Raw genomic sequence first — 56,867 nt, 5'->3', positions numbered from 1 at the left:
GTGCTCGTTGAGGTTTTCCCCGGCCACGTAGCGGGCGTTGCCGCGGAGTAGTCGGGCCAGTGCGGTCTCCGGTGTCTTTGCGATCTGCATGGCCCTATTTTGCTCCTCGACGCTCACCCGTGGTGCGGCAGGGCCGCATCTGTCAGCTCGAGGACCTCCACGCAGTCGCCGTCGATCGTCAGGGTGGCCTCGCCGTGCGCGCGGGTGCGGCCGCGGTTGACCACCGCGACGGGCGTGCCGGTGGTCACCGCACGTCGTACGAACCGGTATCCGGACCGGACGGTCAGGGAGGAGCCGACGACGACGAGGACGTCAGAGGAGTCCACGAGGTCGTTCGCCGCGTGGACACGGGAGGCGGGGACGTTCTCTCCGAAGTAGACGATGTCCGGTTTGAGGACTCCCGAGCAGGCCCGACAATCGACCATGCGGAAGTCGGAGGTCTCGGCCAGGACGGCGTCGGCATCCGGCGCCACCTCGATCGCCCCGCGGGAGGTCACGCGTTCGATGAAGCCGGGGTTGAGGCGTTCGAGCTGTTCGTGCAGAGCCCACCGGCTCTGTCGCAGGCCGCAGTCCAGGCAGATGACCACGGCGTAGGTCCCGTGCAGGTCCACGAGCCGGCGGTTGCCCGCCTTGAGGTGCAACAGGTCCACGTTCTGGGTGATCACCCCGGTGACCAGGCCGCGACGCTCCCAGTCGGCGAGCAGGAGGTGCGCGGCGTTGGGCCGCGCGGCCTCCATGTGCCGCCAACCGAGGTGGTTGCGCGCCCAGTAGTGCCGGCGGTACGTGGGGTCGCCCACGAACTGTTGGAACGTCATCGGGGTCCGGCCGGGCGAATCGGGCCCGCGGTAGTCGGGGATGCCCGACGGGGTCGAGATGCCGGCGCCGGTGAGCACCACCGCCCGCCGGCCCCGGAGGAGTTCGGCGAGTGCGGCCGCGCGGTCGGGCAGGTCCGGGTCCGCCTCCGTGCGCTCGGCCGGCGTCCAGGCGGTCTCACGGATCCTGACCATCTAGAGGCCCCCGGGGCCCGAGGGATCGTGCGCGCACACCACGTCGAGGGTGTCGCGGCGACGCCGGGCCAACCCGGCGAGCCTGGCGTGCGTCAGGGACACCGCGCTCGGTTCCAGGGCCAGGGCGCGTTCCATGACGGGGATCGGCCTCGGCACGCGACCCGACGGACCGATCTGTCCCCGGTGGTAGAAGGCGTCCCCGGCGTGGAGGAGGTCCTTGTCGTCGTCACCGCCACCGGGCACGAACACCCCGGCGTGACCCACCGCGTGGCCCGGCAGGTCCACCAGCATCATCCCCTCGGCTACGTGGTCCAGGGGGTGCGCCCGGAAGCCCTCCCACCGGTCGGTCCCGTAGGAGTACTCGACGAACCGCGGCCCGTGCGACCACTGGGGGCGGCGGTACCGGCGGCGCTCGACGAACCGCGGCGTGCGCACCGCCCACGTCAGCGCCTGGGCGGCGACGTGCACCTGCGCGTCCGGGAAGTCGGCGAGCCCACCGATGTGGTCGGCGTCCATGTGGGTCAGCACGATGTGCCGCACGTCCCGCGGATCCAGGCCCAGCGTCTCGATGCGGCGGACCGCGGTCTCGCCGGTGCGCAGCGCCGGGCGCAGCGCGTGACGCATCGCACCGAGGCGGCCGGCCGGATCGGCGATGTCCTGCAACCCGATCCCGGAATCCACCAGCACGAGCCCGTCCGGGGCCTCCACGAGCAGCACGCGCGTCGGAACGAGGCCCCCCATCGTGCCGCAGTTGAGCTGGTGGATCCGCATGGAAGAAACGGTACCGACCGACGGTAGGGTGCGTGGCATGGCCGCAGGTGGAGTGCTCGATCCACGACCGGTGGTCCGCGTCGAGCGGCAGCGCGACGGGGGCGTGGACGAGCGGGTCGATCCCGTGTCGGCCGGGGCGGGGCGGTGGCCGTACTCGATCCCGGCGGTGGCCCAGCTGTTGCGCGAGGGACTCGAACTCGACGACCTCACCGTGCTCGTGGGGGAGAACGGCGCCGGCAAGTCGACGATCGTCGAGGCCGTCGCCATGGCGTACGGGCTCGGCGCCGAGGGCGGGTCGGTCAACGGCCGTGACGTCACCTGGGAATCGGAGTCCCCGCTGCACGACTCACTGCGGCTGGTCCGGGGCGGGGGCGCGCCGAAGTGGGGCTACTTCCTGCGCGCCGAGACCATGCACGGCATGTTCACCTACCTGCAGACCGCGCAGAAGGAGCAGACCTCCGGGCCCGTGGAGCACTTCCACACGCGCAGCCACGGTGAGGCGTTCTGGGACATCGTCACCACCTCGCGGTTCTCCGGCGGCGGGTTGTTCGTGCTGGACGAGCCGGAGGCCGGGCTGTCCTTCGACGCCCAACTCCGACTGGTCGCCCTGCTGCTCGAGCTGGCCGACCGGCGCGGGGCGCAGGTGCTCATGGCCACCCACTCTCCAATCCTCGCCTCGGTGCCCGGCGCCGCGGTGTACGAGCTCTCCGACGCCGGGATGCACCGGACCCGCTGGGAGGATCTGGCGATGGTCGACCACCACCGGCGCTATCTCGACGCGCCGGAACGGTATCTGCGCCACCTGCTGGAGTGACCGGGCACACTGGGGCGCATGAGCCGCTCTGAGTCCCGATCGCACCGCACCACCGGCGAGGCCCGGCCCGTCCACCCCGTCTACCCGGAGTGGCAGCCGCCGTCGGCGTCACGGGCGGCCAACACCGGACCGCTTCCCGCGCCCGAGCCGGGCTTCACCCCGGACGTGATCGTCGTGGGGCACGGTCTGTCCGGACTGGTCGCCACCCACGAGGCGACCCGCGCGGGCAAGAAGGTGCTCGTGGTGGACCAGGAGAACGAGAAGAACCTCGGCGGTCAGGCGTTCTGGTCCCTCGGCGGACTGTTCCTCGTGGACACCCCGGAGCAGCGGCGGATCGGGATCTCCGACTCGCTCGAATTGGCGTGGCGGGACTGGCTCGGCTCCGCCGGGTTCGACCGGCCGGAGGACCACTGGCCGCGGCAGTGGGCGCGTGCCTATGTCGAGTTCGCCGCAGGGGAGAAGCGGCGGTACCTCCACGACCTGGGCCTGCGGATCATCCCCACCGTCGGCTGGGCCGAACGCGGCGGCGGCGACGTGGCCGGGCACGGCAACTCCGTCCCGCGCTTCCACGTGACCTGGGGGACCGGGCCCGAGGTGGTGCGGGTGTTCGAGGAACCCGTCCTGGAGGCCGCCCGGGCCGGGCTCGTGCGCTTCGCCGTACGTCACCGGGTGGACGAGATCGTGGTCGAGGACGGTCGCGCCGTCGGCGTGCGCGGCGCGACCCTCGTGCCCTGCGACCACGACCGGGGTGTGGCCTCTCCGCGCGAGGAGACCGGCGCGTTCGAGTTCCGGGCCGGGGCGGTGCTCCTCGCCTCCGGCGGTATCGGCGGCAACCCCGACCTCGTTCGTCGGTACTGGCCCGCGGACCGGCTCGGCGACGCTCCCGAGCGCCTGATCCTGGGGGTGCCCGAGCACGTGGACGGCCGGATCCTGGAGATCTCCGCGGTGGCCGGGGCCAACCTCATCAACCGGGACAGGATGTGGCACTACACCGAGGGCGTCGAGCACTACGCGCCCGTGTGGCCCTCGCACGCGATCCGCATCATCCCCGGGCCGTCCACCCTGTGGCTGGACGCGAACGGCGACCGGATGCCGGTACCGCTGTTCCCGGGGTTCCACACCACGGCGTCCATCGAGGCCATCCGCCGCACCGGCCGGGACTACTCCTGGTTCATCCTCGACTCCGCCATCGCCGGCAAGGAGTTCATCCTCTCCGGCTCCGAGCAGAACCCCGAGCTCACGGACAAGAGCATCAAGAAGTTCGCCTCCAAGGCCGGCAGCGGACTGCCGCCGTCGATCGCCGAGTTCGCCGAGAAGGGCGTCGACTGGGTGGTCGCGGACACCCTCGAGGAGATGGTCGCCGGCATGAACTCGCTGTTGCGCGACGGGGAGCCGGAGCTCGACGTGGAGCGGGTGCGCGAGTTCGTCCTGGCGATGGACGGGCAGATGGACAACCCGTTCGCCAAGGACGCCCAGGTACAGGCCATCCACAACGCCCGGCGCGTCCTCACCGACAAGCTCACCCGGATGGCCAAGCCACACCGGCTGCTCAGGGACTCGGGGCAGGGCACGGGCTCGGCGGCCGGCTCCGGCGGCCCGCTCATCGCGGTCAAGGTGCACCTCATGACCCGCAAGACGCTCGGCGGCATCGAGACGACCCTCGACTCCCAGTGCCTGACCCGCGACGGCGAGCCCTTCCCGGGCCTGTACGCGGCGGGCGAGGTCGCCGGCTTCGGCGGCGGCGGCGTGCACGGGTACAACTCGCTGGAGGGGACGTTCCTCGGCGGGTGCATCTTCTCCGGGCTCAAGGCGGGCCGGGCGATGACGCGGGAGGCCTGATCGGCGCGGGCGGCGGCGAGGAGCGGTCTGCCGGAGCTGGTGCTCGGGCTCGTCGCCAGCGCCACGTTCGTCGGCTACCTGGCCGGCCTGCTGCTCGCGGGACCCCTGGCGGCCCGGCGTGGACCGCGCGCACCGACCACCGTGGGCGGGGTCTGCGGCGCGCTCGGTGCCGCCATCGTGGTGACCGCGCAGTCGCCGTGGCTGCTCGCGGTGGGCCCGGTGCTGGCCGGCAGCGCGGGTGGCTGGGTCTGGGCGCCGTACTCGGACATAGTCACCCGGACGGTGACCGCCCGCCACCAGCCCAGGGCCCTGGCGATGATCACCACCGGCACGGGCGTCGGGCTGATCGCCCTGGGCGGGCTGGCCGTCCTCGCCGTCCAGGGATCCTGGCGTCTGGTGTGGGCGGGGGTCGCCGCGGCCGCGGTCGTCAACCTGCGCCTGGTACCGCGGACCGACCCGGTGGCGCGCCCGCGGGGTCAGCGCGGGCTCGCGGACCTGGCCAGGGTCCTGCCCGTGCCCGCCGGCTACTCGGTCGTCTACTTCGCGGTCGTCATCATCTACTTCACCTACGCCTCCGACGTCCTCGACCGCACGGACCTGCCGGAGCTCGCCGTCCCGGTGGCCTACGTCCTGATCGGTGCCAGTGGCCTGACGGCACTGGCGACCGGCGCCATGGCGCAACGGTGGGGCAGTGCCCGGGTCGCGGCGATGTGCCTGGTGACCGTCGCGGTCTCGTTGGCGCTGCTGGGTCAGGCGGGGAACTCCCTGGTCGCGACGGTGATCTCCGCCTGCGTCTTCGGTGTGGGGTACATGACCGGTTCGGCGGTCCTCGCCGTGTGGACGGCGGAGCTGGCCCACGATCGCGCGGGGGCGGCGTTCACGGCGTGCCTGGTGGTGGGCGCCGTGAGCTCCGTGATCGCGCCGGCGCTCGCCGGGGCCGTCATACCGTCCCTGGGCCTCGGTGCACTACTGCTCGCCTCCGCCGCGGTCTCGGGGGTCAGCGGTGTCGTGCTGCTCCGGGCCCCCGGAGCCCCACGACGGTCGCCCGCGCCCGCCGAGTGACCACCGGAATTTGCGATTCCGATGTGGGCCGGGTACCGGTCCGCGAGTGTGGCGGGTATGCGGGATGCGCACGAGATCATGGACCTGTTCGACCCCTCGAGGACCTCGCCGGGAATCGAGCGGGTGGGGGACTCGGGCTTCTACGCCGTCCGGTCATGGGACCTGATCGTGGAGGCCGCGAGCAGGGTCGAGGACTTCTCGTCCAACCTCACCGCGACGATGGTGGTGGGCCCTGGCGGGGAGGTGACCGAGTTCCCCGTCGCCGAACTCGGATCCCCCGTCCACGCGCTGGCAACCGCTGACGGGCAGGTGCACCGGGCCCACCGGAGCGTGGTCGCGTCGTCCCTCTCCCCGCGCACACTGCGAGCCTGGCGGCCCTTCGTCGACCGCCGACTGCGCGAACTGTGGGCGGACGGCTGGCGAGACGGCGGGATCGACTGGGTGGCGGACATCGCCGAACGTCTCCCGCCCGCCGTCATCGCGGAACTCATGGGACTGCCGCCACAGGATGCCGACCGCCTGTGGGAGTGGGCGTTCGCCAGCACGAGGATGTTGGACGGGATGGTCACGGCCGACGAGCTCGACGACTCGCTCCGGTCGGCAGGGGAGCTGGTCGACCACCTCTCCGCCGCTGTGACCGCGGCGGAGGCCGGGCAGGGCGCCTCGGTGCTCGGGGCACTCGCCCGTGAGCTGGAGCGTGGCGAGATCTCCCACGACGCCGCGGTGCAGGTCCTCGTCCAGCTCGTGGCGGCGGGTATCGAATCCACCGTGGGCCACCTGGGCACCCTGGTTCGGCGCCTGGGGCAGCACCCGGAGCACCTCGACAGACTCCGGTCGGACCCGGGGCGCCGCTCGTCGTTCATTGAGGAGACCCTCAGAACGGATGCGCCCTTCCGGGGGCACTGCCGCCACGTCACCACGGACACCGAACTCGGTGGGACCGCTCTCGCCGCGGGCACCCACCTCTTCCTCCTCTGGGGAAGCGCCAACCGGGACCCCCACCGGTACGGGGACCCGGACCGGTTCGGACCGGACCGCGATGAGGGCTCGCACCTGTCGTTCGGGCGCGGCATCCACTTCTGCCTGGGTGCGGCCCTGGCGCGCATGGAATCCCGCGCCGCACTCGACTTCCTCCTCGAGATCGGAGGGGACCTCGAGATCGACGTCTCGCGGACCGAATGGCACCAGAGTCTTCTGGTCCGTCGCCTCCGGAGCCTCCGACTCACCGTGTGAACCGGAGGTCCTCGGCGAACGGGCCCGGCGAGGGCGCTCACCCGTCGCGGGTCACCCCTTCCGTCGGGTCCTCCTCGTCCGCTACGCGCGCCCCCGCCGCGACTCGCCGCTCCCGCGCCTGTCGGCGCCCCCGCAGTACGCCGAGTTCATAGGTGGCCAGCACGATGAGCCACAGCGCGGTGATGGGGATGACGAACCAGAGCATGGCGGCGCTGAACGGATCCAACGCGTCGTGGTCGGCCGCCTGCAGCACCACGTAGACGACGTACGCGGCGTAGAAGCCGGTGAAGAGCAGTCCCTCCCACCGCTTGATCGCCATACCGGTGAAGGCGATCGGGAGCAGGGCCAGCGAGACGGCGAGCATGATCGGCAGGTCGAAGCGGACGGCCCCGGGGGCGACGTCGATGGGCGTGATGAGCGAGGTCATCCCGAGAACGGCACCGATGTTGAACATGTTGCTACCGACGATGTTGCCGATGGCCAGGTCCCGTTCGCCGCGGATCGCCGCCACCACGCTCGTGGCGAGCTCCGGTAGCGACGTCCCGACCGCCACCACCGTGAGACCGATGACCAGGTCACTCATTCCCCATGCCGACGCGAGATCACTCGCCGCCGCGACGAGTAGTCGCGCGCCGACCACCAGCAGAGCCACACCGACGACCACGAAGACGCTGCTGACCAGAACCGGGTGTGACGACGCGACGCCGGACGACCGCGTCTCGCCCGCGCTGGCGCCACCCGCGTCGCCATCACCCGCGCCGTCGACGGCGGCGTCGCCACCACCGGGGCCGTCAGCGACCGGGTCCTCCGGTGCCGCGGCGACCCGGCCTCCATCCTGCTTGCGCGAGATGACGATCGTCGCCACCACATACGCCACGAGGCCGGCGAACAACAGCAGACCGTCGAGGAAGCTGATCGTGCCGTCGAGTGCCACCAGCAGCGCGACCACCGAGAACAGCACCATGATGGGGATGTCGACCCGCACGATGCGGGACGTCGCCACCAGCGGGGCAACGATCGCTGTCAGTCCAAGGATGAGCAGGATGTTCGCGATGTTGCTGCCCACCACGTTGCCGACGGCCAACCCCGGGTATCCGCTCAGCGCGGCGTCGACGCTCACCGCGAACTCCGGCGCGGAGGTCGCGAAGGCGACGACGGTGAGTCCCACCACCAGCGGGGAGATCCCGAGGGTCGCGGCCAGACCGCCGGCGCCTCGCACCAGCACCTCGCCGCCGCCGATGAGCAGGACGAATCCCACCGCGAGAGCGAGCACCGTGAGGGCGCTCATGACGGGTCCGACCGGATCGTGGTGAACCCCGGCCCGGCCGACGGTGACGGTCTCGTTGAGTTACCCATGGGTCGATGATCCCGTGCCGGACTCCGGTCTGTCGATGCGCGGGCGGCGACCTCCCTGGACATCACACCTAGCCGGACATCACACCTAGCCGGATGTGGCCACGGCCAGGGGCAGGACGGCGGGAACCCCGGAGGAGCGGAGATGCCGGGCCGCCTCGGTGATCGTCCACCCCGTCCCGAGCAGGTCGGTGACCAGCAGGACGGGGCCCTCGGACGGTGTCGACGGGCCGGAGAACGTGCCCCACAACTGAGCCACGCGGTACGCGGAGTTCTGGGCCGTCACCGCGGGAAGGGCCGGATCGCGGGAGATCTCCCCGAGATGTTCCATGCGACCCATCTGCGCCAGGGCATGGGCGAGAGTGGTGACCAGCTGCGGGTGCTCGCCGGTGAGGAGGGCGGCCACGCCGGTGGGCCGGTCGGCCCATCCCCACTCGCGGAGGACGGGAATACACGCGCGTGCGAGCCAATCCGGAGCGTCCTGGTCGGGCTCGGCGAGCAGGGCGCGCAGCTTCTGGCCCAGGCCGAGATCGGTCAGGCGGGCCAGAGCCCGGCCCTCGGCGGGGCCGTCGGCGATCTTGCCCTTGAGCGGGACATCGAGCTTGGCGAGGCCGGTGGGCCACTGGCGGCGGGGCGGCAGGACCACGCCGGGCCGTTCGAGGGCCTCGCGGGCGCGGGTCAGGGCCCCGGAGTCGACGTCCGTGGTGCGGCGCTGACCCGTGCAGTTGTCGCAGCGACCGCAGCCGTCGGAGGCCGGGTCGAGGGTGGGGTCGTCGAGCTGGCCGCGGAGGAACTCCATGCGGCAGGACCCGGTGCGCTGGTACTCCAGCATCGCCTGCTGCTCGGACTGCCGTGCCTCCGCCAGCCCCGCGTACCGCTCGGCGTCGTAGTGCCACGGCCGCCCGGTGGCCACCCAGCCACCCCGGATTCGCTGGACCGCGCCGTCGACGTCGAGGACCTTGAGCACCATCTCGAGCCGGTTGCGGCCGAGGTCGACTGCGGGTTCGAGCGCCTGCGTGGACTGCGGTCGGTCGGGCTCCAGCGCGTCGAGGACCCGCCGCACCACGTCCTCGGGCGGGAACGCCAGGGAGGCGAAGTGATTCCAGATCGCGCGGTCCTCGGGCCCGGGCAGCAGGACCACCTCGGCGCGGTCGGCGGCACGCCCGGCGCGGCCGATCTGCTGGTAATAGGAGATGGGGGAGGGCGGGGCACCCAGGTGGACCACGAAGCCCAGGTCCGGCTTGTCGAACCCCATGCCCAGCGCGGAGGTGGCGACCAGGGCCTTGACCTCGTTGTCGAGCAGCGCGCGCTCCAGCTCCTCGCGTTCACCGGCGTCGGTGCGACCGGTGTAGGAGCTGACACGGTGCCCGGCCGAGGTGAGCAGTTCGGCCATGTCCTCGGCCGCCGCGACCGTGAGGCTGTAGATGATGCCGCTGCCCGGCAGCGACTCGAGGTTCTCCACGAGCCAGGCGGCGCGCTTCTCCGAGTCGTCGATATCCACCACCGACAGCCGCAGCGACTCGCGGTCCAGTCCGCCTCGCAGGACGAGGGTGTCCTCCGAGGCGGACTCACCGACCCCGAGCTGCTGCGCGACATCGCGGACCACCCGGTCGTTGGCCGTGGCCGTGGTGGCCAGGACCGGCACGCCCTGGGGCAGATCGGCGAGGAGCGTGCGGATACGCCGGTAGTCCGGCCGGAAGTCGTGACCCCAGTCCGAGACGCAGTGGGCCTCGTCCACCACCACCAGGCCGGCGTCCGCCGCGAGCGCGGGCAGGACCGTGTCGCGGAAATCGGGGTTGTTGAGACGCTCCGGGCTCACCAGCAGTACGTCGACCTCACCGGCCCGGACCGCCGAGCGGACCTCGTCCCACTCGGTCATGTTGGCCGAGTTGATGGTGGCCGCCCGCACCCCGGCCCGGGCGGCGGCCTCGACCTGGTTCCGCATGAGCGCTAGCAACGGCGAGACGATCACGGTGGGGCCCGATCCCAGCTCGCGGAGCAACCGGGCGGCGATGAAGTACACCGCCGACTTGCCCCAGCCGGTGCGCTGGACCACCAGCGCGCGCCGCCGGTCCGCCACCAGGGCCTCGATGGCGACCCACTGGTCCTCGCGCAGGACGGCGCCCGCCCCGGCGAGAGCGCTGAGCAGTTCGTCGGCGCGGGCCCGGAGCGCGGCCCGGTCACCGGGGGCCCGGTCCCCGGTGGCCGGGTCGTCGGATGTGGGACGGTCCGCTGTCGAGGTCATGGGCCCATCGTGCCCCACCGCTCCGACAGCTCACCTGCGGAGCGGAGCCCGGGAGCGTTTACTCGGTCCCGTGACCAGTGGTGGGCAGGGAATCGCGGGGCAGGTCGAGCGGGCGACGGACCGACTGTCGCGGCGGCGGGTCGGGGTCGTGATGGCTGCCGGGCCACCGGGCGGTGTCCACACCGCCACCCGCGGGGACACCGGTCGGGGCGCCACCCCGGACGCCCACACGCTCTTCGAGATCGGCTCCATCACGAAGGTGTTCACCGCCCTTCTGCTGGCCGACGGTGTCGTCCGGGGGCAGTGGCGGCTGGACACCCCGGTCCGGGACCTGCTCCCCACCGGCACGGACCTGCCGGGTGGTGACGACGACCCGATCACGCTGCAGCACCTCGCGACCCACACCTCCGGGCTCCCCAGGACGCCCGGCCGGCTGGGGCTCCGGGAGAACCTCGCCTACGTGCGCACGGGTGCGGATCCCTATGCGGACCTCACGGAATCGGACGTCCTCGCCGGACTCCGTGGCCTCCGCCCGCGTCGGCACCCGGGGCAGGGCACGCCGAAGTACTCGAATCTCGGCTTCGGCCTTCTCGGCATCGCGATGACCAGCGCGACCGGGGCCGACTTCGGGGCGCTCGTCCGCGACCGGATCTGCGGACCACTGGGCATGCCCGACACCGTGACCGAGGATCAGATGACCGACGAGCAGCGGCGGCGAACGGCCCTCGGGCACCGCAGCCGCCGCCGCGGCGCCGAACCGTGGCCGCTGCGCGGAATGCCGGGCGCGGGAGCGCTGCGCTCCACGGCGGCCGACATGACGCGGTTCCTCGCCGCGCACCTCGATCCGTCGACCACCGACCTCGAGGACGCCGTCCGACTCACGCAGGCCACGCCGCCGTCCGGGCCCGAACGGATGGGGCTCGGGTGGCATCGCGCCGGCCCGGGCACCCTGTGGCACAACGGCGGCACCGGCGGGTTCCGGTCGATCGCCGTCGTCGACACCGTCGGCGGGACCCTTGCGGTCACCCTCGTCAACCAGACCAGGGGAGCCGATCTGCCCACCTTCCGCCTCCTCCGCGCCATCGGCCCGTGACCGCCGCGTTCCGCCGGCCCGGCGGCGGCCGCCCTCGCCGTCGTCGTCCTCCGCGACGCATGTCGCTCCCTGCGGCCATACTGGGCCGCATGGCTCAGACATGGAAGCAGATCGTGGAGGCAGACCCCGAGCACTCCCGGCGGTACGCCCGACGGTGGGACGACATGGTGGCCGAAGGCGTGGACATCGACGGCGAGGCGCGGCTGATCGACGCGATGGTCCCGCGCGGCGCCCGGATCCTCGACGTGGGCTGTGGTCAGGGGCGCACCGGCGCCTACCTGCACTCGCGTGGACACCGCGTCACCGGCGTCGACCTCGACCCGCACCTGATCGAGCGCGCGCGGGAGCTGTGCCCCGAAGCGTCGTGGGAGGTCGCGGACCTGGCCGACGAGGGCTGGCCCCGCGGGCCGTTCGACCTCGCCGTGTCGGCGGGCAACGTCCTGGCCTTCGTCGACCCCGCCGACCGCGGCGCCGTGCTCACCAACCTCGCCGCCCGCCTCGCCACGGCGGACGAGGGCGCCGAGGAGAGGGCCGGCCGCCTGGTCGTGGGCTTCGGGCTCGACCGGGGCTGGACCAGGGAGGAGTTCGACCGCGACGCCGACCGCGCCGGGCTGCGGGTGCAGCAGCGCTGGTCGACGTGGGATCTGTTGCCGTTCGACGACGACAGCGGCTTCATGGTCACCGTCCTCGTGCGCAGCGACGGGGCCGCCTCGTGAGCTCCGCGGCGTGGACCGTCGACGACCTGCCCGACCTGACCGGGAAGACCATCGTGGTCACGGGCGGCACCAGCGGCATCGGGAAGGAAGCCGCGCGTGAGCTCGCGCGCCGGGGCGCCCACGTCGTGCTCCCGTCCATCACCCGCGCCGCGGGGGAGGAGTCGGCCGAGGAGATCGGCGGCTCCACCGAGGTCCACGAGCTGGACCTGAGTGACCTGCACGCCGTGCGGGAGTTCGCGACCTCGTACACGGACCCCGTCGACATCCTGGTGGACAACGCCGGTCTGATGAGCAAGACCCGGCGGGAAACCGCGGACGGCTTCGAGCTGCACCTGGGGGTCAACGTCCTCGCGCCGTTCCTGCTCACCGAACTCCTGCTGCCCCGGATCCGGGAGCGGGTGGTGATCACGGCCTCAATGGCCCACGCCAAGGGGCGGATTGATTTCGCCGACCCCCACTTCCGCCGACGCCCCTACTCGATGGCGGCGGCGTATGCGCAGTCGAAACTCGCGTGCATGCTCTGGGGTCTCGACCTGCAGAACCGGCTCGCCGCCGCGGGCTCCCCGGTGGACGTCCAGCTCGCCCACCCCGGTTTCGCCGCCACCTCGATCCTCGACCCGACCCCGTTCCCGCCGGTCAATGCCGTGCTCAACCTGCTCGGCCGGCGGATCGTCCCCACGGCAGCCGACGGGGCACGCCCGCTGCTGTACGCGGCGACGGAGGATCTGCCGCCGGCGTCGTACATCGGACCGACGGGTTTCCGACAGATCGCGGGCCCGCCCGGACCCGGCGAGCGATCGGGCCCTGCCGGGGACCAGGACCTGGCCCGCCGCTTCCGGGAGTTCGCCGTGCGCGAGACCGGAGCCGTCTCGACGGTCTGACTCGTCGGAAGTGGCTCCGCCGGCCGCATCGGTAAGCTGGAACGCATGACAGCCAGCCACCTCGACGCTTCCGACCTCACTGGCCAGACGGACGCCGGGCCCGCCGCGGACCCGACCCGCGACGCCGTCCATGACGCCGCCCGCCGGGCCCGGTCCGCCTCGCGCGAGCTGGCCCTGCTCACCGCGGACCGCAAGAACGAACTGCTGCAGGCCGCCGCCGACGCCCTCGTGGTGGCGGAGTCGACGATCCTCGAGGCCAACGCCCGGGACCTCGCCGAGCAGTCCGAGGCCGGGATGGGCGAGGCCATGCTCGACCGGCTGCGGCTCACCGCCGAGCGGATCGAGGGCATCGCCGGCGGCCTGCGTCAGGTGGCCGGTCTGGCGGACCCTGTCGGCACCGTCACGCGTGGCTCGACCCGCCCCAACGGGCTGCAGTTGCGACAGGTCCGGGTCCCGCTCGGGGTGGTCGGGATGATCTACGAGGGGCGCCCCAACGTCACCGTCGACGCGTTCGGGCTCGCCTTCAAGTCGGGCAACGCAGCACTGCTGCGGGGGTCGCGCTCGGCCCGCAACTCCAACGAGGCGCTGGTCGAGGTGCTGCGCGGTGTCCTCGCGGAGCACGGCCTGCCCGTGGACGCGGCCCAGCTCCTGCCGTCCGAGGACCGGTCGTCGGTCACGCACCTCATCCAGGCGCGCGGCCTGGTGGACGTCGTCATCCCCCGCGGTGGTGCGGGGCTGATCCAGACCGTGGTGGAGAACGCCAAGGTCCCGGCCATCGAGACCGGTACCGGTAACTGTCACCTCTACATCCATGGAGACGCGGACCTGGACGAGGCCATCAGCCTGCTGCTCAACGGGAAGACCCGCCGCTGCAGCGTCTGCAACGCCACCGAGACGGTGCTGCTCGACTCCGCACTCGGCGACGCGGCCGTGGACCGCGTCGTGGGGGCGCTGAAGTCGGCCGGTGTCACCGTCCACGGCGACCGCGAGGGACTGGTCCCCGCCGACGATGTCGACTGGGGCGAGGAGTACCTCAGCATGGACATCGCGCTCAAGGTGGTCGACGGGGTGGACGAGGCGATCGAGCACATCGATCGCTGGTCCTCCGGACACACCGAGGCCATCTCCACCCGCAGCATCGACGTGGCCGACCGGTTCTGCGCCCGCGTCGACGCGGCGGCGGTGATGGTCAACGCCTCCACCGCCTGGACTGACGGGGAGATGTTCGGCTTCGGCGCCGAGATCGGTATCTCCACCCAGAAACTCCACGCCCGCGGCCCCATGGGGCTCGAGGAACTGACCAGCACGAAGTGGATCGCCCACGGCAAGGGGCACGTGCGGCCGTAGAGGCACTCGCGCCCGGACCACTCGCCGGCCCGCCACCGACGACCCCGAACCGAAAAGGACCCACCCGATGGACCGAGCCCGCACCGCCCAGCGACCCGCATTCGAGAGCATCGACCACGTCATCGAGGCCCTCGGTGGACAGGGGTACCTGGCCGACCGATCGACCGCGACGGTGGTCTACCTCGCCGACCGGCTGGGCAAGCCGCTGCTCATCGAGGGCCCGGCCGGTGTCGGCAAGACGGAGCTGTCGAAGGCCGTCGCCGCCGCCACGGAGGCCGAACTCATCCGCCTGCAGTGCTACGAGGGCGTGGACGAGGCCCGTGCGCTCTACGAGTGGAACCACGCCAAGCAGATCCTGCGGATCCAGGCCGGGCAGGGCGAGGGGTGGGACTCCACGCGCGACGACGTGTTCGCCGAGGAGTTCCTGCTGTCCCGCCCGTTGCTCACCGCCATCCGGCGCAGCGAGCCCACCGTCCTGCTCGTCGACGAGGTCGACAAGGCCGACATCGAGATCGAGGGCCTGCTGCTGGAGGTCCTCAGCGACTTCGCGGTGACCATCCCCGAACTCGGGACCATAGAGGCCACCCGACGCCCGTTCGTGGTGCTCACCTCCAACGCGGCCCGCGAGCTGTCCGAGGCGCTCAAGCGACGTTGCCTCTACCTGCACCTCGACTTCCCGACGCCCGAGCTGGAGCGCAAGATCCTCGCCTCCCGGGTGCCGGAACTCGACGACCGGTTGGCCGAGCAGCTCGTACGCGTGGTGGGCGTCCTGCGCGCGATGGCGCTGAAGAAGGTGCCGAGCGTGTCGGAGACGATCGACTGGGGTCGCACCCTCGTGGCGCTGGGCCTGGACACCATCGACGACGAGGTCGTCCTGCAGACGCTCGGCGTGGTGCTCAAGCACCAGTCCGACCAGCTGCGCGCGGCCGCCGAGCTCCGGCTCAACTAGGGCCGTGGGGGACAGGGAGGTGGGTGGAATGACCGAGAGGGCCCCGGGTGGGATGTCCGGCCACCTCGTCGACTTCGTCGACGCACTGCGCCACAAGGGCATCCCCGTCGGCCCGAGCGAGGCCGTGGACGCCGCCGCGGCGATGGTGCACGTCGACCTGCTCGACCGCGCCGCGCTGCGCGAGGCGCTGGCCTCGACGATCCTGCACAAGTCCACGCACCGTGGGGTGTTCGACCAGCTCTTCGACCTGTGGTTCCCGGCCGCCGTCGGGTCCCACACCGCGGGTGACGCGGTGACGCTCGAGGTGGAGATCCCGACCGACGACGACGGCAAGGTGGATCCGGACGCCCTGAACGAGCTCATCGCGTCGCTCCTGCTCGAGGACACCGAGGAGTCGCGGGCCAAGGCCCGGGCGTTGGCGGAGCTCCTGGTCGAGCAGCTGGGCTCGTACGACTCGGTGAACGGACCGCGCTACTCCGCCTACCAGGCACTGAGCCCGCTCGACACCAACTCGATCATGCAGCGGATCCTGGACGGGCTGCTCGGCGCCGACCCCTTCGACCCGGACGGTTCCCAGCGGCACGCCGAGAAGACGGCGGCCGCCAACTCGGCCGCCGACCTGGTCCGCGGCTTCCTGCGGGAGGTCGCCGACGAGACCCGCCGCCGTACCGCCGAGACCGTGGGCCGCGACCGCGTCGCACAGTACGCGGTGGGGCCCGCGGCCGAACAGGTCGACTTCCTGCGGGCCAACGACCAGGACCTGCAGGCACTGCGCCGCAGGGTGGGTCCGCTGGCCAGGCAACTGGGCAGCCGACTTGCGGCCCGCCGGCGTCGTCACCGGCACGGTGCGATCGACATGCGCAAGACCATGCGCCGGTCCATGTCCACCGGCGGCGTCCCCGTGGAACTGGTGCTGCGCAAGCCCCGCCCGGCCCGTCCGGAGCTGGTCGTGTTGTGCGACGTGTCCGGCTCGGTGGCCGGGTTCAGCCACTTCACCCTCCAGCTGGTGCACTCGCTCCGGGAGCAGTTCTCCCGGGTGCGGGTGTTCGCGTTCGTCGACACCACCGACGAGGTGACCTCGTTCTTCGAGACCGGGTCCGACCTCGGCTCCGCGATGAGCCGGATGGTCCGCGAGGCCGAGATCGTCACCTACGACGGTCACTCCGACTACGGCCACGCGTTGGCGGGCTTCGCGGACAGGTACGCCCACACCCTGACCAGGACTGGGTCGCTGCTCATCCTGGGAGACGGCCGCAACAACTACCGGGATCCGTCCGTCGAGGCACTCGAGTTCGTCAGCGAGCGGGTCGGACACACCCACTGGCTCAACCCGGAGCCCAAGCGGCAGTGGGGGACCGGCGATTCGGCCGCCAGGCTGTACTCCCAGTACGTCCCCATGCACGAGTGCCGCAACGTCGAACAGCTCACGACGGTCGTCGCGAGCCTGCTCCCCGTGTGAGCGATCGCGGCGGCGGGGCGCGGCAGACGACTGGGCGTCACCCCCGACCGATAGACTCACCGACCATGACCACGACGGGGACCACCGACGGCGCTCGACGCCGTATCGGAGTGATGGGCGGGACATTCGACCCCATCCATCACGGTCACCTCGTCGCGGCCAGCGAGGTCGCCCACCGGTTCGGTCTCGACGACGTGGTGTTCGTCCCCACCGGCGAGCCGTGGCAGAAGCGCGGCCGGGAGGTGTCCCCGGCCGAGGACCGGTACCTGATGACGGTCATCGCCACGGCCTCCAACCCGCGATTCTCGGTGAGTCGCGTCGACATCGACCGCGACGGGCCGACCTACACGCTCGATACGCTCAAGGACCTGCTGCGCCAGCACCCGGACACCGATCTGTACTTCATCACGGGCGCCGACGCGCTGGAGAAGATCCTCACGTGGCGCGGGTGGGAGGAGATGTTCGACTTCGCCACGTTCGTCGGGGTCTCCCGGCCCGGGTTCGAACTGTCCGACACGCACCTCACCGAGATCAGGGACGGGCGGGTCCACCTGCTCGAGATCCCCGCGCTGGCCATCTCGTCCACGGAGTGCCGCCGCCGGGCGGCCGAGGACGCGCCCGTGTGGTATCTCGTGCCGGACGGTGTCGTGCAGTACATCGCGAAACGCAATCTCTACCGGCCCGAGGGCTCGACCCGCCTGGACGGCACCCCCGCAGCGACGGCCCCGGTACACCGGGTGCCCGTCCCCACCGATCCCCACCCCGAGGAGAATCCCCAGTGACCGCAAGCCCCGAGGCCCTTGAGATGGCCGCCATCGCGGCCCGCGCCGCCGACGACAAACTGGCGACCGACATCGTCGTCATCGACGTCTCCGGCCAGCTCATCATCACCGACTGTTTCGTCCTGGCGTCCGCCGACACGGAGCGGCAGGTCAACTCCGTCGTCGACGAGATCGAGGACAAGCTGCGCGAGGCCGGCCACAAGCCGCTGCGTCGCGAGGGCACCCGCGAGGGGCGGTGGGCGCTGCTCGACTACAACGAGCTGGTCGTGCACGTCCAGCACGTCGACGAGCGCGACTACTACTCGCTCGACCGCCTGTGGAAGGACTGCCCGGTCGTCGAGATCGAGGGCGTCGAGACGTCGCGACGGCCCGCTGACGACGCCGGCAACGCCGACGACTCGCTCGCGCCGGAGGAGCCACAGCGGGACCAGGAGCTCTGAACCACCCGGTGACCCGACGTCTCATCCTCCTGCGTCACGGCCAGACGCACTACAACGCCTCGTTGCGGATGCAGGGACAGCTGGACACCGAGCTCAGTGAGCTGGGTGTGCGGCAGGCACACGCCGTCGGCCGCGTGCTGGCACCCCGTCGCCCGTGGACGATCCTGTCCTCGGACCTGCAGCGGGCACACGAGACGGCGAAGGCGTTGGCCACCGAGGTGGGATTGGACGTCCGCACCGACCCGCGGCTGCGGGAGACGCACCTGGGCACCTGGCAGGGCATGAGCCACTCGGAGGTCGACGGGCAGTGGCCCGACGCCCGGGTCCGGTGGCGCAGCAGTCCCCGGTGGTCCCCGCCGGAGGGCGAGAGCCGTCTGGACGTGGCACGACGGACCCGCGAGGTCGTCGACGAGCTGGTCGAGTCGTCGCCCGACTGGAGCGAGCACCCCGCCGTGATCGTCGCCCACGGCGGCGCGATCGCGGCCCTGACCGCGTCGCTGCTCGAGCTGCCGGTAGAGCAGTACTCGGTGTTCAACGGACTCGGCAACACGTGCTGGGTGCAACTGTCGGCGCACGTCCGCCCCGAGGGCACGGCCGCGCAGGCTCCCGAGCCCGAGGTCGGCCCCACCACCGAGGCCGCCCGAGGTGTCCTGTGGCGCCTGGACCAGTGGAACGCCGGCATCACGCCTCCGGTGGGCTCGTCATGACGATCCGCCTGGTCACCGACTCGAGTGCCGACCTGCCGGCCGAGTGGGTCCGCGAGTTCGGCATCACGGTGGTGGGTCTGCACGTCGTGGAGGAGAACGACCGCGCGGTGTCCACGGCCGCGGTCACGCCCGACGAACTGGCGGAGATCTACGGGGAACTGCTCGCGGATCCCGACTGCACAGGGGTGGTGTCGGTGCACCTGTCCCGCGAGCTCTCGCGAACGTGGCAGTCGGCGGCCGACGCCGCGACCAGGTTCGGGGGCCGGGTTCTGGTCTCGGACTCCCGCGGAGCGGGCATGGCGTTCGGGGCCGCCGTCGCGCAGTGCGCGTGGGCGGCGGGGAACGGGCTCGGCCTGTCCGCGACCTACGAACTGGCCGAGCGGCTCTGCCGGGGCGCCTCGACGTACGCCGCACTGGAGTCACTCGAGAACCTGCGCAGAGGCGGCCGGATCAGTGCGCTCGCCGCGCTCTTCGGTAGCGCCCTGGCCATGCGCCCGGTGATCGTGTTGCGCAACGGATCGGTGGACCTGGCGGCCAAGGCCCGCACCACCACCAAGGCGCATGCGCGGTTGCGGTCCCTGCTGCGCGACGACGTGGCGCGCGGTGACGTGCTGGTGGTGGTCCACCACCACCAGGCGCGCGAGCGGGCCGAGGAGATGGCCACCGAGATCCGCAAGGAGACCCAGTTCCCGGAGCGGGTCATGATCGTCGAATTCGACGAGGTCCTCGCCTGGCACCTGGGGCCGGGAACAGTGGGTGTCTCGGTGACGGACCTGGTCGACACCGAATTCCCCATCCTTCCCCCCTCTCCACAGCCGGCGGACTGACGGCCGCGATCGGGGCCACCGCGGGGGATGTGCCGGGCTAGCTTCGCGCCATGCGAACCGAGACCCCGGCACGATCCGGCGGCCCCGTCGACTCCCATCGGGACCCTGCGCGGGCGGCCGCCCTGCACCGACTCGCCAGCGCACTCTCGCCGCCGGACGCCGACCGTCCTGCCGCGGTCGATCATCGTCCGGCCCCGGGCGACGCCCCTCCGGCAACCGGTGGTGGGCCCGGCCGGCCGGCCGCGGTGCCGTGGGCCGACCTCGACCCCGCGGGTGACCGGCCGGAGCGGATCCCGCCGCAGTACCCGGATGCGACCGCCTGGGCCGACCCGCCGTGGTGGGGTCGCATCCGGTGGGCGCCCGACCGGCTCGCCGGGATCGCCCTGGTGATGCTCGTGCTGGGTCTCGGTGCGTTCTCCGTGCACCGTCTGATCTCGTCCGTCCCCGAGGGGCCTGCGGTGCCCGACCTCCCGTTGGCGCAGGTGGGGGAGCCTGTCGCCGATCCCGCCGATCCCGCCGACGCGGCCACTGACGAGGGCGGCGCCTCGACCCGGCCCGCCCCGCCGTCCCCGGGGTCGGGGAGCGGGGAAGCGGGTACCGCCGGGGAACCGCTCGTCGTCTCCGTCGTCGGGCTGGTCGGCCGCAGCGGACTGGTCACCCTCGCGCCCGGCGCGCGCGTCGCCGACGCGCTCGACAGCGCGGGGGGTGTCCTGGAGGGCGGGGACCGGGACGGGCTCAACCTGGCGCGTAAGGTCTCCGACGGCGAACAGATCCTCGTCGGGTCGGCCCCCGGCCCGGACGGGTCGGGAGGCCCGCGCAGCGACATCATCGGACCGGGCCCCGGCCCGGGGCCGGGTTCTGGTGCGGGGCCGGGAACGGCGGGGACCGGCGCGCCAGCGGGCGGCCCACCGGATCCGGGAGGAGGTGGGGGTCTGGTCGATCTCAACACCGCCGACGCGGCGGCACTCGAGTCGTTGCCCGGCGTGGGGCCGGTGACCGCGTCGTCGATCCTGGCGTGGCGGGCCGCGAACGGGTCGTTTTCCAGCGTGGACCAGCTGGTGGAGGTCGACGGTATCGGGCCGGCGACCCTGGCACGGCTCCGGCCGCTGGTCACGGTGTGAGCGACCCGGTCGACACGTCACGGCGCCGGATCCCTGCGGCGCGGGATCTGCGGTTGGTCGTGCCGACGCTCGCGGTGTTCGCGGCCACGGCCGCGACGGGCGTGGTCCGCCCGGCTCTCGCCGCCGCCGTCGCGGTGGTGTTGGCGGCGGCCGCGGTGGTCGCCGCGCTGTGGTCCGTCGGCGGGTCGACCGGTTCCGGGCACGGGGTGCGTGAGCGTGTCGACCGCACCGCGCTGGGCGTCCTCGCGGTGGCGTGCGCGACGGGCGCGGTCGCGGCGGGGGTGCAGGCCGCCCGGGTGCACGCCCTGTCCGCGCACCCGCTGAACGATCTGGTGGGCGCACGGACAGGGGTACAGGCGGTGGTGACCGGGTTCGACCGGCCGATCCGCGGCGGCGGGGTGATGGTGCCGGTCCGGGTGGAGTCCACCGGGTCGGGGAGCTCGGCGCGCGAGGCCGAACTCGACGTGGTGCTGCTGGCCCGCGACGGCTGGCGGGGGCTCCCGCCGGGGACCCGGGTGGAGGCATCGGTGGCGGTGGTGGAGCCGCGGTCCGCGGGAGAACCACCCGCACTCCGGGCGCTGGCCCCGCCCCGCGTGACGGGCCCACCCGGATGGTCCGGACGGATCCCGGCGGCGGTGCGGGAGCGGCTCCGGCAGGTCTCCGGCCGCGCACTCGAGGGAGAGGCCGCGGGGCTGCTCCCCTCCTTCGTCCTGGGCGACGAGGGAGGGGTCTCCGCCCGGACCCGGGACGAGTTCCGGGCGGCGGGGCTGGCGCATCTCGCCGCGGTCTCGGGCGCCAACACCACCTACGTCGTGGGGGCGGTCCTGCTCGCCGCGGCGGCCCTCGGGGTGGGGCGACGCGGGCGGATCGTGGCGGCAGGACTCGCCCTGGCCGGGTTCGTGGCCGTGGTCGGCCCGGAGCCGGCGGTTCTGCGGGCCGCCGGCACCGGGGCCATCGGTCTGGCGGCGCTGGGCGCCCACCGCACCGGCCGCCCGCTGGCCGCCCTGGCGGCGGTGGTCCTCGTCGTCGCCCTCCTCGATCCCGCCACCGCCACCGGGACGGGCTTCGTCCTGTCCGTCACCGCGACCGCCGCTCTCGTTCTGGCCGCGAGGCCGGTGGCCCAGCGGATCCGTCGACCGTGGATGCCCGGCCCGGTCGCCGACATCCTGGCGGTCTGCGTCGTCGCCCACCTGGCGACGCTTCCGGTGCTCGTGGCCTCGGGACTGGGCCAGGGACCGTGGGCACTGCCCGCGAACATCGCCGTCGCCCCGGCCGTCCCGTTGGTCACCGTGCTCGGTACGGCGGCGGCCGCGCTCGGTCCGGCGTGGGAGGGCGGTGCGGTCCTGCTCGCCGCGGCCTGCGCGCCCGCACTGTGGTGGCTCGAGACCGTCGCCGGAATCGCTGCCGGGCTGCCGGGCTCGCCACCCGTCATGCCCGGGTGAGAAGCTCCTGGTCGCGCACCAGGTCGAGCGACAGCGTCCGGTAGCCCTGTTCTTCGAAGAACACGGTGAGCCGGTCGTCGTCGACGCTCATGACGATCCCGGATCCCCACTCGCGGTGCACGACCGCGGACTGCAGGGGGAAGTCCGCCGCGTCGTGGGTGAGGTCGACCGCGGTGCCGGCGTCGCAGTTGTCGCAGTTCCCGCACGGGTCCGCGAGCTCCTCGCCGAAGTAGCCGAGCAGGAACTGGCGCCGGCATCCGTCGGTCTCGGCGTATCCGCGCATCATCCCGATCCGCGAGCGATCGATCCGCTCGAACATCTCCGAGGTCTCCTCGGCCCGGCGGACCGCCTCCTTGGGCCGCACGTCGTCGACGAGTTCCAGCCCCTTCCGGCCGGACTCGACGAGGGCCGCCGCCTCGAGCAGGTTGACGGCGCCCGTGACGCGCCTCGGGCCGAAGTCGAGGGACTTCTTCAACCGGCTCAGCCGTACCGGGCCGTCGGCGCGACGCAGGTGCTTGATGACCGCGCGGATGACCTCCTCGTCGGCACTGTGCGACGAGAAGAAGCTGCGCAGACCGAGGTCCTCGCTGCGGTAGTGGAGTTCGATGGTCGCCGGCTCGCGGTCGCGTCCGGCCCGTCCCGCCTCCTGGTAGTACGTGTCGAGCGAGTCGGGGATGTCGGCGTGCAGGACGAACCGCACGTCCTCCTTGTCGATCCCCATCCCGAACGCGCTCGTCGCCACCACCACGTCGAGGTCACCGTCGAGGAAGGAGCCCAGCGTCTCCTCACGGTCGGCCGACTTCTGCCCGGCGTGGTAGGCACGGACCCTCAGTGGGCGATCCGAGTCGGCCGCTCGTGCGGCGATCCGCTCGGCGTACTCCTCGGTGGACCGGCGGGTGGCGGTGTAGACCAGGCCGGGGCCGGCGAGTTCGACGGCCCGCTCCACGACCGCGTCCTTTTTGCCGTCGTCCTCGACGTGCCTTCTCACCGCGAGGTGCAGCTCCGACCGGTCGAACCCGCCGGCCAGCACCAGGGCGTCGGTCATGGCGAGTCGGTCGACGATCTCCTCGCGGACCGGGGTCGAGGCGGTGGCGGTGAGCGCGATGACGGTGGGGGACCCCATCCGGTGGCGGGCGGCGTCCAGCCGCAGGTAGTCGGGCCGGAAGTCGTGGCCCCAGGCGGAGACGCAGTGCGCCTCGTCGACCACGAGGAAGCTCGGCCCGGCCGCACGGATCCGTTCGAGGACCTCGCGTTTGGCCAGCTGCTCGGGGGTGAGGAACACGAAGTGGACGCGCCCCGCGACGACCTCGTCCCAGGCCTCCGCCTGCTGTCGCACGCCCATCGAGGAATTGATCGCCAGCGACCGGGTGGGCGCGGAGTCCGCCATCGAGTTCAGCCCCTCGCACTGGTCGCTCTGCAACGCGATGAGCGGAGAGACCACCACACACGGCCCGTCCGCCATGATCCCGGCGAGCTGGTAGATGGCCGATTTGCCGTAGCCGGTGGGCAGCACCGCCAGCACGTCGCGACCACCCACCGCCGCCTCGATCGCCTCGGCCTGCAGCGGGCGCAGGTCGTCCCAGCCGAAGACGCGGCGCGCCACCTCGTGGGGATCGGTGGCCTCGGCCCGGGTCGTCGTCACGTGTGCGTCCTCTCGAGTCGCGGTCGGGCTGCCCGCGGTGGGATGGTCCCGGATCGTCGAGCGTAAGCGCACCAGGCGGGGTGGTCCCACCGGACGCGCCCCCGGCTGGTCGTGCTCGCACCCACCGGCCGCTCAACCGTCCCGGGGTGGGCCGTCGGGGGCATCCAGGTCGCCGGGGTGGTCGATGTCGCGCGGTGACCCGGTGTCGTCGCACGGCACCTCGGTCACGAGGTGGGGGTGTGCCCGCAGGTAGTGACGGGCGCCCGCGTCTCCGGCCGCCGTGGCGATGATCCCGGGGAGGTGTGGCGCACCGAGGAGGACCGGGTGCGCACGGGTCCCGCCGTAGGTGGCGACCGCCAGTGACGCCTCGGCGGCGAGGACCCGGCGGACCGACTCCGGTCCCAGCCACGGCATGTCGACGGGGACCACCACCACGTCCTCGTCCCCGACCGCGGTGAGCCCGACGCGCAAGGAGGAGCCCATGCCGGTGGGCCAGTCCGGGTTGTGCGCCACCTCGGCGCCGGGCACCTCCAGCTCGACCGCGCCGCTGACCACCACAACCCGGTCGCAACCGCCCGCGTGGAGAAGGGACACCGCGCGGTCCACCAGGCGGACACCGCGGAAGTCGACGAGGGCCTTGGGGCCACCGAACCGTCTGCCGGCGCCCGCTGCCAGGACCAGGCCGGTCATCGGGGCGCGGACGCGTCGAGGCCGGTACCGGGCCCACCGTCCCGGCGCCGACGGCACACGACCTCGAGCAGCAGATCCACGTGTCCAGTATCCCCGACGGCTAGGGCGTCGGCATGCCGCCGGTCACCGCGAGCGTCTCGCCGATCACGTAGCTGGACTCGGGCGAGGCGAGGAACACGTAGGCGGGTGCCAACTCGGTGGGCTGCCCGGCACGGCCGAGCGGGGTGGAGTGCCCGAACTCGGGCAGCTCGTCCTTGGGTTGCCCGTCCGACACCTGTAGAGGTGTCCAGATGGGGCCGGGTGCCACGGCGTTCACCCGGATGCCCTTGGGGGCGAGCTGCTGGGCCAGCCCCTTGGTGAAGTTGTTGATCGCGGCCTTGGTGGACGCGTAGTCCAGCAGGTTCGGCGGCGCCATGTAGGCGACCACGGAGGTCGTGTTGATGATCGTGGACCCGGGCTCCAGATGGCGCAACGCGGCCCTGGTCACCCGGAACATCCCCACGATGTTGACCTCGAAGGTGTCGGTGAGCTGCTCGTCGGGCAGGTCCTCGAGCGCGGGTGCGACGACCTGCTTGCCGGCGTTGTTGACGAGGATGTCGAGGCCTCCGAGCCGCTTGACGGCGGTGTCGGCGAGGCTCTCGCAGAACGCGCGGTCGGTGAGGTCGCCGGGGATGAGCGCGGCGGTGCGGCCCTCGCGTTCGATGATCTCGGCGACGGCACGGGCGTCGGGCTCCTCGTCGGGCAGGTGGTGGATGGCCACGTCGGCGCCCTCGCGGGCGAAGGCGATCGCCACCGCGGCCCCGATGCCCGAGTCGCCGCCGGTGATGAGCGCCCTGCGGCCGGTGAGCCGGCCGGTGCCGCGGTAGGAGTGCTCGCCGAGGTCCGCCTTGGGTTCGAGCCGCGCGTCGAGTCCCGGCTCGTCCTGGTGCTGGACCGGCGGTTCGATGGAGGGGTAGCGGGTCGCCGGGTTCTGGAACGTCAGCTGGTCGGTCGTCTCGGTGTCGGCGTCCTGGTTCTCGCTCACGTCGTTCCCTTCGATGCTCGGACACCGCGCATGGTGGCGCTCCGCGTCGGCGTCGCTCGGTCGGACTGGCTCGTGGCCCCGAAAATACGTCGGGGAGCGGGCGGGGTCGACCGGTCGGGGCGCGGTGGTGGTGCGGGCCTGTCGGCGCGGCGTGGCACGATGACTGGGATAGACGACAACGACGACACCAACAACGACGACGACGAGGAGCGCAGATGGCACCGGGGTCCGCACCGGCTGTGTTGCACCTGGTGCTGGGCGAGGACGAGTTCCTCACCGAACGCGCCACCACGGGCGTCGTCTCGACGGTGCGTGCGACGACCCCGGCCGGGCAGGACCCGCCGGTGGTCTCGAGGCTCGGTGGGCCCGAGGTCACCGCCCCGCAGCTGTTCGAACTGCTCTCGCCGTCCCTGTTCGGTGAAGCCCGCATCGTGGTGATCACCGGCGCGGCGGAGCTCGGCAAGGACGCCCAGTCCGCGGTGCTCGGCGCGGCCCGTGATCTGCCCCCCGAGACGGTTCTGGTCGTCCAGCACACCGGTGGCGGCCGCGCCAAGGCCCTGGTGGCGGACCTGCGCAAGGCGGGGGCCGAGGAACACGCGGCCGGCAAGCTCACCCGGCACATGGACGTGGTCGGCTTCGTCCGGTCCGAGTTCCGGACACTCGACGTGAGGGTCGCGCCCGAGGCCTGCGAGGCCCTGGTGGAGGCGGTGGGCACGGACCTGCGGCAGTTGGCGTCGGCGTGCGGGCAGCTCGTGGCCGACACCGGCGGCAAGGTCGACGTGGAGGCGGTGCGGCGCTACCACTCGGGGGTCGTGGGGGTCAGCGGGTTCACCGTGGCCGAACGCGCGGTCACGGGGGACGTGGCCGGCGCGATCGAGGCACTCGAGTGGGCCATGCACACCGGCGTCCCGCATGTCGTGCTCGCGGATGCCCTGGCCGACGCGGTGAACTCCATCGCCCTGGTCGGTACCCAGCGGGGCGTGCCGCCGGCCGACCTGGCCCGGCAGGGCCTGCCGCCGTGGAAGGTCAAGAAGGTCACCGCCCAGACCCGGTACTGGTCCATCGAGACCCTGGGCAGCGCGCTGCAGGTCGTCGCCACCCTCAACGGCGAGGTCAAGGGCGGGGCGGAGGACACGTCCTACGCCCTCGAGCGCGCCGTCCGCGCGGTCGGAACGCTCGCGTCCGCCGGCTGACCGGGCCCGCACAGCGGGGACGTGAGCGGACCCGCATCGGGGACACTCCGGCCGCTCATACGACGGCCACTCATACGACGGCCACACACACGACAGCCACCCATACGACGAGGGCCCACCTCACGCACGTGGTGCGGGGTGGGCCCTCGGAGCCTCGTCACGTCAGGCGAGCAGACGTGGGGCTGGGTACCTCCCGGTCAGGGGAGGGACCGGGGTGCTCAGAGGCTGTTGACAGCCTTGGTGAGCGCCGACTTCTTGTTGGCGGCCTGGTTCGGGTGGATGACACCCTTGCTGGCGGCCTTGTCGAGCTGACGGGAGGTGGCGACGAGCAGGGCGCCGGCCTTCTCCTTGTCACCGGCCGCGGTGGCCTCACGCAGGCTGCGGATGGCGGTACGCAGGCCCGACTTGGTCGACTGGTTGCGGAGGCGGTTGCGCTCGTTGGTGAGGTTCCGCTTGATCTGGGACTTGATGTTGGCCACTCGTCACACCTTTTTGTCGTGTGTCGACGGCTCCACGAGGGGATCCCGCCGATCGGATGTCTTGTCGTCTCGTCCGCGCGGACACGTGCACAACGTGCTCCGGTGGACACCGACGGCCCACTTTACCAGCGGGGGTGTCACCGGCCAAAACGTGCGACGACGCCTCCGTTGATCCCCGGGCCCGGAGGGCCGCTCGTGCTCAGCGCCAGCCGTAATCGGCGCGGAGCCGATCGGCGACCGCCTCGAACTTCGGCCGCGGGCAGATCGCGCCCTCGCGGCGGATGCCCTGTTCGGGAACGTCGAGCACCCGGTCGAGGCGTACCCAGCTCGGTCGGCCCTCGGGGTCCCAGGGGCCCGATCCGAGCCCGAGCCACCCCTCGTCGTCGTCCCTGGAGTCCTGGGACGAGAGCTGGAGGCCGAGCAGGCGGTCCCCGTCGCGCCCCACCACCAGGACCGGGCGGTCCTTGCCGCGGCCGTCGTTCTCCTCGAACTCGACCCAGGTCCAGACGATCTCGCCGGGGTCGGCGTGGCCGTCGAGGTCGGGGGCGTAGGCGATCCGGCGGGCCCGGCTCGAGGTGGGGGCGGTGCCGGTGGTGGCGGGCCGTCCCCCGCCACCGACCTCCGGGGACAGGGCGGGGGAGACCCCACGGTCGTCCAGCCGCCTACGTACCTCGCGCGCGACGGTCGGTCCGTACCTGCGGCCCACGCGGACCGCCGTTCGACCCACCCGGGCCCAGTCGATAGCCATGAGCGTCAGCGTAACCGCCCTATGATCTCGACATGGACATGCTGTTGGCAGTGGTGTGGGCGGACGACGACGCCCCGGTGGATCCTGCGGACGCCGCGGGCCTGCGGGCACGGATCGCGGACGCCGTCGAGGGGCCGCTGGCCGCCCTCGGGGTGGAGGAGTACCTGCTCAACGTGCGCGACGGGGCGGTCTCGGGCGCGATGATCGACGTCCGGGTCACGCCGCGGCCGGTGCTGGCGGCGCTGCGCGCCCGCGTGCCGGTCGCCTCGGCTTCCGCGTGCGCCGACCTGCTGGAGGCACTGCGCGGGCTGGGGCCGGTGTCGGCCTGGTCGGTCACCGCCTCCGAGCCGCTGCCCGCGGCCGGACCGGGGCCGGACGGTCGGTGCGAGGGGATGGCCAACCTGGCGTTCCTGCGGCGGCCGGAGCGCATCGGCCGGGAGGAGTGGCTGCGCACCTGGCTCGAGGAGCACACGCAGGTCGCGATCGACACCCAGTCCACCACCGCCTACACCCAGCACGTGGTGGTCCGCGCGCTGACCGCCGACGCCCCGGTGATCGACGGGATCGTGGAGGAGGTCTTCCCCGCCGAGGCCGCGACGGACCTGCGGGTGTTCTTCGACGCCCGCGGTGACGACGCGCGCATGGCGGCCAACATCGAGGCCATGACCGCCTCGACCGGACGGTTCCTCGACGACGGCACGGTGGACGCCGTCCCCACGGGGCGGTACGTGATGGGAGTTCCCGGCGCGGGCGTGTGACAATGGGGTGATCGCCCGGTCGGACCGCACCCAGCCACGCCCGGGCCCGCCCGAGGAGTGATCGAGATTCCCAACTTCGCAGAGACGACGTTCACCGATCCCGCCAGGATCAGGAACTTCTGCATCATCGCCCACATCGACCACGGCAAGTCGACGCTCGCCGACCGCATGCTGCAACTCACCGGCGTGGTCGAGGAGCGGCTCATGCGCGCCCAGTACCTCGACCGGATGGACATCGAGCGCGAGCGCGGCATCACCATCAAGGCGCAGAACGTCCGCCTGCCGTGGGTGCCGCGTTCCGGCCCCCACCAGGGCGAGGAGATCGTCCTGCACATGATCGACACCCCGGGCCACGTGGACTTCACCTACGAGGTCTCCCGCGCGCTCGAGGCGTGCGAGGGTGCGATCCTGCTGGTCGACGCCGCGCAGGGCATCGAGGCCCAGACGCTGGCCAACCTCTACCTGGCCATGGAGAACGACCTCGAGATCATCCCGGTGCTCAACAAGATCGACCTGCCGGCCGCGGATCCGGACCGGTTCGCGGAGGAGATCTCCCACATCGTCGGGTGCGAGCCGGACGACGTGCTGCGGGTCTCCGGCAAGACGGGCATGGGCGTCGAGGCGCTGCTGGACAAGGTGTGCGAGAAGGTCCCCGCGCCCGTGGGCGATCCGGATGCCCCGGCCCGCGCGATGATCTTCGACTCGGTGTATGACACCTACCGCGGTGTCGTAACCTACGTCCGGGTGTTCGACGGCTCGCTCAACCCGCGCGAGAAGGTCAGGATGATGTCCACGGGCAGCACCCACGAGGCGCTCGAGGTCGGCATCATCTCGCCGGAGCCCAAAGCGACGAAGGGGCTCGGGCCCGGCGAGGTCGGTTATCTCATCACCGGCGTCAAGGACGTCCGCCAGTCCAAGGTCGGCGACACCATCACCACCGCCCGCGGCGGGGCGGAGGAGCCGCTCGCGGGGTATGCCGAGCCCAACCCGATGGTCTTCTCCGGGCTGTACCCGATCGACGGCTCCGACTACCCGGTGCTCCGTGACGCCCTGGACAAGCTCCAGCTCAACGACGCGTCGCTGGACTATGAGCCCGAGACGTCGGTCGCGCTGGGCTTCGGCTTCCGCTGCGGCTTCCTCGGGCTGTTGCACATGGAGATCACCCGGGACCGGCTGGAGCGCGAGTTCAACCTCGACCTCATCTCCACCGCCCCGAACGTGGTGTACCGCGTGGTCGCGGAGGACGGCAGCGAGCACCAGGTCACCAACCCGTCGTACTGGCCCGAGGGCAAGCACCGCGAGATCTACGAGCCGATCGTCAAGTGCACGATCATCGTGCCCAGCGAGTACGTGGGCACGGTCATGGAGCTGTGCCAGTCCAAGCGCGGCGAGATGAAGGGCATGGACTACCTGTCCGAGACCCGCGTCGAGCTCCGGTACGTCATGCCGATGGGCGAGATCATCTTCGACTTCTTCGACTCGCTCAAGTCCCGCACCAAGGGTTACGCGTCGATGGACTACGAGGAGGCCGGCGAGCAGGTCTCCGATCTGGTCAAGGTCGACATCCTGCTGCAGGGTGAGGCCGTGGACGCGTTCAGCGCGATCGTGCACCGCGACTACGCCCAGGCCTACGGCAACAAGATGACGGGCAAGCTCAAGGAGCTCATCCCGCGTCAGCAGTACGAGGTGCCGATCCAGGCGGCGATCGGCGCGAAGATCATCTCCCGTGAGAACATCCGCGCGATCCGCAAGGACGTGCTCTCCAAGTGCTACGGCGGCGATATCAGCCGTAAGCGCAAGCTGCTGGAGAAGCAGAAGGAGGGCAAGAAGCGGATGAAGTCCATCGGGCGGGTGGACGTGCCGCAGGAGGCCTTCGTCGCGGCGCTGTCGGCGGACTCTAGCGCGGACAAGAAGTAGGCCCGGCCGCAGCGCGGGTGCGATCCGCCCGGACGGCGGGGCCTCACGCCCGCGCGCGGTGTCGGCGGACGGCGCACCGGTTGGTGCACCGCGTCGAGCAGTAGGTCTTGCGTCCGTTGCGGGTGGTGTCGGCGAAGACGGCGTCGCAGTCGTCGGCGGCGCACCGCGCGAGCCGGTCGATGCCTCGCGAGGTCAGGTGGAGTGCGGTGCCCACCGCGAACATGGCGGTGAGCAGGCGGGCGAACGAGACGTCGTCGGCGCGGTAGTGCACGTGCCAGTGCCCGTCGTGGTCGGTCAGTCGCGGCGGCGCAGAGTGCTCGGCCAGGAGGGCGTTGAGGGCGTCGGCGCGCCCGTGCGGCGCGGTGGTGTCGACGACGACGAGCCACGCGTCCAGGAAGGTGTCGACCTCGTCCAGGTCCGCGTCCGAGGCGCTCCGGTCGATGGTCACCCCCGCCTCACAGCAGCGGTCCACCAGTTCGCGGGTGGTGCGGGGGCGGCGATTGGCCAGGTCGGCGGCCAGGGCGACTGGATCGGCCCCGTAAGGGTTGATATACACAAACCAATTACAGCACAGTGATCGCCATGCCCTCATCGTTCGCGGCCGTCGCCGCGTCCCCCGCACTCGGTGTGTCCGTCTGGGTGCTCGCCGCGCTCGTCCTGGCGGCGTTCGTCGCCGGGTGGGTGGACTCGGTGGTCGGCGGGGGAGGGCTCATCCAGCTGCCGGCGCTCGTCATCGCGCTGCCGGCGGAGGCCTCGACGCCGGAGATCCTCGGCACCAACAAGCTGTCCTCGGTCGCCGGCACCCTGGTCGCGACCCTGACCTATCTCCGGAAGATCCGTGTGCCGGTGGCGATGGTGCTCCCATTGGTGGTGGCGGCCTTCGCGGGATCCGCGGCCGGGTCCTCGGTGGCCCGGTTCATCCCCAAGGAGCTCCTCACGCCGATCGTCCTGGTGGCCGTCGTGGCGGTGGGCGCCTACACCTACTTCAAGCCGACCATGGGGCGGGTCCACGAGGAACGGCACACCGGCTGGTCGCGGACGTGGCGCTCGGCGCTCATCGGTGGGGTGATCGGGTTCTACGACGGGGTGCTCGGCCCGGGGACGGGGTCGTTCTTCGTCATCGCGATCGTCGCGTTCCTGGGGTTCGGGTTCCTCCAGGGCACCGTGGCGGCCAAGCTCGCCAATCTCACCACGAACATCGCCTCGATCCTGGTGTTCGGCCTCCACGGTGAACTGCTGTGGATCATCGGCGGGTGCATGGCGGTGGCCAACCTGGCCGGGGGTTTCCTCGGGGCGCGGATGGCGATGCGGCACGGCAACGAGTTCATCCGCACCGTGTTCCTCGTGGTCATCAGCATCCTGGCGGTGAGACTGGCCTGGGAGACCGCCACGCAGTGGCTGTGACCCCGGAGCCCGCCGCGGCGCGTGAGGGCGAGCGCCGGCGGACGTAGACTCCCGGGCATGACCCTTCCGACCCCCGAGGCCTCCCGTCATCCGCTGCTCGACGAGTCGCCGTTGCCGTACGGCCTGCCGGACTTCGCCGCCATCCGGGAGGAGGATCTGGAGCCGGCCATCCGGACCGCGATCGACGACCACGCGGCCGAGGTCGCCGCGATCGTCGCCAACCCGGAGCCGGCGACGGTGGACAACACCGTGGTCGCCCTCGAGCGGTCGGGCCTGGCCCTGGACCGGGTGCTGTCGGTGTTCTACGGCCTGCTCGGCCCGGACGCCACCAAGGCCCGCCTCGACGTGGACCGGGTCGTCTCGCCGCTGCTGGCCGCGCACCATTCCGCGGTGATGACCAACCCGGTCCTGTTCGGCCGGGTGGACGCGGTGCTCTCCGCGCTGGAGGCGGGGGAGTTGGAGGTGGACGACGAGACGGACCGACTCGTGCGCCGCCACCACCGTGACCTGCTGCGCGCGGGCGCCGCCCTCGACGACGCCGGCCGCGCCCGACTCACCGCCATCGACACCAGGCTGGCAGAGTTGACCACCGAGTTCGGCGAGAACCTGCTGGCCTCGACCACGGAACTGGCCGTCCCGGTCACCGACGAGGCCGAACTCGCGGGCCTGTCGGACTCCATGCGGTCCACGCTCGCGGCGGTCGCCGCCGAGTCGGGGCGAGAGGGGTGGCTGATCCCACTGGGGCTTCCCACCGTGCAGCCGATCAGCGCCCTGCTGGACGACGCCGGTCTGCGCCACCGCGTCATGGAGGCTTCACTCGGTCGGGGCGCGACGCCGGGCCACGACAACACCCCGGTCGTGCTGGAGATCGTCCGCCTACGCGCCGAGCGGGCGCGACTGCTCGGGTTGGGATGCCACGCGGAGCACGTCCTCGCGGTGGAGACCGCCGGATCGCCCGAGGCGGCTCGCGGGCTGCTGCTCGACGTGGTCGACGCGGCCGTGACCAACGCCCGCAACGAGGCCAAGGACCTGCTCGGCGGCGACGACCGCGAACTGAACCCGGCCGACTGGGCCTGGGCGTCCGAGCGGCTGCGGGCCGAGCGGTTCCGGGTCGACGACGCGACCGTCCGTCCCTACTTCGAGCTCGAGCGGGTACTGCGCGACGGGGTGATGCACGCGGCCTCCGAGCTGTACGGGCTGCGCTTTTCCGAGCGGAACGACCTGCGCGGGTTCCTCCCCGACGTCCGGGTCATCGAGGTGTTCGACGACGAACGGGCCGAGCCCGACGCCGGCGTGGGTCTCCTGCTGTTGGACTACTACGCCCGCCCGACCAAGCGCGGCGGGGCGTGGATGAGCTCGTTCCGCGACCAGTCCCGGCTCCTGGACTCGCGGCCCGTCGTCGTCAACGTCATGAACCTGGCCCGTCCCGCGGCGGGGCAGCCCACGCTGCTCACGATGGACGAGGTCACCACGATGTTCCACGAGTTCGGGCACGCCCTGCACGGGCTGCTGTCGGACGTGGAGTACCCGGTGTTCTCCGGCACCTCCGTGCCCCGCGACTTCGTCGAGTTCCCCTCCCAGGTCAACGAGATGTGGGCGCGTCGACCGGAGATGCTCGCGCACTACGCCCGGCACGTGGAGACGGGGGCACCGATCGCCGAGGACCTCGTCGAGCGGATGCGGGAGGCCGAGCGCTTCGGTGAGGGGCAGGCGACCGTGGAGTACCTCGGGGCGGCACTGCTCGACCTGGCCTGGCACTCCCTGTCGCCGGAGGAGGCCGACGCCGTCACCGACGTCGACGAGTTCGAGGCCCGCGTCCTCGCCGAGGCAGGTCTCGACGTCCCCGGCATCGAGCCGCGTTACCGGTCCCGGTACTTCCAGCACATCTTCGCGGGCGGGTACTCCGCCGCGTACTACTCCTACTTCTGGGCCGAGGTGCTCGACGCCGACGCCACCGAGTGGTTCGTCGAGAGCGGGGGCCTGAAGCGGTCCTCGGGCGAGCGGATGCGGCGCGAGGTGCTGTCCCGGGGCGGGGCCATCGACTTCCTCGACGCCTACCGCCGCATGCGGGGGTCGGAGCCGAGCACCGCCGCGCTGCTGCGTCGGCGTGGGCTCGACTCCTCGGTGGTGGGAGGCCACGGGGTCGCCACCGCCGGGCGGTCGTAGGATCGGGACGTGACGGCGTTCCTGCAGTTCTGGGACAGAGTCGAGCTCTGGCTCGCCACCCTGCCGTTCCCGTTGCAGGTGATGATCCTGCTCGTGATGGGGCTCCCGCTGTTCTTCCTCGTCGCGGTGGCGGTCGAGAAGGCCGCGGATGTCCTCGTCCACCGGTTCCGGGCGCTCGTCGCCCCGAGGACCGTCGAGACCCGGAAGGAGGTCCGTTGATGCCCCGGTCGCGTGTGACACTCGCCCTGGTCCTGCTGATCGCGCTCGTCGTGATCGCATGGGTCCTCGTAGAGGTGCTCTGACCCCCGTTCCACGGCAGGATTTCCGCGATCGCCGCGGAATTCCAACCACCGCCACGCGGCGCCGTCCGGCCGTACACTCCTCGACATGCAGCGCTTGAGTGGGCTCGATGCCAGTTTCCTCTACTTCGAGACCAGGTCCCAGCTCCTGCACGTGTGCGGGCTGATCGTCCTGGACGTCTCCGGGATGGAGGACGGGTACTCCTTCGAGGCCCTGCGAACCGAGCTCCGACGTCGGATCACCGCCATGCCACCGTTCCGGCGCAAGTTGCACGACTCGCTGCTCAACGTGGACCATCCGGTGTGGGTCGAGGCCGAGGACTTCGACATCGACCACCACCTCCACCGCGTCGGTATACCGGAGCCCGGCGGGGACCACGAGCTCGCCGAACTGTGCGCCCACCTGGGCAGTCAGCCGATCGACCGGTCGATGCCGCTGTGGCAGATGTACGTCATCGAGGGACTGCCGGACGGCCGGGTGGCGGTCTTCGCCAAGATGCACCACTCGACCGTCGACGGCGTCACCGGCGCCAACATGCTCTCGCAGCTGTGCACCCTCTCCCCGGACGAGCCGGAGCTCGACGAGGAGCTGGTCGAGGAGACCGCCGGTGGATCCGGCGCCCTGGAACTCGCCGTCGGGGGCGCTCTGTCGCGCCTGGCCACGCCGTGGCGACTCGCCTCCCTGTTGCCGGGGACGGTCGGGGTGCTCCCCTCGTGGATCAACCGCGCCCGCAAGGGACTGGCGATGCCCGCGCCGTTCACCGCCCCGCGCACCCCGTTCAACCGCACGATCACCGGACACCGGTCGATCTCCTACGCGAGCGTGGACCTGGCGGACATCAAGCGGGTCAAGAACGCGTTCGGCACCACGGTCAACGACGTGGTGCTCGCCGTCTGTTCGACCGCCCTGCGCAAGTACCTCGACGACCGGGACGCACTGCCGCGCAAGCCGCTCATCGCCATGGTCCCCATGTCGGTGCACGCCGCGGAGTCGCGCCCCGGCACCAATCGTGTCTCGGGCATGTTCATGTCCCTGGCCACCGACATCGACGACCCGGTCGGTCGGCTCGAGGCGATCCGCGACGCCAACACCGTCGCCAAGGACCACACCGACGCACTGGACGCCAACCTGCTCACCGACTGGGCGCAGTTCGCGGCACCCTCGGTGTTCGGCTCCGCGGTCCGCATGTATTCGCGACTCCGGCTGTCCGAGCGTCACCCCGTGGTGCACAACCTCGTCATCTCGAACGTGCCCGGCCCCAACTTCCCGCTGTACTTCCTCGGCGCGAAGATCGAGAAGATGCTGCCCCTGGGCCCGGTCTTCCACGGCGCAGGCCTCAACTGCACCGTGATGTCGCTGGACGGCAGTCTGCACTTCGGGTTCATCGGGTGTCGTGACCTCGTCCCGGATCCCTGGCCGTTGGCGAACGCGGTCGAGGACGCCCTGGCGGAGTTCGTGGTCGCGGCGGAGGAGCGGGAGAAGAGCGGCACCCCCACCGCCGCGCGCAAATCGGCGGGCGAGTTGGCGCAGCAGCGCAAGGAGCAGCGCAGTGCTGCCCGCCAGGCGTCCAAAGAGTCGGCGAAATCGGGGTCCAAGGCCACGACGGTGACCGGGCGCGAGCGCGCTTCGACCCGGGAGGCCACGCAGGCCGGGACCGGCGCGGACGCGGCCTTGCGGCCCGCCGCCGGAGAGGCGGGTGCCACGACGGCGCCGGCCAAGAAGGCGCCCGCGAAGAAGGCTCCGGCCAAGAAGGCTCCGGCCAAGAAGGCGGCCGCGAAGAAGGCTCCGGCCAAGAAGGCGGCCGCGAAGAAGGCCCCGGCCAAGGCGGGTTCGCAGCAGAAGCGGGCGGCGAAGCCGACGGGGTCCAAGCCGACGAAGTCCGAGCCGACGAAGTCCGAGCCGACGAGCTCCACACCCGCGGGACCGGGTACCCCCGATGATGCCGCCCAGGCACCGACCTACAGCGCGCCCGCGGCTACAGTCCTTGGCGACGACGAGATCTCGGCGACGCCGACCCCGCCGATCGAGACCCTGCCCGCCCCGGACCCGACTGGAGATGAGACCTCATCGGACACCCAGACCGGTCAGGTGTGACCGCCGCGCCCCACGACCCCGCCACCCTGGCGAGCGCGCCCCCGACCCGCGATCCGCGGGCGCCATTCGGCATCTACCTCCACGTGCCGTTCTGCTCCACCCGGTGCGGATACTGCGATTTCAACACCTACACCGCCGGCGAACTCGGCTCGGCGACCTCCCCGGTCGACTGGGAACGGGCCGCGGCCGTCGAGATCGACCGGGCCGCACAGGCCCTGGCCGCGACGGGCACGCCCCCGCAGGTCGACACGGTCTTCATCGGCGGCGGCACCCCGTCGCTGGTCGGCGCGGACGTCCTCGTGGGCCTGCTCGAGCGTATCGACTCGACCTTCGGACTGGCACCCGGTGCGGAGGTCACCACCGAGAGCAACCCGGAGTCCACCTCGCCGGAGTTCTTCGCCCGGTTGCGTGAGGGCGGGTTCACCCGCATCTCCCTGGGCATGCAGTCGACGGCCGCCCACGTTCTGCGCGTCCTCGACCGGACCCACACCCCCGGACGCCCGCAGGAGGCGGTGGCCGAGGCCCTGCGGGCCGGGTTCGAGCACGTCAACCTCGACGTCATCTACGGCACCCCGGGGGAGACGGACGACGACCTGGCGCGGACGCTCGACGCGGTCGTCGACGCCGGGGTCGACCACGTCTCCGCCTACTCGCTGATCGTGGAGGACGGTACCGCGCTGGCCCGCCGCATCCGCCGCGGTGAGATGCCGGGCACGATCGACGACGTCCTGGCCGACCGCTACGAGCAGGTGGCCGAGCGTCTGGCCCGTGCCGGGTTCCACTGGTACGAGGTCTCCAACTTCGCCACCGACTCCTCGGGATACTGCCGCCACAACATGGGTTACTGGCGCGGCGGCGACTGGTGGGGCATCGGGCCGGGCGCGCACTCGCACGTCGCCGGGGCCCGGTGGTGGAACGTCAAGCATCCCGCCCGCTACGCCGCCGAGTGCGACGCGGGCCGGCTGCCCGTGGACGGCGGGGAACTCCTCACCGACACCGACCGCCACATCGAGCGCATCATGACCGGGCTCCGCCTGGCCGAGGGGCTCGACGACGGCGCCTTCACCGCCGACGAGCGGATCCGCGCCGACACCCAGGTGGCGGCCGGACTGCTCCGGCGACGGTCGGCCGGCGATCCCGCGGGCCCCGGTTACGCGCTCACCGAGGCGGGCCGGTTGTTGGCCGACGGGGTCGTGCGCGACGTCCTCGTCTGAACCGTCGGCCCGGGGAGTGGCATAGAATCGCCACGACGAGGACAGGGAGGAGCGAGCATGTCGAGTACGGCCGATCGTAGGACCGACGTCTTACGCGCGATCGTCTCCGACTACATCGCCTCCCACGAACCGGTCGGGTCCAAGGCCCTCGTCGACCGGCACTCACTGGGCGTGTCCAGCGCCACCATCCGCAACGACATGGCCGTGCTCGAGGCCGAGGGGTTCATCGTCCAACCCCACACCAGTTCCGGTCGGGTCCCCACGGAGAAGGGCTACCGACACTTCGTCGACTCCATCGAGGAGATCACCCCACTGTCGCGCGCGGAACGCCGGGCGATCCAGGCCTTCCTCGAGGGCGCCGTCGACCTGGACGACGTCCTCCGGCGGGCCGCACGGCTGCTGTCCCAGCTCACCCGTCAGGTCGCCGTCGTCCAGTACCCGGTCCTCGGTCGCTCCACGGTGCGCCACCTCGAGGTGGTGAGCCTGAGCCCCACCCGCCTGCTGCTGGTCCTCATCACCGACACCGGCCGCGTCGACCAGCGGACGGTGGAACTGGCTGCGCCGTTGACCGACGAGCTCCTCGCGGAACTGCGGACCCTGCTGTCGGAGGCCGTCGCCGACAAACGCCTGCCCGACGCCTCCGAGGCCCTGACCTCCACGGGCGACCGGGCCCGTCCCGAGATCCGCGACGCGGTCGAGCGCTGCGTCACGGTCCTGGTCGGCACGCTCGTCGAACACCCCGACGATCGGATCGTCCTGGGCGGCACGGCCAACCTCACCCGCAGCGCCGCCGACTTCGACGGCTCCCTGCGCTCGGTCCTCGAGGCGCTCGAGGAACAGGTCGTGATCCTTCGCCTGCTCACCGCGGCCCACTCGGTGGGCCGGGGAGGGCCGGGGGGTGTCACCGTCCAGATCGGGGCGGAGACCCAGGCCGCCGAGATCCGCGGCGCCTCCGTGGTGTCCTCCCAGTACGGGGCGGAGGGCCAGACATTCGGTGGGATGGGGGTGCTCGGGCCCACACGGATGGACTACCCGGGAACAATCGCCTCGGTCGCCGCTGTTGCCCACTACGTGGGCGAGCTCATCACCGGGCGCTGACGTCCGTACGCTCCTTCCCGGAGCCAGATCTTCCTCTCGACGAAAGGCCACACGTGTCACGCGACTACTACGGGACCCTCGGGGTCGATAGGGGCGCCTCGGAATCCGAGATCAAGCGCGCCTACCGCAAGCTCGCCCGGGAGCTCCACCCCGACGTCAACCCGTCGGACGAGGCGCGTGAGAAGTTCAGTGAGATCACCGCGATCTACGAGGTGCTCACCGACCCCGAGAAGCGCCGGGTCGTCGACATGGGCGGCGACCCGCTGGACTCCTCGCCCGGCGCCGGTTACGGCGGCGGCGGCGGCTTCGGTGGTGGCTTCGGCAGCGGCGGCCTCGGTGACGTGTTCGAGGCCTTCTTCGGCGGCGGCGGGGGAGGCGGCGGCGGCCGCGGTCCGCGCAGCCGCGTGCAGCCCGGCTCGGACGCCCTCATCCGCGTGACCCTGGGCCTGGACGAGTGCGCCACCGGAGTGACCAAGGAGATCCAGGTCGACACCGCCGTGCTGTGCGAGAAGTGCCACGGCAAGGGGTCGGCCACGGACACGCCGCCGGCCACGTGTGGCATGTGTCAGGGCCAGGGCGAGATCCAGTCCGTCCAGCGGTCGCTGCTCGGCAACATCATGACCAGCCGCCCGTGCCCCACCTGCGCGGGCACCGGCGAGATCATCACCGACCCGTGCGGTGAGTGCACCGGCCAGGGCCGCGTCCGCAAGCGCCGCACCGTCTCGGCCAAGATCCCCGCCGGCGTCGGCGGCGGCATGCGCATCCGCCTGTCCGGGCAGGGTGAGGTCGGTCCCGGTGGCGGTCCCGCCGGCGACCTGTACATCGAGGTCAACGAGCGCAACCACCCGGTGTTCGTCCGCGACGGCGAGGACCTGCACTGCACCGTCCGCGTGCCCGTCGTCGACGCCATGCTGGGTGGCGAGGTCGAACTCGAGACCGTCGTGGGCGAGCCCCTGACGATCGACATCCCGTCCGGTACCCAGCCCGGTCACACCGTCACGCTGACCGGCCGTGGGATGCCCCGCGTGCGCGGCGGCGGCGCCGGCGACCTCACGGTCCACATGGAGGTCGTGGTCCCGGAGAAGCTGGACCGCAAGCGCCGCGACCTGGTCGAGCAGCTGCGCCGCCTCGACGGCGACTCGGCCGAGGTCGTCAACGAGGACACCGCCCGCCGCGGTGGCCTGTTCTCCCGCCTGCGCGACGCCGTCGCGGGGCACTGAGGCGCCCGTGACCCCGTCGTTGTTCCGGGCCGGGACGGTCCCCGGTGTCGGCGAGACACTGGTGCTCGACGGGCCGGAGGGCCGACACGCCGGATCCGCGCTCCGCGTCCGGGTGGGAGAGGCCGTCCGGGTCGGTGACGGTCGGGGAGTGGTGGCGGACTGTGTGGTGATGACGACGAGCCCCGGCAGGGTCGAGGCGGAGGTCGTCACCCGGGTCGACGTCCCACGCCCCACCCCGGAGGTCACCGTCGTGCAGGCCCTGCCCAAGTCCGAGCGGTCCGAGCTGGCGGTCGAACTGGCCACCGAGGCCGGAGCCGACCGGATCGTGCCGTGGCAGGCCGACCGCTGCGTGAGCCGCTGGACCGGCCCCAAAGTCGACAAGGGCCGCACCAAGTGGACCAACGCCGCCCGCGCCGCGGCCAAGCAGTCGCGGCGGGCGTGGGAGCCCGAGATCGGCGACCTCGTCGACTCGACCGCCCTCGCCGCCCTGGTCGCCTCCGAGGTCGACGCCGGCGCCCGCGCACTCGTCCTGCACGAGGACGGCGCCGCCGGTTTCGCCGACGCGGTCACCGCGGGCCCGCCGGCGACACGGGTCCTCGTCGTCGTCGGCCCCGAGGGCGGGGTCTCCGACGCCGAACTCGACGCGCTGACCGCGGCAGGCGCCCGGCCCGTCGTCCTGGGCCCGGAGGTGCTCCGCACCTCCACCGCCGCCACCGTGGCGCTGGCCGCACTCGGCGTTCTCACACCGAGATGGTCGCCCGCGGGGTCTACACTCGATCCAACCTCACCATGACACGGGAAGTGATCCACGTAAGCACCGCAGGAAACGACAGCGCCACCGGAAACGACCGTCCCACCGGGAACGACCGGGATCCCGCCACGGCCACCGACACCGGTGGCGTCCGACGCGACACGGGCGACTCCACCGCCCGCACGGCCGTCCAGCTGGACCCGGACCTGGCGATGGCGGTGCTCGGCACCGCCGACGCCAACCTCCGCGCACTCGAGGACCTGCTCGACGCGGACCTGCACGTGCGGGGCGGCACCATGACCATCTCGGGCGATCCGCCCCACGTGGACCGTGCCTCCCGCGTCGTGTCCGACCTGCTGCGGCAGGCCCGCAGGGGAGTGGAGATCACCCCCGCCTCGGTGCGGCGCTCGGTGGAGATCCTCGCCGACTCGGGGCCGCTCACGCCCGAGGAGGTGCTCGGCACCGACGTCCTGTCCCGCCGCGGCGGGATGATCCGGCCCAAGACCCTCGGCCAGAAGCGGTATGTCGACGCCATCGACGACCACACGATCGTGTTCGGACTGGGCCCCGCCGGCACCGGCAAGACCTACCTCGCCATGGCCAAGGCCGTCGCCGCGCTCCGCGCCAAGGAGGTCAGCCGCATCATCCTCACCCGGCCCGCGGTCGAGGCCGGTGAACGCCTGGGCTACCTGCCCGGCACCCTGCACGAGAAGATCGACCCGTACCTGCGGCCGCTGTACGACTCGCTGCACGACATGATGGACCCCGAGGCCATCCCGAAGCTCATGGCGGCCGGGGTGATCGAGGTGGCGCCGCTGGCGTACATGCGCGGGCGGACGCTCAACGACTCGTTCATCATCCTCGACGAGGCGCAGAACACCACGCCCGAGCAGATGAAGATGTTCCTCACGAGGCTCGGCTTCGGCTCGAAGATCGTCGTGACCGGGGACATCACGCAGATCGACCTCCCCGGCGGGCAGCGCTCGGGCCTGAAGGTCGTCCGCGACATCCTCACCGGGGTCGACGACATCCACTTCTCCGAACTGACCTCCCGCGACGTCATCCGTCACGCGCTGGTCGGGCGGATCGTCGACGCCTACGCCAAGCACGAAGCGCGCCTCGAACGAGGCGAGCGACCCACCATCCACAAGAACAGGGAGCAGCGCCGCCGATGAGCATCGAGGTCGCCAACGAGTCGGGCGTGGAGGTCGACGAGGCAGAACTCATCGACGTGGCCGCGTTCGTGATCGCCCGGATGGACGTCCACCCGGCCGCCGAACTGTCGATCACCCTCGTCGACAAGGACACGATGGCCGATCTCCACGTGACGTGGATGAACCTGCCCGGCCCCACCGACGTCATGAGCTTCCCCATGGACGAGCTCACGCCCGGAGGCCGCCCCGACCTGCCCGAACCCGGACCGGCGATGCTCGGCGACATCGTCCTGTGCCCGGCGTTCGCCGCCGACCAGGCCGCCAGCTCCGGCCATCCCCTCGCGCACGAGCTCGCGCTGCTCACCGTCCACGGGTGCCTGCACCTGCTGGGGTACGACCACGCGGAGCCCGCCGAGGAGCGGGAGATGTTCGGCCTCCAGAACGAACTGCTGGGCGAGTGGTACGACCACCGAGACGAGTCCCCGAGAGTGGACGCCTGAGACGTGGACACCACCATCCTCACGGCCGTCGCGGCCGTGGTGCTCATCCCCGTCGCCGGACTGTTCGCCGCCCTCGACGCCGCCCTGAGCACGGTCTCGGTGGCCCGCGTCGAGGAGATGGCCAAGGAGAACCGTCACGGCGCGACGCGGTTGTCGAAGATGCTCGCCACCCGGCCGCGGTACATCAATGTCATCGTCCTGCTCCACATGCTGAGCCTGGTGGCCGCGGCGGTGTTGTTCACCGTCGTGTTCAACGACCTCATCGACTCCACGGGCTGGGCGCTGGCCGTCGCCGTCGTGGTGACCACCGTCGCCGCCTACATCGTGGCCGGGGTCGGACCCCGCACCCTCGGCCGACAACACGCCTACTCCCTCGCCCTGGGCGCCGCGACCCCGCTGACCGTGACCGGGTTCGTCCTGGGCCCCGTCGCCACCCTGCTCGTCGGCCTGGGCAACGCCGTCACCCCCGGCGGCGGCTTCCGCAACGGTCCCTTCGCCTCCGAGATCGAGCTGCTCGAGATCGTCGACATGGCCCGCGAACGCGGGGTCGTGGCCGACGACGAGTCCCGCATGATCCAGTCCGTATTCGAACTCGGTGACACCACCGCGCGCGAAGTGATGACCCCGCGCACCGAGATGGTGTGGATCGAGTCGGACAAGACGGTCGGCCAGGCCGCGCGACTCACTGTGAAGTCCGGGTACTCGCGTATCCCGGTGGTCGACGGGGACAACTCCGACGACGTGGTGGGCGTCGTCTACCTGCGCGACATCGTCGCCCGGCTCGACGACCCGGACGGGCGCGCCGCCCCGGTGGCCGACGTGATGCGCCCCGCGGTGTTCGTGCCCGACGCCAAGCGGATCGACGACCTGCTGAGCGAGATGCAGCGGGACCACAACCACCTGGCGATCCTCGTCGACGAGTACGGCGGGACCGCCGGGCTGGTCTCCATCGAGGACATCCTCGAGGAGATCGTCGGGGAGATCGTCGACGAGTACGACACCACCGAGGTGCCGCCCGTCGAGGACCTCGGCGACGGACGCTACCGCCTGTCCGCCCGGCTCGGGCTGGACGAGGTGGCCGAGCTGTTGGACGTCGAGTTCGCCGACGAGGTGACCGAGGAGGTCGAGACCCTGGGCGGGTTGCTCGCCCTGGAGCTCGGGCGCGTCCCGCTGCCCGGCGCGCACGTCGTGTCCACCGGGCTCGACCTGCGCGCCGAGGGCGGCCACGACCGGCGCGGACGGGTCAAGGTGGTCACCGTCGTGGCCGAGCGGACCGAGAAGAACGACGACAACGACGACGACCCCCAGCGCGAGGACAACCGATGAGCACTCCCGAGAACTTCCGTAGCGGGTTCGTCAGCTTCGTGGGCCGACCCAACACGGGCAAGTCCACCCTGACCAACGCGCTCGTGGGGGAGAAGATCGCCATCACCTCCTCGCGGCCGCAGACCACACGGCACGCGATCCGCGGGATCGTGCACCGGCCGGACGCCCAGATCATCCTGGTCGACACCCCCGGACTGCACCGCCCCCGCACCCTGCTCGGCGAGCGGCTCAACGCGCTGGTCGAGGACACCTACTCCGATGTCGACCTCATCGGCTTGTGCATCCCCGCCGGGGAGCGCATCGGCCCCGGGGACCGCTGGATCCTCGAGCAGGTCCGCAAGCTGTGCCCCACCACGCCGGTGCTCGGGCTGGTGACCAAGATCGACACCGTCTCCAAGAAGAAGGTCATGGAGCAGCTCGTGGCCGTATCGACGTTCCTCGGACCGGACTCGGAGGTCGTCCCGGTGTCGGCCGCGTCCGGCGAGCAGGTCGACGTGGTGGCCGACGTCATCGCGACCCTGCTGCCCGAGGGGCCCCAGTTCTACCCCGACGACATCATCACCGAGGAGTCCGACGAGAGCCGCATGGCCGAGCTCATCCGCGAGGCGGCCCTCGAGGGCGTCCGCGACGAGCTGCCCCACTCGATCGCCGTGTCGATCGAGGAGATCCTGCCGCACGAGGGCCGCGACGACATGGTGGACGTCCACGCCACCGTGTACGTGGAACGACAGAGCCAGAAGTCGATCGTCCTGGGCAAGGGCGGCTCGCGGATGCGCGAGGTCGGCACCACCGCCCGGGCCGGCATCGAGAAGTTGCTCGGCACCAAGGTCTACCTCGACCTGCACGTCAAGGTCCTCAAGGAGTGGCAGCGCGACCCCAAGATGCTGGGACGCCTGGGCTTCTAGCCTCTCCACGGCTCCTGGCCCGTGGGACACTGGACACCTGAGCGCGCACGCACCCGCGTGCGCGCCCGCCCGGACATCGCCCCGGAAGGAGGCCCGGATGCATCCCTTCACCGACACGGGCCTCGTCGTGCGCACCTACGACCTCGGGGAAGCCGACCGGATCGTCACCCTGCTGACCGAGCGGCACGGGCTCGTCCGCGCCGTCGCCCGGGCCGTACGCCGCACCCGGTCCCGGATGGGCGCGAGCCTCGAGCCGTTCGCGGTGGTGGAGGTGCAGATCGCCCCGGGCCGTGGTCGCAGTGGGCTCGGGACCGTCCGCCAGGCCAGCAGTCGTGAGTCCCTGGCTCGTCCGCTGGTGGCGGACTACCCGGCGTACACCTCCGGGTGCGTGGTCCTGGAGACCGCCGAGCGCCTCGCGGGCGAGGAGGGGGCGCCCACCCCGCGGCTGCTCGGCCTCGCCGTGAACGCCCTGCGCTCCCTGGCCGAGCACCGCCGCGAGCCGGGCCTGGTCGCCGACGCGTTCCTCCTGCGCGCCATGTCCGCCTCCGGCTGGGAGCCCGTCCTGGACTGCTGCGTGCGTTGCGGCGTGGTGGGCCCGCACCGGGCCTTCCACGTCGCGTCCGGCGGGACCGTGTGCGTGCACTGCCGCCCGCAGGGATGCGCGATGCTCTCACCCGGTGTCGCCGAGCACCTGTCCGCGCTGCTGGCGGGGGAGTGGGACGCCGTCGGGGTGTCCTCGCCCGCTGTCGTGCGGCAGGCCTCCGGCATCGCCGCCGCGCACCTGCAGTGGCATCTCGAACGAGACCTGCGCAGCCTGCCCCTGGTCGACCGCGGCACGGTCGGCCCCGTCGAGCTAGTAGAGGAGTCCCGTGCCCGGACTACCCAGATTTCGTAAGCGTCCCGCCCCGCGGGCGACCACGGTCCGGCCACCCACCCCGCACGAGTCGGGTGCCCGCCCGCCGGCCATTCCGGCCGAGTTCGTGCCCCGCCACGTCGCGCTGGTCATGGACGGCAACGGCCGCTGGGCACAGGAGCGCGGTCTGCCCCGCACCGAGGGGCACAAGCGCGGCGAGGCCGTGCTCATGGACGTCGTGCAGGGCTGCATCGAGATGGGCATCCCGTACCTGTCCGCCTATGCCTTCTCGACCGAGAACTGGAAGCGCAGTCCCGAGGAGGTCCGGTTCCTCATGGGCTTCAACCGGGACGTCCTGCGCCGCCGCCGGGACGAGATGCACTCGCTGGGCGTGCGGGTCCGGTGGGCGGGGCAGCGGCCCCGGCTGTGGCGGTCGGTCATCTCGGAACTCGAGGAGGCCGAGGAGCTCACCCGCGACAACACGGTCATGACCCTGGCCATGTGCGTGAACTACGGGGGCCGCGCCGAGATCGTCGACGCCGCCCGGGACTTCGCCCGCCGCGTGGCCGCCGGCGAGCTCTCGCCCGACGACCTGACGGAGGACAACTTCTCCCAGTTCCTCGACGAGCCGGACATGCCGGACGTGGACCTGTTCCTGCGGCCGTCCGGGGAGCTGCGCACGTCCAACTTCATGCTGTGGCAGGCCGCCTACGCCGAGTTCGTCTTCCAGGACACGCTGTTCCCGGACTTCGACCGCCGCGACCTGTGGGCGGCGTGCCTGGAGTACGCCGAGCGTGACCGGCGCTTCGGCGGCGTCACCAGCCCCTGACACTCGGACGCCCGGTCAGTCAGCCCGCCTGGCCCGCCGCGCACTCCGCGCACAGGCCGAACAGCTCGACGGTGTGGCTGACGTCGGTGAACCCGTGAGCCCGGCCCGCGCGATGGGCCCACACCTCGACCCCCGGCTCCTCGACCTCCACGGTGAACCCGCAGACGCGGCACACCAGGTGATGGTGGTGCGAGTCGGAGCACTTGCGGAAGATGAGCTCCCCGGAGTCGGTCCGCAGCACGTCGACGGCCTCCGCGTCGGCCATCGACTGCAGGGTCCGGTACACCGTCGTTAGCCCGATCGTGTCCCCGCGCTCACGGAGTTCGGCGTGCAGGTCCTGGGCGGAACGGAAGCCCTTGGACTCGTCGAGCAGAGCGGAGATCGCGCTGCGCTGTCGGGTCGACCGCACGCCGATCGGCTTGTCCGGTGTCGTCATGGATCTACTGCTCTCCGGCGTGCCCGACGGCCGCCTCGACGATGTCGAGCAGATGCTCGTCCAACAGTTCGTAGCGCATTTCCCGACCCTGCCGGTGGGAGGAGACCACGCCGGAGGACTTGAGGATGCGCAGGTGCTGACTGACCAGCGGCTGGGTGACGCCGAGTGCGTCGACCAACTCGTGCACGCACCGGGGGCCGTCCCGTAGCTGCAGCACGATCGCGATACGCAGCGGGGCGGACAGGGCCCGGAGCAGTTCTCCGGCCGCGGACACCACCCGCTCGGGCGGCAGGGGGACCGGGGAGGCCCGGTGGTCGGCGTCGTGGACGTCCGTGACCGGGTCGGATCCGGTCGATCGGGGTCCGCTGTGCATCGTCTCCACCTTCCGGGCTCGCTCCCGGGCTCGGTCGCCGCCGGCGTCGTATCGGGTAGGGGACCCCAGTATCCCAGACCCGGGGGCCCGACCGGATACCCTGGTGAAAGTGCCCGGGCGCCGGCCCGCGCCGAGGTGGTCCAGCCGACGCCTCCGCCAACCGACTCACCAAGGGAGAACCCCCGACGTGGCAGCCTCAGCTTCCGTCATCGACACCGTCGTCAACCTCTGCAAGCGCCGAGGACTGGTGTACCAATGTGGCGAGATCTACGGCGGTACGCGCTCGGCGTGGGACTACGGCCCCCTGGGTGTGGAGCTCAAGGACAACATCAAGAAGCAGTGGTGGCGCAACTTCGTCACCGGCCGGGACGACGTGGTGGGCCTGGACTCGTCGATCATCCTGCCCCGCCAGGTGTGGCAGGCCTCCGGCCACGTCGAGACGTTCACCGACCCCCTGGTCGAGTGCAGGTCCTGCCACACCCGGCTGCGTCAGGACCATCTCCAGGAGGCGTACGCCGCCAAGAAGAAGCTGGATCATCCGTCCGAGGCGCCGATGTCGGAGATCGCCTGTCCCAACTGTGGGAACAAGGGCCAGTGGACCGAGCCCCAGCTGTTCTCGGGCCTGATGAAGACCTTCCTCGGCCCCGTGGACAACGAGACCGGCCTGCACTACCTGCGTCCGGAGACCGCGCAGGGCATCTTCATCAACTACAAGAACGTCATGACCACCGCGCGTCGCAAGCCGCCGTTCGGTATCGGCCAGATCGGCAAGGCGTTCCGCAACGAGATCACCCCCGGCAATTTCATCTTCCGCACCCGCGAGTTCGAGCAGATGGAGATCGAGTACTTCGTCAAGCCCGACGAGGCGGACGAGCACTTCACGACGTGGGTCGAGGACTGCTGGGACTGGTTCGTGGACCTGGGGATCGACCCGCAGAACCTGCGTCGCTTCGACGTCCCGGAGGACGAGCGCGCCCACTACTCGGCGGGCACGATCGACTTCGAGTACAAGTTCGGGTTCTCCGGCAACGAGTGGGGCGAGCTCATGGGTATCGCCAACCGCACGGACTACGACCTCACGCAGCACCAGACCCACTCCGGTGAGGACCTGCAGTACTTCGACCAGGCCTCGGGCGAGAAGTACATCCCCTACGTCATCGAGCCGAGCTTCGGCCTGACCCGCTCGCTCATGGCGTTCCTCGTGGACGCCTACACGGAGGACGAGGCGCCCAACGCCAAGGGCGGGGTGGACACCCGGACGGTGCTCAAGCTCGACCGCCGGCTCGCGCCGGTCAAGGCCGCGGTGCTGCCGCTGTCGCGCAACGCGGACCTGTCGCCCAAGGCCCGTGATCTGGCCGCCCAGCTGCGCAAGAACTGGAACGTCGACTTCGACGACGCCCAGGCCATCGGCCGCCGCTACCGCCGCCACGACGAGATCGGCACCCCGTTCTGCATCACGGTCGACTTCGACACCCTCGAGGACCAGGCCGTGACCATCCGTGAGCGCGACACCATGGCGCAGGAGCGCGTGGCGATCGACCAGGTCGAGGGGTACCTCGCCCAGCGCCTGATCGGGTGCTGACGGACTCCCCTGGCACACTGGTCGGGTGAGAAGAACAACCCGGTCCCCGCTCCGTGCGGTGTCCAGGGCCGTCGGCTGGCTCCTGTCCATCGCACTGCTGTTGTGCCTGGTCATACCCGGATTCATCTCGTTCCGGGTGTGGTCCGTGGCGCGTGTCGACGATCGATCTCCGGCCGACGCGATCGTGGTGCTGGGCGCGGCGCAGTACAACGGCATCCCCACCCCCGTGTTCCAGGCCCGGCTGGAGCACGCGGCCCTGCTCTTCGAGGAGGGGGTCGCGCCCCAGGTCATCACGGTCGGTGGTAGCCAGCCGGGTGACCTGTACACGGAGGCCGGGTCGGGGCGGGCCTATCTGACCCGCCTCGGCGTGCCCCCGGAGGTGATCCTGGCGGTGGAGACCGGGACCAACACCGAGGGCAGTCTGGACGCCGCGGCCCAGACCGTGCGCGACCAGGGCGGGCAGTCGGTGGTGCTGGTCAGCGACCCCACGCACTCGTATCGCTCGCGCATGATGGCGCGGGACGCGGGGCTGGACGCGTGGACCTCGCCGACCCGCCACGGGCCGGCGGTGTGGACCCGGGAGAACCAGATCATGGGGATCATCCGGGAGACGGGCGCGGTGCTCTGGTACCAGTACCACCGGCTCGCCGGGAGCAGTGTGGACTTCCCGGACTGAACCGCCGGGGCGGGTCGCGCGTGCGGATGCGGCCTGCCGCAGGGATGACGGGGCGGTGACGCCCGGAGGAGAAGTGGATGACGGGATACGCGTACGACGCCGCGGACGCCGAGCGCCGGGTCGACGAGGGTTCCGGCCGCGCCCGCGGGAAGGCGAGCGAACGCAGCCCGTTCGACCGGGACCGCGCCCGCGTCCTGCATTCGGCCGCATTGCGCCGACTCGCCGACAAGACCCAGGTGGTCGGCCCCGGGGACGGCGACACCCCGCGGACCCGCCTCACCCATTCGCTCGAGGTCGCCCAGATCTCCCGCAGTATCGCGGCCGGGCTGGGGAGCGACCCGGACCTGGCGGACCTGGCGGGCCTGAGCCACGACATCGGACACCCGCCCTACGGCCACAACGGCGAGCGGGCGCTGGACGAGGTCGCGCGCGGGTTCGGCGGCTACGAGGGCAACGCTCAGACCGTACGGATCCTGTCGCGGCTCGAGCCCAAGGTCGTCGACGCCTCCGGCCGTGGGGTGGGGTTGAACCTCACCCGCGCCGCGCTGGACGCGGCCACCAAGTACCCGTGGCTGCCGCGGGAGGGGACGCGGAAGTTCGGCGCCTACGCCGATGACGCGGACACCCTCGCGTGGATCCGGCAGGGCGCTCCCGGGGACACCCGGTGCCTCGAGGCCCAGATCATGGACTTCTCCGACGACGTTGCCTATTCGGTCCACGATGTCGAAGACGCGATCGTCGCCGGCCGGCTGGACCTGCGCTCGCTGTCCGACCGGTCGGAGGTCGCGGCGCTCGCGGAACTGGGCGCGGAGGAGTTCCGCGGTCCGGACGCCGATCAGCTGGAGCAGGCCGCCGGGCGTCTCGGTGCGCTCGAGGTGGTCCGCGCCGTGCAGCCGTTCTCCGAGAGCTTCACCGGGTTCGTGGCGCTCAAGGCCCTGACCAGTGAGCTGGTGGGCCGGTTCGTCATGCCCGCCATCCACGCCACCCGCGAGGTGCACGGGGCCAGGCCGCACGGCCGCTACAGCGCGGGTCTCGAGGTGCCGGTGGAAGTCGAGGCCGAGGTGGTGATGCTCAAGACGATGGCGGTGCGCTACGTCATGAGCGACCCCGGCCACCGCCTCCGGCAGGACCGCCAGCGGGACCGGATCCATCGGGTGGCGGAGTTCCTCGCCCAGTCCGCGCCCGCGGGCCTCGACCCGGTCCTCCGCCCGCTGTGGGATTCGGCGCCGGACGACGCCGCGCGGATGCGGGTGATCGTCGACCAGATCGCCCTGTACACCGAGAGCCGGCTCGAGCGGGTCGACCGGGCGAGCGCCGGCATCCAGGCCGCCTGGGGCTGAGCCGCCCGCCCTCGGCGCCCGTCAACCGACCGCGCGCACGACCTCGCCGACCAGCCGGTCCACGCCCACCGCGTCGAGGGTCGAGCCGGGGGAGAAGCCGGTGCGGACCACCACGAGATCGGCCGAGGGGACCACCACGACGTACTGCCCGTCGTGCCCGGAGGCCCAGAACGCGTCGGTCGGCATGTCCGTGAACCGGAGCGGGGTCCCGTCACCGGCCGTGTTCAGCCACCACTGGGCGCCGTACGGTTCGGGCTCGCCGCCCGCCGGGACCCCGGTCGTCGCGTAATCCATCCACCCCGCGGGCAGCAGCCGCTGTCCGTCCACCTCGCCGTCGTCGAGCACGAACTGACCGAACCGCGCCCAGTCGCGCGGGCTCGCCCACAGGTACGAACTACACACCGACCCGCCCGAGGCGTCGGCCTCGAGGACGGCGCTGCGCATCCCGAGCGGGCGGAAGAGCAGTTCCGCGGCCATCTCCGGCCCCAGCCCGGTGCGTTCGTGCAGCAGGTCGCAGACGATGTTGCTCGTGCCGGACGAGTACTGGCGGAACTCGCCGGGGGCGTGGGCGGCCGGTTGGGAGGCGGCGAAGGCGGCCATGTCGGGTTCGAGGAACAGCATCCGGGTGATGGGTGTGCCCAGGTCGTACTCCTCGTCCCAGTCGAGGCCGGAGGTCATGCGCAGCAGGTGGTCCAGCGAGATCTGCGACCGCTCGTCGGTCCATTCGGGGCGCAGGCCGGTGGTGGCGGGGTCGAGGTCGGCGTCGCGGAACTCGACCTGCGCGCGCCCCACCAGGGTGGCGGCGACGCTCTTGGCCATGGACCAGCCGAGCTGGCGGGTGTCGGGGCCGAAACCGTCGGCGTACCGCTCGCCGAGGATCTCGCCGCGATGGACGACGACGAGGCCCCGCGTCCCCTCCTGCGCCGCGGCCTCATCCAGTGCCGACGAGACCTCGTCCGGTGCGTCGGACGCCTCTGCCAGGCGGATGCCCTGAGGGCCATCCCCGCGCAGCGGCGGGGGCGGCTCACTGCCCTGCGATCCCGCCGCGCGGTCACCGAGGGCACAGCCGTGCTCGGAGACGTGGGCGGTCTGCCGGAAGCCCACCCCCAGCACCGAGGCGGTCGCGGTCCCGGCCTCCTCGTCGACCGATGTCCGCATGACGGGCACCAGCGGATTGGGCGGGAGGTCGGTGTCGTAGTCCTCGCGGCCCACGAGGTAGTGCAGGGCGCAGGCGTTGTGGGCGGCGTACCCGGTGCCGGTGAGCAGCATCGGCCGGTACCAGACGCCCACCGCGACCACGGCTGCGACGAGGAGCGCGACCACCGCGACCACCGCGATGAGAACTTTCCGACGACGTGTCATGGGGTCAGAACCGCCCGCCCGCGCCGCCACCGCCGAAGCCGCCGCCACCGCCTCCGAAGCCACCGCCGAATCCGCCACCGAGGCCGCCGCCGCCGAAGCCGCGGGCGGATCCGAAACCGCCACCGCCGCCGCGGAGCATCCCCTGGATGAGCGCGCCGGCGACCATGCCGCCGACCATCGCGCCGGTGTTGGACCCGCGCCGTCCGCCGCGTCCGTACGGGCCGCCCCGGCCGCCGTACCCGCCGTAGCCGCCGGAGTACTGGGGCCGGGAGGCGTCGCTCTGCGCGAGACGGAGCGCCTCGCGGGCGAGGTTGAGCGCGCGCTCGGCGGCAGGGAACGCGGCCGGGCCGACCGTGCCCTCGGCGGTCGCCAGCGAGCTCTTCGCGGCCGCGAGGCGCGTGCGGGCGGCCTGGCCGATCACGTACGAGCGGCTGCCGATGAAGTCGTCGGCCTCGCGGACCGCCCCCGCGGCGCGGGTGATCGCGGCCCGGCGGGCGGCACGGGCGCGGTTGGCGGCCTCGGCCTCGTGCCCGGCGGCGGCCAGGGCCTCGTCGAGGTCGCGGTCCACGTCGATGAGGTGGGAGAAGGTCCCCAGCGGATCGGTCTGACCGTCGCGGCGGGCCGCGTCGACCGCCTCGCGCGCCGCGGCGGCCACCTGCGTGAGGGTCTGGCTGGAGGTGTCACTGACGTCGGTCGACGCCAGCAGCCGCGAGGCCATGGTCAGTTCCTCCTCGACCTCCTCGATCAGCGGGTCGAGGTCGCGGCGCGCGGTCGCGATGTCGTCGGCGGCGTGTTCGACGCCGTTGACCAGCTTCTCGGCCCGGGACAGCTCGCCTTCGGCGGAGGTGATGGCGTCCACGGCCTCGCCCTGTTCGCCCACCGGCCGGGCCAGTGCCGCGCGGGCGCGGACGGTCTCGCCTTCCGCGGCGTCGAGCAGTTCACCGGCCAGCGAGAGGTTGTCGGAGATGGAGGAGAGCACGGCCGACGGGAACCGCTCGCGCAGGTCCGCCATGGTCTTCTCGGCCTCGGGGAGCCGGGCGCGCAGGGAGACCGCGCGGCGGGTGAGCGTGTCGACGGAGGCGGCGCCGTTGATGAGCAGGTCGCGCATCTCGGCGAAGGCCGTGGCCTGTCCCTCGAGGCCGCGTTCGGCGCGTTCGGCGCGGGCGGCCACCTCGAGCAGCATGGCCTTGCGCTGGTCGGGCGTCTCGGGGATGTCGTCGTCGAGCCGCTGGACGAGTGCGTGCGCGGCGGCGACCTCGGCTCGTGCCGAGTCGAGCGCGGAGCGGAACGGCCGGGTACGCAGCTCGCCGAACTCGCCTGCGGCGGTCTCGAGGGCGTCCGTGGAGGCGTCCACCGACTGGTCGGCATCGGCCAACCCGGAGCGGGCGCGCGCGTCGAGGACCTCCACCGGCAGGGCGGACATTCGGGCGGTGTCGTCGCCGGGGATGTCGCGGGCGTCCTCGGCCTGCCTGGCCGTCCGCGTGGCGCGGCGCCGGCGGGCGAACAGGACCACGGCCGCGACGAGGGCGATGATCACCACGATGATGGCCAGGATGGCGAACGGCGAGATCTCCGAGCCGGAGCCCTGGCGTTCGAGCCCGTCGGCCGCGCCGGTGACGGCGCCGGCCCAGTCGCCGGCGGCGAGGCGCGGTTCGATGTCGCGGTCGGCGATCTCTTGCGCGGTCAGCTGATCGGCAGTGGGCGAGGCCTCGGGGTCGTCGAACTCGAACCAGTACCTGCCCTCGTCCACGGCCACCACGAGCAGTGCGTCGGACGCGCCCAGGTCGGACAGTTCCCGGGTCTGCTGCGTCCACTGCTCGACCGGGATGCCGTCGAGGGTGTCGACGAACGTCACCCACAGCTGGATCTGGTCGGTCGAGCGCAGTTCGGCCAGTCTGCTCTCCACCTCGGGGGTGTCGCCGCCGAGGACCCCCGCGGAGTCGGTGAGCTGCTGCTGCAGGTTCGACGGGGGCTCGGCGGAGGCGCCGGGGGCGGCCCACACCAGCGCGAAGGCCAGGAACGCGACCACCGTCGCGAGCGCTGTCACCGGGGCCTGGCTGAACCGGGAACGGGGTCGCCGGGCGGCGGCGGGCGGGAGTTGGGCGGCGATCATGGCCCCAGCGTATCGGCCCCGAACAGGGGGCACGCCGGTCCTCGCCGGAGGCGGCTACTCTGGGCGTCATGGCAGGGCGGATTCCGGAGCAGGACATCGCCGCGATCCGCGAACGCACCCGTATCGAGGAGATCGTCGGCGAGTACGTCGCGCTCAAACCAGGTGGCGCGGACTCGCTCAAGGGGCTGTCCCCGTTCAAGGACGAGAAGACCCCCTCGTTCCACGTGCGTCCGCAGCACGGCTACTTCCACTGTTTCTCGACGGGTGAGGGTGGCGACGTCTTCGCGTTCCTCATGAAGATGGAGCACATCAGCTTCGTCGAGGCGGTGGAGCAGCTGGCCGACCGGCTGGGCTACCGCATCTCCTACGAGGGTGGCGGGCAGGTCATCCAGCGCGATCGCGGCACGCGGTCCCGGCTGGCGCAGGCCAACGCGGCCGCGCAGAAGTTCTACGCCGAGCGGTTGGCGCAGGACCCGGAGGCGGAGACGGCGCGCACCTTCCTCACCGACCGCGGGTTCGACATGACCCAGGCCCAGCACTTCGGCTGTGGATACGCGCCCGCCGGCTGGGACACCATGAGCAAGCACCTCATGCGCCAGGGGTTCGAGCCCAAGGAGCTGGAGGCGGCCGGGCTGTCCAAGACGAGTTCGCGTGGCACCCTCATCGACCGTTTCCACCGCCGGTTGCTGTGGCCCATCCGCAATCTCGGCGGTGAGGTGATCGGGTTCGGCGCGCGCAAGCTGTTCGAGGACGACACGCTGGGCAAGTACATGAACACGCCCGAGACGATGCTCTACAAGAAGTCGCAGGTGCTTTTCGGTCTGGACCTGTCCAAGCGGGAGATCGCCTCGCAGCGCCGCGCGGTCGTGGTCGAGGGGTACACTGACGTCATGGCCATGCACGCGGCCGGCGTCACGACCGCGGTCGCCGCGTGTGGCACCGCGTTCGGCGAGGACCACCTGTCGACGCTGAGGCGCCTGATGTTGGACGACAACTACTTCCGCGGCGAGATCATCTACACCTTCGACGGTGACGAGGCCGGCAAGAAGGCCGCGCTCCGGGCGTTCTCGGGGGATCAGCAGTTCTCCGGCCGGACGTTCGTGGCGGTGGCCCCGCCGGGGACGGATCCGTGCGACCTGCGTCAGAACAAGGGCGACGCGGCGGTGCGGGATCTCGTGTCCGCGCGGGTGCCGATGTTCGAGTTCGCGATCCGCTCGATGCTCGAGGACTACGACCTCGACCACGCCGAGGGGCGTGTGGAGGCACTGCGTCGCACGGTGCCGGTGGTGGCGGACATCCGCGATTCGACGCTGCGTGACGAGTACGCTCGCCAGCTCGCCGGCTGGGTCGGCTGGGACGACCCGGCGACGGTGGTGCGCCGCGTCCGCGAGGAGGCGCGCAAGAAGGGCCGCGCGCGGTCGGCAGGGTCGGGTCCCGGGTTGCGCAAGCGTGCCCCCGGTGGACCGGGCGGGGGAGCCCGACCGGGGTGGGACACCGCCGAGCGTGGGGGCGGCGCGGGTCGTGGACGTGGGGGATACGACGACGACGAGGCCGGCGGCCGCGCAGCTCCGCAGACGCCGGAGGTGCCGGCGGGCGTGCCCATCCCCGCCGCCGCGGACCCGGTGCTGTGGCCCCAGCGGGAGGCCGTGAAGGCGGCCCTGCAGTACCCGGGGCTGGCCGGGCCGCTCTTCGACTCGCTGCCGGAGGAGTGCTACACCCACCCCGCCTATGCCACGATCGCGCAGGCGCTGTCGAAGGCTGGGGGGTGCGCGGCCGGCAAGAGCGGCGCGAACTGGGTCTCCGAGGTCTCCGAGGGGCTGGGCGACGACGGGCTGCGCCGACTGGTCGGGAGCCTCGCGGTGGAGACGCTGCGCGTGTCCGAGGAGGCGTTGCCCCGCTACATCTCCGGTGTCCTGGCGCGTCTGCAGGAGGTGTGGGTCTCGGGTCAGATCGCGGACCTCAAGTCCAAGGTGCAGCGGATGAGCCCCGCCGAGGACCCGGAGGGTTATTCCGCGTTGTTCGGTGATCTGGTGGCTCTGGAGGAGTACCGGCGCGGCCTGTTGAACCAGGCGGTCGGCGCTACTCCGGATATCGCCTGACCAGCCGATTTGGTTCGTCGGCCTGCGGCGCACTAAGGTGAGTTCTCGGTATCCGGCATCACCGCCGGGCGCCAGCAGTGATCCCCCATAGCTCAATTGGCAGAGCATTCGACTGTTAATCGAAGGGTTATTGGTTCGAGTCCAATTGGGGGAGCTCAGCAACCAGGTCAGTGGCTTCCGAGCCACTGACCTGGTCTGCATTTCAGGGTGGTCAGCCGGGTGGGGCGTGCAGGGTGGGCCGGTAGATCAGCTCCTGGATCCGGCCGTCGAGGGTACGGCTCTCGAGCAGCTCGAGGTCACACTCCGCTCCCCCCACGGCCCGGGACACTCTCGCCCGGCTCTGCGACGAGGTCGCGGTCGAGCACACCTCGGCGTCCGATTCCGGGCGTACGGTCCGCGTCTCGGCCGTCCACCGCGTGGGTGTGCTGCCGGTGGGCGAGGTCGCGGTGGTGGTGGTCGCCGTGGCTCCGCATCGGGCCGAGGCGTTCGCGGCGTGTTCGGAGCTCATCGAGCGGCTCAAGCACGGGGTGCCC

51 protein-coding genes, 1 tRNA gene and 3 pseudogenes (1 of these 55 running past the window's edge) are annotated in these 56,867 nt (G+C 71.8%); 39 read left to right on the top strand and 16 right to left on the bottom strand.

What is annotated here, in order from left to right:
- The 3 genes in view from AYO52_RS16300 to AYO52_RS16290 are tightly spaced (at most 23 nt apart) and all read right to left on the bottom strand, a layout consistent with a single transcriptional unit that may run on beyond the window.
- On the bottom strand, positions 1–90 hold the start of the coding sequence (locus AYO52_RS16300) for a carbonic anhydrase (protein ID WP_067719720.1). It extends 534 nt beyond the left edge of the window; only the first 90 of its 624 coding nucleotides appear in the window; the start codon lies at positions 88–90; the stop codon falls past the left edge of the window.
- 23 nt (positions 91–113) lie between these two features.
- Positions 114–1,007 carry a Sir2 family NAD-dependent protein deacetylase gene (locus AYO52_RS16295; protein WP_067719717.1) on the bottom strand — a complete coding sequence of 298 codons (894 nt, stop codon included), beginning with the start codon at positions 1,005–1,007 and terminating at the stop codon, positions 114–116.
- On the bottom strand, positions 1,008–1,778 hold the full coding sequence (locus AYO52_RS16290) for an MBL fold metallo-hydrolase (RefSeq protein WP_067719713.1): 771 nt from the start codon (positions 1,776–1,778) through the stop codon (positions 1,008–1,010).
- 37 nt (positions 1,779–1,815) lie between these two features.
- Here AYO52_RS16290 and AYO52_RS16285 point away from each other — a divergent pair, with 37 nt between their 5' ends.
- The 4 genes from AYO52_RS16285 to AYO52_RS16270 are packed head-to-tail and all read left to right on the top strand — an operon-like array spanning position 1,816 to position 6,726.
- On the top strand, positions 1,816–2,592 hold the full coding sequence (locus AYO52_RS16285; RefSeq protein WP_082924103.1) for an AAA family ATPase: 777 nt from the start codon (positions 1,816–1,818) through the stop codon (positions 2,590–2,592).
- A gap of 18 nt (positions 2,593–2,610) precedes the next feature.
- On the top strand, positions 2,611–4,431 hold the full coding sequence (locus AYO52_RS16280; protein ID WP_156523658.1) for an FAD-binding dehydrogenase: 1,821 nt from the start codon (positions 2,611–2,613) through the stop codon (positions 4,429–4,431).
- 27 nt (positions 4,432–4,458) lie between these two features.
- Positions 4,459–5,493: an MFS transporter gene (locus tag AYO52_RS16275; RefSeq protein WP_067719707.1), complete on the top strand. Its 1,035-nt coding sequence runs from the start codon at positions 4,459–4,461 to the stop codon at positions 5,491–5,493.
- A 57-nt stretch (positions 5,494–5,550) separates the two neighbouring features.
- Entirely contained in the window at positions 5,551–6,726 is a 1,176-nt protein-coding gene (locus AYO52_RS16270; protein ID WP_067719929.1) for a cytochrome P450, read from the top strand.
- Between the two features lie 37 nt (positions 6,727–6,763).
- On the opposite strand, the gene AYO52_RS16265 is transcribed toward AYO52_RS16270, so the two are convergent.
- Both AYO52_RS16265 and AYO52_RS16260 read right to left on the bottom strand, forming a co-directional pair.
- Complete coding sequence (locus AYO52_RS16265) at positions 6,764–8,014, bottom strand: calcium/sodium antiporter (RefSeq protein ID WP_067719705.1); 1,251 nt, start codon at positions 8,012–8,014, stop codon at positions 6,764–6,766.
- 153 nt (positions 8,015–8,167) lie between these two features.
- Positions 8,168–10,324: an ATP-dependent DNA helicase RecQ gene (locus tag AYO52_RS16260; protein WP_253702257.1), complete on the bottom strand. Its 2,157-nt coding sequence runs from the start codon at positions 10,322–10,324 to the stop codon at positions 8,168–8,170.
- A gap of 70 nt (positions 10,325–10,394) precedes the next feature.
- Between AYO52_RS16260 and AYO52_RS16255 the strand changes: the two genes are divergently transcribed.
- The 12 genes from AYO52_RS16255 to AYO52_RS16200 all read left to right on the top strand — a co-directional run bounded on the left by AYO52_RS16255 (position 10,395) and on the right by AYO52_RS16200 (position 22,088).
- Positions 10,395–11,417: a serine hydrolase gene (locus tag AYO52_RS16255; protein ID WP_067719702.1), complete on the top strand. Its 1,023-nt coding sequence runs from the start codon at positions 10,395–10,397 to the stop codon at positions 11,415–11,417.
- An 89-nt stretch (positions 11,418–11,506) separates the two neighbouring features.
- On the top strand, positions 11,507–12,133 hold the full coding sequence (locus AYO52_RS16250; protein WP_067719700.1) for a class I SAM-dependent methyltransferase: 627 nt from the start codon (positions 11,507–11,509) through the stop codon (positions 12,131–12,133).
- Positions 12,130–13,014 carry an SDR family NAD(P)-dependent oxidoreductase gene (locus AYO52_RS16245; RefSeq protein ID WP_067719696.1) on the top strand — a complete coding sequence of 295 codons (885 nt, stop codon included), beginning with the start codon at positions 12,130–12,132 and terminating at the stop codon, positions 13,012–13,014. Before AYO52_RS16250 ends, AYO52_RS16245 begins: the two co-directional genes overlap by 4 nt.
- A gap of 45 nt (positions 13,015–13,059) precedes the next feature.
- Positions 13,060–14,361, top strand: a complete 1,302-nt coding sequence (locus AYO52_RS16240; RefSeq protein WP_067719694.1) for a glutamate-5-semialdehyde dehydrogenase — start codon at positions 13,060–13,062, stop codon at positions 14,359–14,361.
- A gap of 67 nt (positions 14,362–14,428) precedes the next feature.
- A complete protein-coding gene (locus tag AYO52_RS16235) occupies positions 14,429–15,310 on the top strand; it encodes a MoxR family ATPase (RefSeq protein WP_067719692.1) in 882 nt (293 codons plus the stop codon).
- 28 nt (positions 15,311–15,338) lie between these two features.
- Positions 15,339–16,769 carry a VWA domain-containing protein gene (locus tag AYO52_RS16230; RefSeq protein WP_067719689.1) on the top strand — a complete coding sequence of 477 codons (1,431 nt, stop codon included), beginning with the start codon at positions 15,339–15,341 and terminating at the stop codon, positions 16,767–16,769.
- A gap of 65 nt (positions 16,770–16,834) precedes the next feature.
- Positions 16,835–17,551: a nicotinate-nucleotide adenylyltransferase gene (gene nadD / locus AYO52_RS16225; protein WP_067719687.1), complete on the top strand. Its 717-nt coding sequence runs from the start codon at positions 16,835–16,837 to the stop codon at positions 17,549–17,551.
- Positions 17,548–17,991 (top strand): ribosome silencing factor, encoded by a 444-nt coding sequence (gene rsfS, locus AYO52_RS16220; protein ID WP_067719684.1) that lies wholly within the window; start codon positions 17,548–17,550, stop codon positions 17,989–17,991. The genes nadD and rsfS overlap by 4 nt, the downstream gene beginning before the upstream one ends.
- 8 nt (positions 17,992–17,999) lie before the next feature.
- On the top strand, positions 18,000–18,698 hold the full coding sequence (locus tag AYO52_RS16215) for a histidine phosphatase family protein (protein ID WP_067719680.1): 699 nt from the start codon (positions 18,000–18,002) through the stop codon (positions 18,696–18,698).
- Positions 18,695–19,525, top strand: a complete 831-nt coding sequence (locus tag AYO52_RS16210; RefSeq protein ID WP_067719677.1) for a DegV family protein — start codon at positions 18,695–18,697, stop codon at positions 19,523–19,525. The genes AYO52_RS16215 and AYO52_RS16210 overlap by 4 nt, the downstream gene beginning before the upstream one ends.
- A gap of 50 nt (positions 19,526–19,575) precedes the next feature.
- Positions 19,576–20,646 (top strand): ComEA family DNA-binding protein, encoded by a 1,071-nt coding sequence (locus tag AYO52_RS16205; RefSeq protein ID WP_082924101.1) that lies wholly within the window; start codon positions 19,576–19,578, stop codon positions 20,644–20,646.
- Positions 20,643–22,088, top strand: coding sequence for a ComEC/Rec2 family competence protein (locus AYO52_RS16200; protein ID WP_082924100.1), 1,446 nt, complete (start codon positions 20,643–20,645; stop codon positions 22,086–22,088). The genes AYO52_RS16205 and AYO52_RS16200 overlap by 4 nt, the downstream gene beginning before the upstream one ends.
- Here AYO52_RS16200 and AYO52_RS16195 read toward each other — a convergent pair.
- The 3 genes from AYO52_RS16195 to AYO52_RS16185 form a co-directional block, all read right to left on the bottom strand.
- On the bottom strand, positions 22,075–23,730 hold the full coding sequence (locus AYO52_RS16195; RefSeq protein ID WP_067719674.1) for an ATP-dependent DNA helicase RecQ: 1,656 nt from the start codon (positions 23,728–23,730) through the stop codon (positions 22,075–22,077). The genes AYO52_RS16200 and AYO52_RS16195 overlap by 14 nt on opposite strands.
- A gap of 132 nt (positions 23,731–23,862) precedes the next feature.
- Positions 23,863–24,420: an NTP transferase domain-containing protein gene (locus tag AYO52_RS16190; protein WP_067719671.1), complete on the bottom strand. Its 558-nt coding sequence runs from the start codon at positions 24,418–24,420 to the stop codon at positions 23,863–23,865.
- A 100-nt stretch (positions 24,421–24,520) separates the two neighbouring features.
- Positions 24,521–25,444, bottom strand: coding sequence for an SDR family oxidoreductase (locus AYO52_RS16185; RefSeq protein WP_067719668.1), 924 nt, complete (start codon positions 25,442–25,444; stop codon positions 24,521–24,523).
- 215 nt (positions 25,445–25,659) lie between these two features.
- Between AYO52_RS16185 and holA the strand changes: the two genes are divergently transcribed.
- Positions 25,660–26,637 carry a DNA polymerase III subunit delta gene (holA, locus tag AYO52_RS16180; RefSeq protein ID WP_067719666.1) on the top strand — a complete coding sequence of 326 codons (978 nt, stop codon included), beginning with the start codon at positions 25,660–25,662 and terminating at the stop codon, positions 26,635–26,637.
- Between the two features lie 218 nt (positions 26,638–26,855).
- On the opposite strand, the gene rpsT is transcribed toward holA, so the two are convergent.
- Positions 26,856–27,116, bottom strand: a complete 261-nt coding sequence (gene rpsT, locus AYO52_RS16175; RefSeq protein ID WP_067719663.1) for a 30S ribosomal protein S20 — start codon at positions 27,114–27,116, stop codon at positions 26,856–26,858.
- A gap of 199 nt (positions 27,117–27,315) precedes the next feature.
- A complete protein-coding gene (locus AYO52_RS16170; protein ID WP_067719660.1) occupies positions 27,316–27,864 on the bottom strand; it encodes a type II toxin-antitoxin system PemK/MazF family toxin in 549 nt (182 codons plus the stop codon).
- Positions 27,865–27,896: 32 nt separating this feature from the next.
- Here AYO52_RS16170 and AYO52_RS16165 point away from each other — a divergent pair, with 32 nt between their 5' ends.
- Both AYO52_RS16165 and lepA read left to right on the top strand, forming a co-directional pair.
- Positions 27,897–28,622 carry an EthD domain-containing protein gene (locus tag AYO52_RS16165; protein ID WP_067719657.1) on the top strand — a complete coding sequence of 242 codons (726 nt, stop codon included), beginning with the start codon at positions 27,897–27,899 and terminating at the stop codon, positions 28,620–28,622.
- A gap of 57 nt (positions 28,623–28,679) precedes the next feature.
- Positions 28,680–30,539 (top strand): translation elongation factor 4, encoded by a 1,860-nt coding sequence (lepA, locus tag AYO52_RS16160; protein WP_067719655.1) that lies wholly within the window; start codon positions 28,680–28,682, stop codon positions 30,537–30,539.
- 43 nt (positions 30,540–30,582) lie between these two features.
- Here lepA and AYO52_RS16155 read toward each other — a convergent pair whose 3' ends face one another.
- Positions 30,583–31,095 carry a CGNR zinc finger domain-containing protein gene (locus tag AYO52_RS16155; RefSeq protein WP_067719652.1) on the bottom strand — a complete coding sequence of 171 codons (513 nt, stop codon included), beginning with the start codon at positions 31,093–31,095 and terminating at the stop codon, positions 30,583–30,585.
- Between the two features lie 26 nt (positions 31,096–31,121).
- Here AYO52_RS16155 and AYO52_RS16150 point away from each other — a divergent pair, with 26 nt between their 5' ends.
- The 14 genes and pseudogenes from AYO52_RS16150 to AYO52_RS16085 all read left to right on the top strand — a co-directional run bounded on the left by AYO52_RS16150 (position 31,122) and on the right by AYO52_RS16085 (position 46,353).
- Complete coding sequence (locus AYO52_RS16150) at positions 31,122–31,943, top strand: TSUP family transporter (protein WP_082924114.1); 822 nt, start codon at positions 31,122–31,124, stop codon at positions 31,941–31,943.
- A 57-nt stretch (positions 31,944–32,000) separates the two neighbouring features.
- Positions 32,001–34,109, top strand: a complete 2,109-nt coding sequence (locus tag AYO52_RS16145; RefSeq protein ID WP_067719649.1) for a M3 family metallopeptidase — start codon at positions 32,001–32,003, stop codon at positions 34,107–34,109.
- A gap of 9 nt (positions 34,110–34,118) precedes the next feature.
- Positions 34,119–34,328, top strand: coding sequence for a hypothetical protein (locus tag AYO52_RS16140; RefSeq protein WP_067719646.1), 210 nt, complete (start codon positions 34,119–34,121; stop codon positions 34,326–34,328).
- A 168-nt stretch (positions 34,329–34,496) separates the two neighbouring features.
- Positions 34,497–35,885: pseudogene (locus tag AYO52_RS16135) on the top strand (wax ester/triacylglycerol synthase family O-acyltransferase); the annotation flags it as partial.
- Positions 35,886–36,529: 644 nt separating this feature from the next.
- Positions 36,530–37,717, top strand: a complete 1,188-nt coding sequence (gene hemW / locus AYO52_RS16130; protein WP_253702270.1) for a radical SAM family heme chaperone HemW — start codon at positions 36,530–36,532, stop codon at positions 37,715–37,717.
- Between the two features lie 57 nt (positions 37,718–37,774).
- Positions 37,775–38,815 carry a heat-inducible transcriptional repressor HrcA gene (gene hrcA / locus AYO52_RS16125; protein WP_067719640.1) on the top strand — a complete coding sequence of 347 codons (1,041 nt, stop codon included), beginning with the start codon at positions 37,775–37,777 and terminating at the stop codon, positions 38,813–38,815.
- 53 nt (positions 38,816–38,868) lie between these two features.
- Complete coding sequence (gene dnaJ, locus AYO52_RS16120; protein WP_067719637.1) at positions 38,869–40,035, top strand: molecular chaperone DnaJ; 1,167 nt, start codon at positions 38,869–38,871, stop codon at positions 40,033–40,035.
- Between the two features lie 7 nt (positions 40,036–40,042).
- The gene (locus tag AYO52_RS16115; protein ID WP_067719635.1) at positions 40,043–40,828 is read left to right on the top strand and encodes a 16S rRNA (uracil(1498)-N(3))-methyltransferase; all 786 of its coding nucleotides are present in this window, start codon (positions 40,043–40,045) and stop codon (positions 40,826–40,828) included.
- Complete coding sequence (locus AYO52_RS16110) at positions 40,825–41,961, top strand: PhoH family protein (RefSeq protein WP_253702255.1); 1,137 nt, start codon at positions 40,825–40,827, stop codon at positions 41,959–41,961. Before AYO52_RS16115 ends, AYO52_RS16110 begins: the two co-directional genes overlap by 4 nt.
- Positions 41,958–42,440 (top strand): rRNA maturation RNase YbeY, encoded by a 483-nt coding sequence (gene ybeY / locus AYO52_RS16105; protein WP_007626431.1) that lies wholly within the window; start codon positions 41,958–41,960, stop codon positions 42,438–42,440. Before AYO52_RS16110 ends, ybeY begins: the two co-directional genes overlap by 4 nt.
- Before the next feature lie 3 nt (positions 42,441–42,443).
- Positions 42,444–43,766: a hemolysin family protein gene (locus AYO52_RS16100; protein WP_067719631.1), complete on the top strand. Its 1,323-nt coding sequence runs from the start codon at positions 42,444–42,446 to the stop codon at positions 43,764–43,766.
- Positions 43,763–44,671 (top strand): GTPase Era, encoded by a 909-nt coding sequence (gene era / locus AYO52_RS16095; protein ID WP_067719628.1) that lies wholly within the window; start codon positions 43,763–43,765, stop codon positions 44,669–44,671. Before AYO52_RS16100 ends, era begins: the two co-directional genes overlap by 4 nt.
- 97 nt (positions 44,672–44,768) lie before the next feature.
- Complete coding sequence (recO, locus tag AYO52_RS16090; protein WP_067719615.1) at positions 44,769–45,566, top strand: DNA repair protein RecO; 798 nt, start codon at positions 44,769–44,771, stop codon at positions 45,564–45,566.
- On the top strand, positions 45,541–46,353 hold the full coding sequence (locus AYO52_RS16085) for an isoprenyl transferase (protein ID WP_067719612.1): 813 nt from the start codon (positions 45,541–45,543) through the stop codon (positions 46,351–46,353). The genes recO and AYO52_RS16085 overlap by 26 nt, the downstream gene beginning before the upstream one ends.
- A gap of 19 nt (positions 46,354–46,372) precedes the next feature.
- On the opposite strand, the gene AYO52_RS16080 is transcribed toward AYO52_RS16085, so the two are convergent.
- Both AYO52_RS16080 and AYO52_RS16075 read right to left on the bottom strand, forming a co-directional pair.
- A complete protein-coding gene (locus AYO52_RS16080; protein ID WP_067719609.1) occupies positions 46,373–46,789 on the bottom strand; it encodes a Fur family transcriptional regulator in 417 nt (138 codons plus the stop codon).
- Positions 46,790–46,793: 4 nt separating this feature from the next.
- Positions 46,794–47,162 carry a helix-turn-helix transcriptional regulator gene (locus tag AYO52_RS16075; protein WP_067719606.1) on the bottom strand — a complete coding sequence of 123 codons (369 nt, stop codon included), beginning with the start codon at positions 47,160–47,162 and terminating at the stop codon, positions 46,794–46,796.
- A 187-nt stretch (positions 47,163–47,349) separates the two neighbouring features.
- Between AYO52_RS16075 and AYO52_RS16070 the strand changes: the two genes are divergently transcribed.
- The 3 genes from AYO52_RS16070 (at position 47,350) to AYO52_RS16060 (ending at position 50,760) form a co-directional block, all read left to right on the top strand.
- Positions 47,350–48,744: a glycine--tRNA ligase gene (locus AYO52_RS16070; protein WP_067719603.1), complete on the top strand. Its 1,395-nt coding sequence runs from the start codon at positions 47,350–47,352 to the stop codon at positions 48,742–48,744.
- A gap of 58 nt (positions 48,745–48,802) precedes the next feature.
- Positions 48,803–49,420: a YdcF family protein gene (locus AYO52_RS16065; protein ID WP_067719600.1), complete on the top strand. Its 618-nt coding sequence runs from the start codon at positions 48,803–48,805 to the stop codon at positions 49,418–49,420.
- A 77-nt stretch (positions 49,421–49,497) separates the two neighbouring features.
- Entirely contained in the window at positions 49,498–50,760 is a 1,263-nt protein-coding gene (locus tag AYO52_RS16060) for a deoxyguanosinetriphosphate triphosphohydrolase (RefSeq protein ID WP_067719597.1), read from the top strand.
- 21 nt (positions 50,761–50,781) lie between these two features.
- Here AYO52_RS16060 and AYO52_RS16055 read toward each other — a convergent pair whose 3' ends face one another.
- Both AYO52_RS16055 and AYO52_RS19215 read right to left on the bottom strand, forming a co-directional pair.
- Entirely contained in the window at positions 50,782–52,122 is a 1,341-nt protein-coding gene (locus AYO52_RS16055) for a serine hydrolase (RefSeq protein WP_067719914.1), read from the bottom strand.
- Positions 52,123–52,126: 4 nt separating this feature from the next.
- Complete coding sequence (locus AYO52_RS19215) at positions 52,127–54,235, bottom strand: YgcG family protein (protein WP_067719594.1); 2,109 nt, start codon at positions 54,233–54,235, stop codon at positions 52,127–52,129.
- A gap of 68 nt (positions 54,236–54,303) precedes the next feature.
- Here AYO52_RS19215 and dnaG point away from each other — a divergent pair, with 68 nt between their 5' ends.
- On the top strand, positions 54,304–56,334 hold the full coding sequence (gene dnaG, locus AYO52_RS16045) for a DNA primase (protein ID WP_067719591.1): 2,031 nt from the start codon (positions 54,304–54,306) through the stop codon (positions 56,332–56,334).
- Between the two features lie 81 nt (positions 56,335–56,415).
- Positions 56,416–56,488: transfer RNA gene (locus tag AYO52_RS16040), tRNA-Asn, on the top strand.
- Positions 56,489–56,545: 57 nt separating this feature from the next.
- Here AYO52_RS16040 and AYO52_RS19045 read toward each other — a convergent pair.
- A pseudogene (locus AYO52_RS19045) lies at positions 56,546–56,647 on the bottom strand (deaminase); the annotation flags it as partial.
- A gap of 52 nt (positions 56,648–56,699) precedes the next feature.
- On the opposite strand from AYO52_RS19045, the pseudogene AYO52_RS16035 reads away from it, so the two are divergent.
- A pseudogene (locus AYO52_RS16035) lies at positions 56,700–56,867 on the top strand (molybdenum cofactor biosynthesis protein MoaE); the annotation flags it as partial.

Source organism: Dietzia sp. 111N12-1 (assembly GCF_001658045.1).
In the GTDB taxonomy this organism is placed as follows: domain Bacteria; phylum Actinomycetota; class Actinomycetes; order Mycobacteriales; family Mycobacteriaceae; genus Dietzia; species Dietzia kunjamensis.
The sequence above is the reverse complement of the archived record's forward strand: the minus strand, read 5'-3'. Positions and strand labels throughout refer to the sequence as shown.

Bases quoted from the DNA above. Each gene is read 5' to 3' on its own strand.
- AYO52_RS16295 (WP_067719717.1), bottom strand. From the start codon at position 1,007: ATGGTCAGGATCCGTGAGACCGCCTGGACGCCGGCCGAGCGCACGGAG.
- AYO52_RS16290 (WP_067719713.1), bottom strand. From the start codon at position 1,778: ATGCGGATCCACCAGCTCAACTGCGGCACGATGGGGGGCCTCGTTCCG.
- AYO52_RS16285 (WP_082924103.1), top strand. From the start codon at position 1,816: ATGGCCGCAGGTGGAGTGCTCGATCCACGACCGGTGGTCCGCGTCGAG.
- AYO52_RS16280 (WP_156523658.1), top strand. From the start codon at position 2,611: ATGAGCCGCTCTGAGTCCCGATCGCACCGCACCACCGGCGAGGCCCGG.
- AYO52_RS16270 (WP_067719929.1), top strand. From the start codon at position 5,551: ATGCGGGATGCGCACGAGATCATGGACCTGTTCGACCCCTCGAGGACC.
- AYO52_RS16265 (WP_067719705.1), bottom strand. From the start codon at position 8,014: ATGAGCGCCCTCACGGTGCTCGCTCTCGCGGTGGGATTCGTCCTGCTC.
- AYO52_RS16260 (WP_253702257.1), bottom strand. From the start codon at position 10,324: ATGACCTCGACAGCGGACCGTCCCACATCCGACGACCCGGCCACCGGG.
- AYO52_RS16250 (WP_067719700.1), top strand. From the start codon at position 11,507: ATGGCTCAGACATGGAAGCAGATCGTGGAGGCAGACCCCGAGCACTCC.
- AYO52_RS16240 (WP_067719694.1), top strand. From the start codon at position 13,060: ATGACAGCCAGCCACCTCGACGCTTCCGACCTCACTGGCCAGACGGAC.
- AYO52_RS16235 (WP_067719692.1), top strand. From the start codon at position 14,429: ATGGACCGAGCCCGCACCGCCCAGCGACCCGCATTCGAGAGCATCGAC.
- AYO52_RS16230 (WP_067719689.1), top strand. From the start codon at position 15,339: ATGACCGAGAGGGCCCCGGGTGGGATGTCCGGCCACCTCGTCGACTTC.
- nadD (WP_067719687.1), top strand. From the start codon at position 16,835: ATGACCACGACGGGGACCACCGACGGCGCTCGACGCCGTATCGGAGTG.
- AYO52_RS16210 (WP_067719677.1), top strand. From the start codon at position 18,695: ATGACGATCCGCCTGGTCACCGACTCGAGTGCCGACCTGCCGGCCGAG.
- AYO52_RS16205 (WP_082924101.1), top strand. From the start codon at position 19,576: ATGCGAACCGAGACCCCGGCACGATCCGGCGGCCCCGTCGACTCCCAT.
- AYO52_RS16190 (WP_067719671.1), bottom strand. From the start codon at position 24,420: ATGACCGGCCTGGTCCTGGCAGCGGGCGCCGGCAGACGGTTCGGTGGC.
- holA (WP_067719666.1), top strand. From the start codon at position 25,660: ATGGCACCGGGGTCCGCACCGGCTGTGTTGCACCTGGTGCTGGGCGAG.
- AYO52_RS16170 (WP_067719660.1), bottom strand. From the start codon at position 27,864: ATGGCTATCGACTGGGCCCGGGTGGGTCGAACGGCGGTCCGCGTGGGC.
- AYO52_RS16165 (WP_067719657.1), top strand. From the start codon at position 27,897: ATGGACATGCTGTTGGCAGTGGTGTGGGCGGACGACGACGCCCCGGTG.
- AYO52_RS16150 (WP_082924114.1), top strand. From the start codon at position 31,122: ATGCCCTCATCGTTCGCGGCCGTCGCCGCGTCCCCCGCACTCGGTGTG.
- AYO52_RS16145 (WP_067719649.1), top strand. From the start codon at position 32,001: ATGACCCTTCCGACCCCCGAGGCCTCCCGTCATCCGCTGCTCGACGAG.
- hrcA (WP_067719640.1), top strand. From the start codon at position 37,775: ATGTCGAGTACGGCCGATCGTAGGACCGACGTCTTACGCGCGATCGTC.
- AYO52_RS16110 (WP_253702255.1), top strand. From the start codon at position 40,825: ATGACACGGGAAGTGATCCACGTAAGCACCGCAGGAAACGACAGCGCC.
- ybeY (WP_007626431.1), top strand. From the start codon at position 41,958: ATGAGCATCGAGGTCGCCAACGAGTCGGGCGTGGAGGTCGACGAGGCA.
- era (WP_067719628.1), top strand. From the start codon at position 43,763: ATGAGCACTCCCGAGAACTTCCGTAGCGGGTTCGTCAGCTTCGTGGGC.
- recO (WP_067719615.1), top strand. From the start codon at position 44,769: ATGCATCCCTTCACCGACACGGGCCTCGTCGTGCGCACCTACGACCTC.
- AYO52_RS16080 (WP_067719609.1), bottom strand. From the start codon at position 46,789: ATGACGACACCGGACAAGCCGATCGGCGTGCGGTCGACCCGACAGCGC.
- AYO52_RS16075 (WP_067719606.1), bottom strand. From the start codon at position 47,162: ATGCACAGCGGACCCCGATCGACCGGATCCGACCCGGTCACGGACGTC.
- AYO52_RS16060 (WP_067719597.1), top strand. From the start codon at position 49,498: ATGACGGGATACGCGTACGACGCCGCGGACGCCGAGCGCCGGGTCGAC.
- AYO52_RS16055 (WP_067719914.1), bottom strand. From the start codon at position 52,122: ATGACACGTCGTCGGAAAGTTCTCATCGCGGTGGTCGCGGTGGTCGCG.
- AYO52_RS19215 (WP_067719594.1), bottom strand. From the start codon at position 54,235: ATGATCGCCGCCCAACTCCCGCCCGCCGCCGCCCGGCGACCCCGTTCC.
- dnaG (WP_067719591.1), top strand. From the start codon at position 54,304: ATGGCAGGGCGGATTCCGGAGCAGGACATCGCCGCGATCCGCGAACGC.